Annotated in this window: 50 protein-coding genes and 2 pseudogenes; 23 read left to right on the top strand and 29 right to left on the bottom strand. The window is 65.4% G+C overall.

Annotation, left to right across the window (positions count from 1 at the left end; translation table 11 throughout):
* The first annotated feature begins 34 nt into the window (after positions 1–34).
* The gene (locus tag D7S86_RS00950; protein WP_420813198.1) at positions 35–1051 is read left to right on the top strand and encodes a TraB/GumN family protein; all 1017 of its coding nucleotides are present in this window, start codon (positions 35–37) and stop codon (positions 1049–1051) included.
* 90 nt (positions 1052–1141) lie between these two features.
* Here D7S86_RS00950 and pxpA read toward each other — a convergent pair whose 3' ends face one another.
* The 7 genes and pseudogenes from pxpA to D7S86_RS00915 form a co-directional block, all read right to left on the bottom strand.
* Positions 1142–1900: a 5-oxoprolinase subunit PxpA gene (pxpA, locus tag D7S86_RS00945; RefSeq protein ID WP_121082261.1), complete on the bottom strand. Its 759-nt coding sequence runs from the start codon at positions 1898–1900 to the stop codon at positions 1142–1144.
* A gap of 18 nt (positions 1901–1918) precedes the next feature.
* Positions 1919–2968 carry a 5-oxoprolinase subunit C family protein gene (locus tag D7S86_RS00940; protein WP_121082257.1) on the bottom strand — a complete coding sequence of 350 codons (1050 nt, stop codon included), beginning with the start codon at positions 2966–2968 and terminating at the stop codon, positions 1919–1921.
* Positions 2965–3384, bottom strand: a pseudogene (gene pxpB, locus D7S86_RS30045) (5-oxoprolinase subunit PxpB); the annotation flags it as partial. The gene D7S86_RS00940 and the pseudogene pxpB, both read right to left, overlap by 4 nt.
* A 270-nt stretch (positions 3385–3654) precedes the next feature.
* Positions 3655–3864: pseudogene (locus D7S86_RS30040) on the bottom strand (carboxyltransferase domain-containing protein); the annotation flags it as partial.
* 946 nt (positions 3865–4810) lie between these two features.
* Positions 4811–5602, bottom strand: a complete 792-nt coding sequence (locus D7S86_RS00925) for an endonuclease/exonuclease/phosphatase family protein (RefSeq protein ID WP_121082248.1) — start codon at positions 5600–5602, stop codon at positions 4811–4813.
* 12 nt (positions 5603–5614) lie between these two features.
* Positions 5615–6196 carry a hypothetical protein gene (locus D7S86_RS00920; protein ID WP_147432169.1) on the bottom strand — a complete coding sequence of 194 codons (582 nt, stop codon included), beginning with the start codon at positions 6194–6196 and terminating at the stop codon, positions 5615–5617.
* 73 nt (positions 6197–6269) lie between these two features.
* Complete coding sequence (locus D7S86_RS00915) at positions 6270–8378, bottom strand: putative bifunctional diguanylate cyclase/phosphodiesterase (protein ID WP_338069138.1); 2109 nt, start codon at positions 8376–8378, stop codon at positions 6270–6272.
* 325 nt (positions 8379–8703) lie between these two features.
* Between D7S86_RS00915 and D7S86_RS00910 the strand changes: the two genes are divergently transcribed.
* The 4 genes from D7S86_RS00910 (at position 8704) to D7S86_RS00895 (ending at position 14309) form a co-directional block, all read left to right on the top strand.
* Positions 8704–9684, top strand: coding sequence for an AAA family ATPase (locus D7S86_RS00910; RefSeq protein ID WP_121082239.1), 981 nt, complete (start codon positions 8704–8706; stop codon positions 9682–9684).
* A gap of 152 nt (positions 9685–9836) precedes the next feature.
* Positions 9837–10145, top strand: coding sequence for a high-potential iron-sulfur protein (locus D7S86_RS00905; RefSeq protein WP_121082237.1), 309 nt, complete (start codon positions 9837–9839; stop codon positions 10143–10145).
* 776 nt (positions 10146–10921) lie between these two features.
* Positions 10922–12067, top strand: a complete 1146-nt coding sequence (locus D7S86_RS00900) for a branched-chain amino acid ABC transporter substrate-binding protein (RefSeq protein WP_121082234.1) — start codon at positions 10922–10924, stop codon at positions 12065–12067.
* Between the two features lie 388 nt (positions 12068–12455).
* Positions 12456–14309 (top strand): putative bifunctional diguanylate cyclase/phosphodiesterase, encoded by a 1854-nt coding sequence (locus D7S86_RS00895; RefSeq protein ID WP_121082231.1) that lies wholly within the window; start codon positions 12456–12458, stop codon positions 14307–14309.
* A gap of 2 nt (positions 14310–14311) precedes the next feature.
* Here the strand turns inward: D7S86_RS00895 and D7S86_RS00890 are convergent, their stop codons facing one another.
* Positions 14312–15523, bottom strand: a complete 1212-nt coding sequence (locus D7S86_RS00890) for an MFS transporter (RefSeq protein WP_240647945.1) — start codon at positions 15521–15523, stop codon at positions 14312–14314.
* 388 nt (positions 15524–15911) lie between these two features.
* On the opposite strand from D7S86_RS00890, the gene D7S86_RS00885 reads away from it, so the two are divergent.
* The gene (locus D7S86_RS00885; RefSeq protein ID WP_121082226.1) at positions 15912–16595 is read left to right on the top strand and encodes a HugZ family pyridoxamine 5'-phosphate oxidase; all 684 of its coding nucleotides are present in this window, start codon (positions 15912–15914) and stop codon (positions 16593–16595) included.
* Positions 16596–17074: 479 nt separating this feature from the next.
* A complete protein-coding gene (locus D7S86_RS00880) occupies positions 17075–17380 on the top strand; it encodes an H-NS histone family protein (protein ID WP_121082224.1) in 306 nt (101 codons plus the stop codon).
* Between the two features lie 561 nt (positions 17381–17941).
* Here D7S86_RS00880 and D7S86_RS00875 read toward each other — a convergent pair.
* The gene (locus D7S86_RS00875; RefSeq protein WP_420813182.1) at positions 17942–18412 is read right to left on the bottom strand and encodes an Lrp/AsnC family transcriptional regulator; all 471 of its coding nucleotides are present in this window, start codon (positions 18410–18412) and stop codon (positions 17942–17944) included.
* Positions 18413–18552: 140 nt separating this feature from the next.
* Positions 18553–19083 carry a GNAT family N-acetyltransferase gene (locus D7S86_RS00870; RefSeq protein WP_121082221.1) on the bottom strand — a complete coding sequence of 177 codons (531 nt, stop codon included), beginning with the start codon at positions 19081–19083 and terminating at the stop codon, positions 18553–18555.
* Positions 19084–19470: 387 nt separating this feature from the next.
* Here D7S86_RS00870 and D7S86_RS00865 point away from each other — a divergent pair, with 387 nt between their 5' ends.
* The 4 genes from D7S86_RS00865 to yjfF all read left to right on the top strand — a co-directional run bounded on the left by D7S86_RS00865 (position 19471) and on the right by yjfF (position 24310).
* Entirely contained in the window at positions 19471–20439 is a 969-nt protein-coding gene (locus D7S86_RS00865; protein ID WP_121082218.1) for an ABC transporter substrate-binding protein, read from the top strand.
* A gap of 150 nt (positions 20440–20589) precedes the next feature.
* Positions 20590–22164, top strand: a complete 1575-nt coding sequence (locus D7S86_RS00860) for a sugar ABC transporter ATP-binding protein (protein ID WP_121084153.1) — start codon at positions 20590–20592, stop codon at positions 22162–22164.
* A complete protein-coding gene (locus D7S86_RS00855; RefSeq protein WP_121082215.1) occupies positions 22161–23198 on the top strand; it encodes an ABC transporter permease in 1038 nt (345 codons plus the stop codon). Before D7S86_RS00860 ends, D7S86_RS00855 begins: the two co-directional genes overlap by 4 nt.
* Positions 23195–24310: a galactofuranose ABC transporter, permease protein YjfF gene (gene yjfF, locus D7S86_RS00850; RefSeq protein WP_240647944.1), complete on the top strand. Its 1116-nt coding sequence runs from the start codon at positions 23195–23197 to the stop codon at positions 24308–24310. The genes D7S86_RS00855 and yjfF overlap by 4 nt, the downstream gene beginning before the upstream one ends.
* A 41-nt stretch (positions 24311–24351) precedes the next feature.
* On the opposite strand, the gene D7S86_RS00845 is transcribed toward yjfF, so the two are convergent.
* Positions 24352–25329 carry a LysR family transcriptional regulator gene (locus tag D7S86_RS00845; RefSeq protein ID WP_121082212.1) on the bottom strand — a complete coding sequence of 326 codons (978 nt, stop codon included), beginning with the start codon at positions 25327–25329 and terminating at the stop codon, positions 24352–24354.
* Between the two features lie 230 nt (positions 25330–25559).
* Here D7S86_RS00845 and D7S86_RS00840 point away from each other — a divergent pair, with 230 nt between their 5' ends.
* Positions 25560–27308 carry an IlvD/Edd family dehydratase gene (locus D7S86_RS00840; RefSeq protein WP_121082209.1) on the top strand — a complete coding sequence of 583 codons (1749 nt, stop codon included), beginning with the start codon at positions 25560–25562 and terminating at the stop codon, positions 27306–27308.
* A gap of 174 nt (positions 27309–27482) precedes the next feature.
* Here D7S86_RS00840 and D7S86_RS00835 read toward each other — a convergent pair whose 3' ends face one another.
* Entirely contained in the window at positions 27483–28427 is a 945-nt protein-coding gene (locus tag D7S86_RS00835) for a LysR substrate-binding domain-containing protein (RefSeq protein WP_121082206.1), read from the bottom strand.
* 207 nt (positions 28428–28634) lie between these two features.
* On the opposite strand from D7S86_RS00835, the gene araD1 reads away from it, so the two are divergent.
* From araD1 to D7S86_RS00820, 3 genes are all read left to right on the top strand, one after another.
* Positions 28635–29642: an AraD1 family protein gene (gene araD1, locus D7S86_RS00830; RefSeq protein ID WP_121084149.1), complete on the top strand. Its 1008-nt coding sequence runs from the start codon at positions 28635–28637 to the stop codon at positions 29640–29642.
* A 116-nt stretch (positions 29643–29758) separates the two neighbouring features.
* Positions 29759–31195: an aldehyde dehydrogenase family protein gene (locus D7S86_RS00825; protein WP_121082203.1), complete on the top strand. Its 1437-nt coding sequence runs from the start codon at positions 29759–29761 to the stop codon at positions 31193–31195.
* Between the two features lie 292 nt (positions 31196–31487).
* Positions 31488–32000: a nucleoside 2-deoxyribosyltransferase gene (locus D7S86_RS00820; RefSeq protein WP_121082200.1), complete on the top strand. Its 513-nt coding sequence runs from the start codon at positions 31488–31490 to the stop codon at positions 31998–32000.
* Between the two features lie 16 nt (positions 32001–32016).
* On the opposite strand, the gene D7S86_RS00815 is transcribed toward D7S86_RS00820, so the two are convergent.
* Together D7S86_RS00815 and D7S86_RS00810 are read right to left on the bottom strand one after the other, a co-directional pair.
* Positions 32017–33027, bottom strand: coding sequence for a serine/threonine protein kinase (locus D7S86_RS00815; protein ID WP_121082197.1), 1011 nt, complete (start codon positions 33025–33027; stop codon positions 32017–32019).
* A gap of 196 nt (positions 33028–33223) precedes the next feature.
* Positions 33224–33436, bottom strand: a complete 213-nt coding sequence (locus tag D7S86_RS00810) for a hypothetical protein (RefSeq protein WP_121082195.1) — start codon at positions 33434–33436, stop codon at positions 33224–33226.
* A gap of 495 nt (positions 33437–33931) precedes the next feature.
* On the opposite strand from D7S86_RS00810, the gene D7S86_RS00805 reads away from it, so the two are divergent.
* The 3 genes from D7S86_RS00805 (at position 33932) to gshA (ending at position 38209) form a co-directional block, all read left to right on the top strand.
* Complete coding sequence (locus D7S86_RS00805) at positions 33932–35305, top strand: MATE family efflux transporter (protein ID WP_121082192.1); 1374 nt, start codon at positions 33932–33934, stop codon at positions 35303–35305.
* An 18-nt stretch (positions 35306–35323) separates the two neighbouring features.
* Positions 35324–35884 (top strand): YaeQ family protein, encoded by a 561-nt coding sequence (locus tag D7S86_RS00800; protein WP_121082190.1) that lies wholly within the window; start codon positions 35324–35326, stop codon positions 35882–35884.
* 699 nt (positions 35885–36583) lie between these two features.
* Positions 36584–38209 carry a glutamate--cysteine ligase gene (gene gshA, locus D7S86_RS00795; protein ID WP_420813197.1) on the top strand — a complete coding sequence of 542 codons (1626 nt, stop codon included), beginning with the start codon at positions 36584–36586 and terminating at the stop codon, positions 38207–38209.
* 144 nt (positions 38210–38353) lie between these two features.
* On the opposite strand, the gene D7S86_RS00785 is transcribed toward gshA, so the two are convergent.
* Positions 38354–39916 (bottom strand): efflux transporter outer membrane subunit, encoded by a 1563-nt coding sequence (locus D7S86_RS00785; protein WP_121084147.1) that lies wholly within the window; start codon positions 39914–39916, stop codon positions 38354–38356.
* 182 nt (positions 39917–40098) lie between these two features.
* A complete protein-coding gene (locus D7S86_RS00780; RefSeq protein WP_147432167.1) occupies positions 40099–40356 on the bottom strand; it encodes a hypothetical protein in 258 nt (85 codons plus the stop codon).
* A 223-nt stretch (positions 40357–40579) separates the two neighbouring features.
* Here D7S86_RS00780 and D7S86_RS00775 point away from each other — a divergent pair, with 223 nt between their 5' ends.
* Both D7S86_RS00775 and D7S86_RS00770 read left to right on the top strand, forming a co-directional pair.
* Positions 40580–41068 (top strand): MarR family winged helix-turn-helix transcriptional regulator, encoded by a 489-nt coding sequence (locus tag D7S86_RS00775; protein ID WP_121082180.1) that lies wholly within the window; start codon positions 40580–40582, stop codon positions 41066–41068.
* A gap of 181 nt (positions 41069–41249) precedes the next feature.
* Complete coding sequence (locus tag D7S86_RS00770; RefSeq protein ID WP_121082178.1) at positions 41250–42863, top strand: DHA2 family efflux MFS transporter permease subunit; 1614 nt, start codon at positions 41250–41252, stop codon at positions 42861–42863.
* 44 nt (positions 42864–42907) lie between these two features.
* On the opposite strand, the gene gspN is transcribed toward D7S86_RS00770, so the two are convergent.
* From gspN to gspG, 8 genes are all read right to left on the bottom strand, one after another.
* Positions 42908–43687 (bottom strand): type II secretion system protein N, encoded by a 780-nt coding sequence (gene gspN / locus D7S86_RS00765; RefSeq protein ID WP_121082175.1) that lies wholly within the window; start codon positions 43685–43687, stop codon positions 42908–42910.
* 13 nt (positions 43688–43700) lie between these two features.
* The gene (gspM, locus tag D7S86_RS00760) at positions 43701–44228 is read right to left on the bottom strand and encodes a type II secretion system protein GspM (protein WP_121082174.1); all 528 of its coding nucleotides are present in this window, start codon (positions 44226–44228) and stop codon (positions 43701–43703) included.
* On the bottom strand, positions 44225–45718 hold the full coding sequence (gene gspL / locus D7S86_RS00755; protein WP_121082171.1) for a type II secretion system protein GspL: 1494 nt from the start codon (positions 45716–45718) through the stop codon (positions 44225–44227). Before gspL ends, gspM begins: the two co-directional genes overlap by 4 nt.
* A 27-nt stretch (positions 45719–45745) precedes the next feature.
* On the bottom strand, positions 45746–46828 hold the full coding sequence (gene gspK, locus D7S86_RS00750; RefSeq protein WP_240647942.1) for a type II secretion system minor pseudopilin GspK: 1083 nt from the start codon (positions 46826–46828) through the stop codon (positions 45746–45748).
* Positions 46829–46929: 101 nt separating this feature from the next.
* Positions 46930–47601: a PulJ/GspJ family protein gene (locus tag D7S86_RS00745; RefSeq protein ID WP_121082169.1), complete on the bottom strand. Its 672-nt coding sequence runs from the start codon at positions 47599–47601 to the stop codon at positions 46930–46932.
* Complete coding sequence (gspI, locus tag D7S86_RS00740) at positions 47579–48007, bottom strand: type II secretion system minor pseudopilin GspI (protein ID WP_121082167.1); 429 nt, start codon at positions 48005–48007, stop codon at positions 47579–47581. The genes D7S86_RS00745 and gspI overlap by 23 nt, the downstream gene beginning before the upstream one ends.
* A complete protein-coding gene (locus D7S86_RS00735) occupies positions 47994–48482 on the bottom strand; it encodes a prepilin-type N-terminal cleavage/methylation domain-containing protein (RefSeq protein WP_240647940.1) in 489 nt (162 codons plus the stop codon). The genes gspI and D7S86_RS00735 overlap by 14 nt, the downstream gene beginning before the upstream one ends.
* A 21-nt stretch (positions 48483–48503) precedes the next feature.
* On the bottom strand, positions 48504–48923 hold the full coding sequence (gene gspG, locus D7S86_RS00730) for a type II secretion system major pseudopilin GspG (RefSeq protein ID WP_276313310.1): 420 nt from the start codon (positions 48921–48923) through the stop codon (positions 48504–48506).
* 285 nt (positions 48924–49208) lie between these two features.
* On the opposite strand from gspG, the gene D7S86_RS00725 reads away from it, so the two are divergent.
* The gene (locus D7S86_RS00725) at positions 49209–49619 is read left to right on the top strand and encodes a type II secretion system protein N (protein ID WP_121084139.1); all 411 of its coding nucleotides are present in this window, start codon (positions 49209–49211) and stop codon (positions 49617–49619) included.
* A 27-nt stretch (positions 49620–49646) separates the two neighbouring features.
* Here the strand turns inward: D7S86_RS00725 and gspF are convergent, their stop codons facing one another.
* The 3 genes from gspF to gspD are packed head-to-tail and all read right to left on the bottom strand — an operon-like array spanning position 49647 to position 54780.
* Positions 49647–50864: a type II secretion system inner membrane protein GspF gene (gene gspF / locus D7S86_RS00720; protein WP_121082164.1), complete on the bottom strand. Its 1218-nt coding sequence runs from the start codon at positions 50862–50864 to the stop codon at positions 49647–49649.
* A gap of 28 nt (positions 50865–50892) precedes the next feature.
* A complete protein-coding gene (gene gspE, locus D7S86_RS00715; protein ID WP_121084137.1) occupies positions 50893–52404 on the bottom strand; it encodes a type II secretion system ATPase GspE in 1512 nt (503 codons plus the stop codon).
* Positions 52405–52422: 18 nt separating this feature from the next.
* A complete protein-coding gene (gspD, locus tag D7S86_RS00710; protein ID WP_121082160.1) occupies positions 52423–54780 on the bottom strand; it encodes a type II secretion system secretin GspD in 2358 nt (785 codons plus the stop codon).
* A 316-nt stretch (positions 54781–55096) separates the two neighbouring features.
* Here gspD and D7S86_RS00705 point away from each other — a divergent pair, with 316 nt between their 5' ends.
* Entirely contained in the window at positions 55097–55537 is a 441-nt protein-coding gene (locus D7S86_RS00705) for a lytic transglycosylase domain-containing protein (RefSeq protein ID WP_121084135.1), read from the top strand.
* Here D7S86_RS00705 and D7S86_RS30580 read toward each other — a convergent pair.
* Positions 55491–56000 carry a hypothetical protein gene (locus tag D7S86_RS30580; RefSeq protein WP_420813205.1) on the bottom strand — a complete coding sequence of 170 codons (510 nt, stop codon included), beginning with the start codon at positions 55998–56000 and terminating at the stop codon, positions 55491–55493. The two genes, D7S86_RS00705 and D7S86_RS30580, sit on opposite strands and share 47 nt — an antisense overlap.
* Between D7S86_RS30580 and D7S86_RS00700 the strand changes: the two genes are divergently transcribed.
* Positions 55908–57002 (top strand): GTP-binding protein, encoded by a 1095-nt coding sequence (locus tag D7S86_RS00700; RefSeq protein WP_420813196.1) that lies wholly within the window; start codon positions 55908–55910, stop codon positions 57000–57002. The genes D7S86_RS30580 and D7S86_RS00700 overlap by 93 nt on opposite strands.
* Positions 57003–57246: 244 nt before the next feature.
* Here the strand turns inward: D7S86_RS00700 and D7S86_RS00695 are convergent, their stop codons facing one another.
* Positions 57247–57525 carry an HU family DNA-binding protein gene (locus tag D7S86_RS00695; protein ID WP_121082154.1) on the bottom strand — a complete coding sequence of 93 codons (279 nt, stop codon included), beginning with the start codon at positions 57523–57525 and terminating at the stop codon, positions 57247–57249.
* Between the last annotated feature and the right edge of the window lie 146 nt (positions 57526–57671).

The raw sequence follows: 57671 nt of genomic DNA, 5'->3' as shown, positions 1-57671 counted from the left end.
GAGGATCGGCAGGTATCCGGGGCCGGACTCGCGCGTGCGCGAGACGCCGACCGATGCAGGCCATGCGACGCCCGCCGAATCGACCCGGGCGGTGCGAGCCGGATCGATCCGGCGCTGGCTCGCGGTCTGCATGACGGCATGCGCGCTCGGCGGTTCGGCCGTCGATGCGCTGGCCGCGCCCGCATCGGCCCCGCGTACGGCGGCCGGCGCCGCGCAGGCGCCGCCGCGACTGCCGTTCTATATCGCGCGCAAAGCCAATAACCGCACGGTCTATATCCTCGGCACGATGCACGCCGCCAAACCGGCCGACTATCCGCCGAACCAGCCGTTCCGGCCCGAGATTCTCGATGCGCTCAAGCGCGCGACACTGCTTGCGTTCGAGCTCTCGCCCGACGATCTCGTCGTCTCGCAAAACGATGTGACGCGCTATGGCGTCTGCGATACGCCGTGCCTGCCCAAGCAATTGCCCGATGCGCTCTGGAAGCGTCTGCAATGGCGGCTGCGCGACAACCCCGAGGCGCTCGCCGAAATTCAGAAGATGCGGCCCTGGCTCGCGGCGCTGCTGATCGAAACATACGATTCGCTCGCCGCCGGGCTGCAGACCGAATACGGGACCGAAGCCCAGCTCGAAAACGTCTACGCGAAATATCCGATCGTCGGGCTCGAGACGCTCAACGATCAGATGCGCGCGTTCACGAATCTGCGCAATGCCGAGCAATGGGAAATGCTCGCCCAGGACCTCGCGCAGACGCCCCAGCAGAACGCGGCCGATACGCGGCAGCTCCACGCGCTCTGGCGCGAGGGCGACGCCGACAAGCTCGCGGCCTGGAGCGCGGCGCGCTCGTTACGGCTCGCACAGACGCCCGAGCTTTCGAACGCGCTCGATGAAAAGATCCTCTATCGCCGCAACCGGCGGTTCGCGCGCCGGATCGCGGACCTCTCGCTGCCCGACAAGCCGATCTTCGTCGCGGTCGGCGTGCTGCATCTCGGCGGCCCGCGCGGTGTGCTCGCGAAGCTCAGGGAAAACGGCTTCTCGATCGAGCCGGGCTGAGCCGGCAGACGGCCTCGCTTTCGGCGCGTGCGTTGCGTGCGTTGCGTGCGGCGAGGCAAGGCTTTATCGCCATCGCGCCCGTCCGCGCGCTCACGCCGTCGCGCTCGCCGGCGATGTCGGGCCCACGCGGATCTGTTCGGCGTCGAGCCGGCCGCGGATCCGGCGGGCGAACGCGAGTGCATGCGGGCCATCGCCATGGAGGCAGATGGTTTGCGCATTGAGCGGAACCCAATGACCGTCGACCGATTGCACGCGCCGTTCGCGAATCATCGCGATCGTGCGTTCGAGCACGAGGTCTTCGTCGTCGAGCAGCGCGCCGGGCTGGCTGCGCGGTACGAGCGAGCCGTCGGCGCGATAACCGCGATCCGCAAAGGCTTCCTCGATCGACGTCAGTCCGGCCCGGCGCGCCGCGGCCACGAGCTCGGCATTCGCGAGGCCGAACACGGCGATCGACGGATCGAAATCGCGCACGGCCGCGACGATCGCATCGGCCATGGCGGGATCGCGCGCGGCCTGGTTGTACATCGCGCCATGCGGTTTGACGTGGGCGACGCGGCCGCCCTCGGCCCGCGCGAACGCCGCGAGCGCGCCGAGCTGATAGAGCACGGCCGCGTAGACCGCATTGGGCGGCAGCGCGATCTCCGTACGGCCGAAATTCGCCGGATCGTTGAAGCTCGGGTGCGCGCCGACGGCCACGCCGCGCGCAATGGCCGCCGCGACGCTCGCGCGCATGACGTCCGCGCCGCCCGCGTGCCAGCCGCACGCGATATTCGCGGAACTCACGAGATCGAGCAGCGCCGCGTCGTTGTCGCAGCCCTCGCCAAGATCCGCGTTCAGATCGATTTGCATGGTGTCATTCCAAAAGATTCAGCGCGCCCGCGCGGCCTGATCATGTTGTTTCATATCGAGCGCCGCCGCGACCTGCGTGAGATAGCGCTGTGTCGCGCGCAACGCTTCGAGCGCCTCGTCGCGCGTGCATTCGACAAACCGGACCGCGCTGCCGAGCCGCGCCTGCCCGAGCCGCCAGAGGTCGGCGCTGATCACCGCGCCGATCTTCGGATAACCGCCGGTCGTCTGCGCATCGGCCAGCAGCACGATCGGCTTGCCGTTCGGCGGCACCTGGATCGTACCCGGCAGCACCGCGTGCGAACGCAGCTCGTCGCCGATGCCGCGTTCGAGTACCGGGCCATCGAGCCGATAGCCGACGCGGTTGCTGTTCGGCGTGATCGTCCAGTCGCGCGTCCAGAACGCTTCGTGCGACGCCTCGGTGAAATCGCCGTACTCGTGTCCGCGCAGCACGCGGACCACGATCGTCGGCCCGACCGGCACCTTGCCGTCGTAGTGCGGCGGGCCGGGCGTGTAGTCGATCTCCGCGAACTTGCTCCAGGCGGGCGCCTTGACGCCGAATGTCGGCGCATCGGGCGAAAACACGCTGTCGCGCGCAAGCGCGGCAGACGGCCCATGCGGCAGGCGATCGCCGTCGCGCAGCGCGCGTCCGCCGAGTCCGCCGAAACCCGCTTTGAGATCCGTGCTGCGCGACCCGAGAACGGGCTTCACGTCGATACCGCCCGCGACGGCGACGTAAGCGCGCATGCCGCGCCGCGCGGCGCGCAGCGTCAGACATTGTCCGGCCTGGACCGGCAGGCTCCACCACGACGAGACGTGCGCATCGTCGAGCGTCGCATTGAAGTCGGTGCCCGTGATTGCAATGCGCGTCGCGTGTGTGAAGCGCAGCGCAACGGGGCCCATCGTGATCTCGATCGCGGCCGCGTCGACCGGATTGCCGACGAGCCGGTTCGCGATCTCGAACGACAGCGGGTCCATCGCACCCGCGAGCGCGACACCGAGATGCCGGTGACCTCGGCGGCCGAGATCCTGGACCGAACTCAAGACGCCGGCCTTGATGACGTCGATCATCGCGCGCCCCCGCTCGGCACGAACCGCACGCGGTCGCCCGGTGCAAGCAGCGACGGCGGATCGCGCTCGGCGTCGAACAACGTCGCGGGCGTGCGCCCGATCAACTGCCAGCCGCCGGGCGACGCGGTCGGATAGACACCCGTCTGCGCGCCGCCGATGCCGACCGAACCGGCCGGCACGCGCACGCGCGGCTCCTTGCGGCGCGGCGCAGCAAGCGCCGGATCGAGTCCGCCGAGATAGGCGAAGCCCGGTTGGAATCCGAGAAAATAGACCGTGTATTCGGTCTGCGCATGCCGTTCGATCAACGCCTCGACGCTGAGTCCCGCGTGGCGCGCGACGGCTTCGATATCGGGGCCGTCGACGCCGCCGTAGTGGACCGGCAACTCGATGAGACGTCCGGGCGCGTCGCCGAGATCGTGCGGCTCGGCATCGTCGGCGTGTGTCCGCGAGGCGCGCTTGCGCGTGCCGCCCGCGCGTCCGGTATCGCGCGTCGTACCGGACCGCGACGCGCTCGTGCTCGTGCTTGTGCTCCCAGCGGCTCCCGAAGCGTCCGCAAGCGCCTCGTCGAGCGTATCGGCATCGGACGCCCGTTGCGCGGCCGCGTCGCGGCCGTCCGCCTCCGGGCCGTCCTCAATGGCATCGTCCGTGCCGTCATCCGCGCCGAAGGGTACGCAGACACGTTCGAGCCGCGCGCGCAAGGCGCCGAGGTCGGTCGCCAGCGGGTCGAACACGAGCGTGATGTTGTTCATGCCGGGAATCGCCTCCTCGACATCGGGCCATGCCCGTGCGAGTTCGGCGATCCGCCAGATGTGCCGCTGCGTCTCGAACGACACTGCGTCGACCGCCGTCGCCACGAGCGCATGGTCGCCCAATTCGAAGATCTCGAACGCTGTCATCGGTCTGGTTTCGTCCAGGGTGGCCGGCGCGGCGCACGGCGTGCGCCGTCGAAGTGCGATCACTTTACCAATAAAACCGCCACATTCGATGTCGAGCGTTTGGCGCGCAGCCGCGACATATCCGACGGCTTTCGGCGTGGGCGCGCGCCGAATACATCGAGCGCTTCGACCGTCGGCGTCGGGATGTCCCGATTCGGTCCGGGGGTATCCGGCGCTCAGTCCGTTCGAGCGCGCGCACGCACCGCATCGCCCAGCGCGTCCTCCGGTCGCCGGCCGGATCCTTGCTCCGACTCGGGCCACGATGGGACGGGCGGGAACGTATACGGGTAGCCTGCATGCATCCGGTCTCGAAACACAGTCGTCCGATCCGTGCGAGGGTCGAGGAGATCGCGATCGTCGTCGCGCGCGCCGGGGGGCGACCCGCGCGTCAACGACGGCTCGGCGGATATCCACGCAGCGGCGTCCGATTCGGACTTCGGACGTACCCGGAACGTCTTCGCGGACGGGGCGGGCAGATCCCGCCACGTCTGCGCGCGCGGCACGGGATCCGAGACGCTTCGAGCGGGCGAAGGCGGAGTCGCGATGTTGCGCCTCGCGGGATCATAAACGGGTTCGTAAGCGGGTACGTAAGCGGGTTCGTAAGCGGGTTCGTAAGCGCGATCGTAAGCGGATTCGCCGAGCGCATCGCGCGCGAGGAACCGGGCAGGCGGGCCGCCATTCGGGTCGTCAAGCGGGGATGCGCCGACGGGTACGCACACCCCCGCCATCCCGCTCCCCGCCCAACACACCGCGCATATGCCGCGCCAAATGGCGCGGCGATTTGAAAAGACTGTCATGGGATCGACCTCCGGTTCCGCGTCGCGTTCTACGGACCGGTGACCCCGTCTGAGGTTGCACGGCGCACAGCGAATACGTCTTGTCCGACACCAGGACAGCCCGTTCTCGATCACACAAGTTCGAGCCGCGCGATGTACGGTAAATGATCCGACAGCCACGCCGTGCGTCGATCAGGTTCGATCCAATCGACGGGCGCGAAGCCGCGCACGAACATCTTGTCGAGCGCGAGCGTCGGCGAGAACGCGGGAAACGTCCGGCCCGGCCGTCCCAGCGCGGTCGCGACCTCGGTCATGCCGAGCGCGCCGAACAACGGCACCGAATCGTTTTTCCAGTCGTTGAAATCGCCGGCCAACACAAGCGGCCCGGTCGGCGCGTCGCGTTCGATCCAGTGCGCGATCCAGGTCATCTGACGCAATCGCGCCGCGCGCGTGAGCGCGAGATGCGCACACAACAGATGCACGTCGACCCCGTTGAAATTGACGCGCGCCACGAGCAGCCCGCGACGCTCAAAGCGGTGCGCCGAGATATCCCAACGGCCGCCGAGATCGAGCGGATGCGGCGACAGGATCGCATTGCCGTGGCGCCACGACGGCTTGAACACGTTTTGTCCGAGCGCGAGCTGCAGCCGCAGCGACGTCGCGATCTCGGTCGCCTGGCAGTCCCAGAGTTCGGGCGGCAGCGCGGCCACGGCTTCGCCGAAGCGCGACGTCTGCGACGCGACCGGCAAGCGGCGCGCCATGGCCTCTTGAAAAAAATACGCGTCGGCGCCGACGGTGCGGATCCAGTCGCGCATCGCCTCAAACGCCTGTAAGCCCAGCGGCGTACGGCCCTTATGCAGATTCCAGCTGACCGCGAGAAACGCGTCGCGGCCGAAAATCGTGTTGTCGTCGGGATTTCGCATGCGCCGATCGCACTATTTGGATCCGGATTCCGTCGCCGATCCGGCGTCGGCACTCGACGCCGCAGGACGCGTCCCCTCGTCGTCGGCCGCCGGCAATACGCTTGCCTGCAGGCGGTAGACGAGCGTCGGGTCGTGCGCGACGACCGTCCAATCGGTCCAGTTCGTCTTGCCGACGATCAGCGCGGGATGCGTCGCGTGAACGACGCGCGGTTGCGGCGGCAACGTACACCCTTCGCTCGTGTGCTGGGAGGCCGGGTCTTCGAGCGTCTCGGTCGCATCGATCGCGAAACTGACGCCGCGCTCGTCGACCGACGACGGCGTGACGGCAATCGAACGTGAGAGCGAAGCGCGTGCCTGGGGCACCTGCGCACATCCGACCGCATGGACGACCTCGTGTTCGCGAGACTGCGTCTGGGTCTGTTCGAGCGGCGTGTCGGCCTTGAATGTATCGACCGTCACGCCGTTTTCAATGACGTCGAGCTGCCAGCGTACGGTCGGCGTCGAGGCCTGCCCGTAAGCCAACCCGACTCCGCCGATATAGGCCAGGCACGCAATTGCCGCGGCCGCGCAAGCGCGCGGCGTCCGCCACTTCATAAGCGTCTCCGGTTCGGGGTGACGCTGCATAGTAACGCGATCGCGGCTCGCCCCGCTTGCGGGAGGCCTCGCCTCACCCGACCTGCGCGGGCGCGGCCAGCGTCTGCGCACGTAACAGATCCGCGAAGGTGTCGGGCGGCAAGGGCTTCGCGAGCAGGAAGCCCTGCACCTGATCGCAGAACAGGCTGTTGAGCTTTTCGAGCTGCGTCGCGGTTTCGACGCCTTCGGCCACGACGTCCATCTTGAGCGAGTGCGCGAGCGCGATGATCGCCGACACGATCGCGTAGGCTTCCTCTCCGTGCTTGTCGAGCCCGTCGGTGAAGAAGCGATCGATCTTGAGCTGCTTGACGCGAAATTGCTGCAGATAGGCCAGACTCGAATAACCGGTGCCGAAGTCGTCGATCGCGATCTCGAAGCCCTGCTCGTGGAAGCCGCGTATATACGCGACGGTCTTCTCGGCATCGTGCATCGCGACCGACTCGGTGATCTCGAACATGATCCGCTCGGGTCCGATGCCGTGCGCATCGACGATCGCGCGCATGCGCTCGACGAGATCGCGTTCGCGCAACTGGACCGGCGACAGATTGATCGCGACCTTCGTCGGCGCGAGTCCGGCCTTGTCCCACGCGACGAGTGTGCGGCACGTCTCGGCGAGCACCCAGTAACCGATCTGAATGATATGGCCCGAGCGCTCGGCGACCGGAATGAACTCGAGCGGCGTGAGCACGCCGAGCACGGGATCGGTCCAGCGCAGCAACGCTTCGCAGCCGACGAGCCTGGCTGCCGCGCCGTCATATTTGGGCTGGAATTCGAGCGTGAAGCGTCCGAACGTCAACGCCTCCTGAAGCCCGCGCTGGATGCTGTGCACGCGCATCGCCGTCTTCATCATCTCCGGCTCGAACACGCGGTACGTGTTGCGGCCGCTCTGTTTCGCGACATACATCGCGGCGTCGGCGTTGCGCAGCAGATCGTCGACCGTGAGCCCGTCGCGCGGATGCATCGCGATGCCGATGCTCGGCGTGATGCGCAGCGGGACGCCGTCCACGAGCAGGTCCTCTTCCATGCGCGTCAGTATCAACGCGGCGACGGCCGCGGCATCCTGCGGCGCGGAGAGCTGCTCGACCATGACGACGAATTCGTCACCGCCGATGCGCGCGATCGTGCCGTAGCGGCGCACCGCGTGACGCAGACGCAGCGCGAAGGCCTTGAGCACACCGTCGCCGATCGCGTGTCCGAGCGAGTCGTTGATGCCCTTGAAGCCGTCGAGATCCATATACAGGACGGCGAACGGCCGGCCCGTGCGCCCCGAACGCGCAATCGCGCGCGCGAGACGCTGGGAAAGCGTCGATCGATTCGGCAGTTCGGTCAGCGCATCGAGCGTCGCGAGGCGCAGCAGTTGACGATTGAGCGTCGACAGCGACGTCGACATCTCGGCCGTGCGGCGCACGAACCGGCGCTCGGCCATCGACAGCAACAACGTCGCGCTCAGCAGCGAGATCGTGAAGACGGTCAGCGTCAGCGCCATCCAGCGCGTGTCGACGTCGTTGGCCGACAGACAGATCGCGTGCGGCTCGATCGACGCGGCCCACATGCCCGTGTAATGCATGCCGCAGATCGCGATCCCCATGACGACGGCCGCGCCGCAGCGCCGCGCGGTCACGTTGCGGCCCTGCTCGATGCGCAACGCGTGCGCGATCCAGAGCGCCGCGATCGACGCGACGATCGCGATGAGCACCGACAGACCGACACGCGGAAGATTGAAGTCGATGCCGGGCGACATCCGCATCGCGGCCATGCCCAGGTAGTGCATCGACGAAATGCCGAAGCCCATGAGGACCCCGGCGATGCCGAGCCGTCTCGCCGACAGGATGGTCGCCGACGCGACGCGCAGCGCGAAATACGACACCCCGACGGCGACCGCGAGCGAAACGAACGTGATCCGGGAGTCGAAACCGATCCGGATCGGCAGCTCGAACGCGAGCATGCCGATGAAGTGCATCGCCCAGATCCCGAGACCGAACGCGAGCGCCCCGCCGATCAGCCAGCGCGTCTGACGTCCGCGCTCGACCGGATTCGCGAGCCGCCCCGCGATATCGAGCGCCGTATACGACGCCATCGTCGCCACAATGAGCGACAGCGCGACAAGCGACAGGTTGTAGGAACTGTTCATACGCGTCCTCAAGGCAATTCGCGCGATCGCGAAGTCGGGCTTCGCATACGCTCCCCCCCTGCTCGCCGAGTTAACGGCAAGCGCCGCAACGACTTGAGTAAAACGCGCGTGCGCGCGCGGGCCTGTCGTACGGGCGCGACAGGCCCGCGCGCGGCTTGCACGCGCCCTTTGGCGCGAACCCCTTGACGCGGCGTCCTGAGGCCCCGACAACGCCGCGCGACGGCGCTTTTGGCAGCACAACCATCGGGTTGCTAACTTGCGTCCTTTATGTCCACCGTTACACTGAATTCAAGGCACGACGGGGGTGCCTCGGTCGTTTCAGCACGCGGGGGTCATCATGACAACGACAGCAGTCGTACGGCAGGAACTGGCGGTCGCGGCATTCAAGAAGGTCTACGACATCGGCGCGATCGAGGCCGCGCTCGGCGAACTCGGCGACAACGCAAACGACGCGCTGCGCGCGACGTACGAAAAGATGCTGCGTATCGGCGGTCTGCGCTTTTGCGTCAAACCGAACCGGATGCCGGCGTTCGATCAGATCGGCGAAGAACTGCCCAATTTCCTCGAACCGCTCGAGGACGTCCGGCGTCAGGTCGCGTTGTGCAGCGAAACCGATGACCGGCTCGAACTGACGCCGATGCTGCTGCTCGGCGAACCGGGCATCGGCAAGACGCACTTCGCGAAGCACCTCGCACGGCTGCTCGGCACGACATCGCACTACGTCGCGATGAGTTCGCTGACGGCCGGATGGATCCTCTCGGGCGCCTCGTCGCAATGGAAGAACGCGAAGCCCGGCAAAGTGTTCGAAGCACTCGTGAACGGCAGTTATGCGAATCCCGTCATCGTCATCGACGAGATCGACAAGGCGAGCGGCGATACGAACTACGATCCGCTCGGCGCGCTCTACGCGCTGCTCGAACACGAAACGGCGTCGAGCTTCACCGACGAGTTCGCCGAGGTGCCGATCGATGCGGCGAGCGTCGTCTGGATCGCGACGGCCAACGATGCGCGCTCGATTCCCGAACCGATCCTGAACCGCATGAACGTCTATGAGATTCCGGCGCCCGACATCGAGGGCGCGCGACGCATCGCGCAGACGATCTACACGGAGATTCGCGATTCGCATGCATGGGGCGCGCGCTTCCCCGAGTGGCTCGGCGAGGATCCGCTCGACAAACTCGCGGCGATGAAGCCGCGCGAAATGCGCCGCGCGACGTTGCATGCGTTCGGCAATGCGCGGCTCGCGGGACGCGATGCCGTCATCGCCGAGGACGTCGAAATCGACCGGCTCGCGAAGCGTCGTCCGATCGGCTTTTGAGCGGATTTTTGACGGGGTTTTTAATCGAATTCCGACCGACATCGGAGCCGGTTCCGATGTCCTGCGTGGCGCGAACGCGCGCAATGTTGCTATGCTCGTTCGCGCCACGCATACGTGGTCCCCACATTCAAAAACAGAAAAGGATTGGCCCCATGAAACACGCACGTCGCTCGTTCCTGCTGCACAGTGCCGGTGTCCTGTCGGCGCTCGCGCTCTCCGGCACGGCCAGCGCAGCGGACCCGGTTGCCGAAAGCGATCCGACCGCGCAGGCGCTCGGCTACAAGGCCGACGGCAGCAAGGTCGACAAGACCAAATTCGCGCGCTACACGCCCGATCAGAAATGCGGGAACTGCGCGCTCTATCAGGGCGCGGCCGGGTCGGCTTCCGGACCGTGTCCGATGTTCGGCGGCAAGCTCGTATCGGCCAACGGCTGGTGCAACGCCTATTCGAAGAAGGCCTAACGAAACGCGCTGATAAGGCCGGCCTCAAGTAGCGGATGGAACCCGCGGATTGAACCCGCGGATCGAACCCGCGGATCGAACCCGCGGATCGAACTCGATCTCACGGTCGCGGCGCAACGCCACGATCGCTCGCAAGCGCGCACGGCGTCCATGACGACCGCGCACGCGCATCGCAGGCCGGCTGCGCCGCCCGACCTCGGTCGGGCCAGCCATCAGGCGAGTCATCCGGATCGCTATCAGGCCGGCGATCAGAACAGCCGTCAGGACAGCCATCAGGACAGCGAAGCGCCGGCAGGGCTTACACCTAGACCGTCAACCCCCTCGGCGCGCGGCCCGTTTGGACCGCATGCACCCATGCGCCGGCCGCCACGCCGTCCCCGGGTCAAACATGCGGCTGAAGGACATCGAAACGCGTGCTCGAACGACCGCGCCCGAATCGGATCCTGAGTGCGATATCGAGCACTATAGGAGCCGCAATACGGAGCGCGATCCGACGGCGATCCGATTGCGGGAAACCCCGGTGGGCGGGGATCGCGCAATCGGCGTTAGAGTGTGCCGAAGCGCCGCGTCGAACGAAAAACCAACACCAAGCTTTTTGAAACGCACTACACTCGGCGCTGGTTGTGCAGGGCACCGGCCGCCACACGACGATATCGATGCCGGCCTCCGCCACGAAGCCCGACGATACGCAACGCGCAGTCGTCACGGGGAAACGTCGGGCGTCTACGAGACGTCTGACCGGTGCGGCAGACTTTTGACCTGAACTGGAGACTTACATGACGCACACGCTGCAGAAAGTGTTTCCGATCGCCGCGGCTGCGGTCCTCTACGCGACGCTCGCCTCGCACGCGTACGCGGACGAGACCGTCAAGATCGGACACGTCGCACCGCTGACCGGCGGTATCGCTCACCTCGGCAAGGACAACGAGAACGGCGCACGTCTCGCGGTCGAGGAAATCAATGCGAAGGGCCTCACGATCAACGGCCAGAAGGTCACGCTCGTGCTCGATCCGCAAGACGACGCAGCGGACCCGCGCCAGGCGACCCAAGTCGCGCAGCGCCTCGTCGACGACAAGGTCGTCGGCGTCGTCGGTCACTTGAACTCGGGCACGTCGATCCCGGCTTCGAAGATCTACAGCGACGCGGGCATCGTCCAGATCTCGCCGTCGGCCACGAATCCGACCTACACGCAACAGGGCTTCAAGACGACCTATCGCGTCGTGGCGACCGATGCGCAACAAGGTCCCGCGCTCGCGAACTACGCGGCGAAGAGCCTGAAGATCAAGAACGTCGCGATCGTCGACGACGCGACCGCATATGGCGAAGGTCTCGCGAACGAATTCGAAAAGACCGCGAAGGCACTGGGCCTCAACGTCGTCTCGCATGACGCGACCAACGACAAGGCCGTCGACTTCCGCGCGATTCTGACGAAGATCAAGGGCGAGAAGGTCGACGCGATCATGTACGGCGGCATGGATGCGACGGGCGGTCCGTTCGCGAAGCAAGCCAAGCAGCTCGCGATCACCGCGAAGGTGCTCGCGGGCGACGGCGTCTGTACCGAAGACTTGTCGAAGCTCGCGGGCGACGCGTCCGACAACGTGATCTGCTCGGAAGCCGGCATGGCGCTCGAGAAGATGGCGGGCGGCCCCGAATTCTCGGCCAAGTATCAGAAGCGTTTCGGCCAGCCGATCCAGATCTATGCGCCGTTCACGTATGACGCGGTCTACATCATCGTCGACGCGATGAAGCGCGCGAACTCGACGGATCCGGCGAAGATCCTCGCCGCGATGCCCGCGACCGACTACAAGGGCGTCATCGGCGAAACGCAGTTCGACTCGCACGGCGATCTGAAGTCGCCGGTCATCTCGCTCTACGACTACAAGGCCGGCAAGAAGACGCTGCTCGACATCGTCAAGATGTAAGACCTCGCGGCGCGGGCTTCGACCGAAGCCTGCCGCCCGCGCGAACGGTATCGCCGCACCTGTGCGGCGGTGCCGCAGACACCCGGCGGCACGGGATGCGATCACGCGTCCCGTGCCGTTTTTGTTTGTCAAACGTACTTCACGTCCTTACAAATCGGTCCGCTTGCGCGCGCTGCGGCGCGTGCATGTCGCGCTCAAACCGTCTCGGGCGATAGACGCCATCGCGCGCGTTAAGCGGCCGGCCGCACAGTCGGCGCTGAAGAAATCCTTAAAATCAGCCGACAAAAGCGGCCTTGCCCGGCACGCGCAGCCGCATGCGTACACCGCTCCCCTTGTCCCGTGACGTCACGCGGCGGCGCGCACCCACGCGGCCCCCTTCGGAGACTCCATGACTGCGCCCGACTCGCGACGCGTGGCGAGCGAATACATGACACCGCTGCTCGGCCTCGTCGAGGCGCTGGCCGAAGGCGTGCTGCTCTGCTTCGGAAGCCGCGCGATCATTTACGCCAATCAAGCCGCGGCCCGCATCCTCGGCACGACGCGCGACGCCTTGCTCGATCCGCTCGCGCCGCGCTTCGTGCACACCGTGCTCGACGAACACGGCCGCCCGCTGCGCCGGCGCGACTGGCCCGATGCGCGCGCGCTGCGCACGGGCGAGACGGTCCGCGAAGCGTTCGTCGGGCTCGTGAACACACGCGACAACAGCGTGCGCTGGCTCGTCGTCACGTGTCAGCCGCTCGCCGACGATGCGTGCGGCGCGCCGAGCGCGTCGAGTCCATCCGGCGCGACGGGCGCGCTCGAAGCCGCCGACGGCGCGGCGGCGCGACGCGGCCGATGCGTCATGATCTCGTTCGAAGACGTGACCGAAGTCCGTGAAGCGCGCCGCCGCGTGCGTTTTCTCGCGACGCACGATTCGCTGACGGGCCTGTTCAATCGCGCCGCGTTCGAACAGACGGCCGGCGCGGCCTTGCCGCGCGCGAAGCTGCGCGGCGCCTCGACGGCCCTGCTCTATATCGATCTCGACCGTTTCAAGGGCGTCAACGACGCGTTCGGACATGCGGTCGGCGACGGTCTGCTCGTCGAACTCGCGCGCCGCTTCGAAAAGATCGTCGGCCCCGCCGGACACATCGCGCGTTGGGGCGGCGACGAATTTCTCGTGCTGCTCGACGATGCGCGCGAGGCCGAAGCCGTCGCGCAGCGGCTGATCGATATCGCGGCCGAACCGTGCGCGCTCGGCTCATTGAGCGTGAGCATCGGGCTGTCGATCGGCATTGCGATCGCACCCGAGCACGGTCTCGATCTCGCGACCCTGTTGCGCCACGCGGACACGGCGATGTATCGCGCGAAGGAGCACGGCCGCCATCAGGCGGAGATCTTCAATCCCGAGATGAACGCCCATCTCGAACGCCGCGCGCGCGTCGAGGCGGGTCTGCGCCGTGCGCTCGACCGCAATGAACTGTCGATCGTCTATCAACCCGTGACCGATCTGCGCTCGGCCGAGATGACGGGCGTCGAGGCCTTGCTGCGCTGGCGCTCGGCCGACCTCGGCGAAGTCGCGCCCGCCGAATTCGTGCCGCTCGCCGAAGAGACGGGCCTCATCGTGCCGATCGGCGAATGGGCGATGAAACAGGTGTTCGGCCAGGCGGCGCGCTGGCAGACGCTGCAAAGCGCGCACGCGGCCACGCTCGCGCCCGGCACGCCGCGACGCGTCCCGTTGCGCGTCGCGCTCAATGTGTCGGCCAAGCAGTTGCTCTGGTCGAACCTCGCGGACACGGTCGAACAGGCGCTCGGCGAAAGCGGGGCGATGCCGCGGCGGCTCGATTTCGAACTTACGGAATCGCTGCTGCTGCAGGACTCGGCGACGCTCGCGCTCAATCTGACGCGACTCCAGAAGATGGGGATCCACTTCTCGATCGACGATTTCGGCACAGGCTATGCGTCGATGTCGTATCTGCTGCGTTTTCCGATCTCGACCCTCAAGATCGACAAATCGTTCATCGGCCGCGTGCCGGGCGATCGCGATGCGATGTCGATCGCCGAGGCCATCGTTGCGATGAGCAGCGCGCTCGGGCTGCGCTGCATCGCGGAAGGCGTCGAAACCGACGCGCAACTCGAATTCCTGCGCATGGTCGACTGCGACGCCGTCCAGGGCTTTCGCGTCGCGCGGCCGCTCGACGCCGACGAGATCAGCCGGCGCCTGCTGACCCCGCTCGACGCCGAGACCGTCGGTCCGCTCCAGTAGGCTCAGTTCGCGACCGCGCGCGCCTCGCGGCGCGCCGGGCGCAGCACGTACGGGCCCGCCGCGGCGACGAGCGCCGCACACGCGATCACGACGGACATGCCGATCGGCAGCGTCGTCGCATGCGCGGTCACGCCGATGAGCACCGGTCCGATCAGCAAACCGATATAGGCCATCGCGGCGACGCGCGCGACGCCCTCGGCCGCATGCAGCCCCGGCACGCGCGCCGCCGCGAGAAACATGACCGGCATCATGTTCGACAGACCCAGCCCCATGAGCGCGAAGCCCGCGAGCGCAACCCACGGGGTGGGCACGAGCAGGCCCAGCACCATGCCGCCGCTCGCGAGGATGCCGCTGCCGACGACCAGTCGTCCGTCGTCGACGCGCGCTCGCACGGCGTCGCCCGAAAAACGGCCGAGCGCCATGCCGCCCGAGAACGCCGCATAGGCGGCGCTCGCGATGCCCGTGCTCGCGTGAACGACGTCGCGCATATAGACGGTCGACCAGTCGTACATCGCGCCTTCGGCGATCAGCGCGACCAGGGCGAGTATGCCGAGCGCGAGCACGCCGCGCCGGACATGGGCGCGGGCGCGCGCCTGCTGCTCCGACGCCGTGGGTTCGGGCATGGCGACATGCGGCAGAAGATAGGGGCGCGAAACGAGGATGATCGCGGCGCCGACCGCGCTCGCGAGCGCGAAATGCAGCGCGGGCGCCATGCCGTGCGACAGCGCGAAACCGCCGGCCGCGGCCCCGGCCAGCCCGCCGAGGCTGAACATGCCGTGCAGCGACGACACGATGGGCTTGCCGAGCGCGGCCTCGACGTCGGCCGCCTCGGTATTCATCGACACGTCGAGCGCCGCGCCGAGCGCGCCGTACATCGCGAGCAGCACGACGACGGGCCAATACCACGGCATCAGCAGGATCAGCGACGTCGCAATGCACGCGCCGAGTCCGCCGACCGTGCACGCGGCGCGCGTCCCGACGCGCGCGGCCCACTTGCCGATCTTGGGCATCGCGACGATCGAGCCGCCCGCGACCGCAAACAAGGCGACCGACAACTGCGCGTCGTCGAGGCCGAATTTTTCCTTGACCGTCGGGACATGGACGCCCCACGACGCGAACACCCAGCCGGCCGTGAAGAACAGGCCCATGCTGGCGAGGCGCGCGCGTCGGGCGGCGCTCAGGGATGAAATGCTGGAGTGATGAGAATCGGGCACGGGAATACGATCGGTCGGAATGGCGGTCTTGCCGAGCGGCGGCGGGGGCCGTTTGGCGGGCGTCGATGAGTGGTTGAGCGGATTCGCGGAGCAGCCGGGTCGCGGTCTTGTCCGGCCGGGGTCGTACGGCATCCTGTCGGCAAGCTTGCGCGGGCGATCATTCTAGAGCTTGTTCGCGTTTATCGCTGGCGCTCGCGTTGCATCTCGCGTGTCCGGCTTCGGGCGCCCGACTCCCGACTCCCGACTCCCGACTCCCGACTCCCGACTCCCGACTCCCGACTCCCGACTCCCGACGATCGTACGCAAGCGCGGGCGCTTTGCTACCCTTGACGAGACGGCGACGCACGCTGCGCCGGCCGCCTTCGATTCCTCGATCTCGCGAGTTGCCGTGAACGTATCCCTCGACGAACCTTTGCTGCTGCTCCACACCCTGCGTTTCGGCACGCTCGCGACGCGCTCGCGCGAGGACGCCTGCCCGTATCCGACCGTGCTGCCGTTCGCGCCCGATGCGCGGCACCGCCCGGTCATGCTCGTCAGCCGGCTCGCCGAACATACACGCAACCTCCAATCCGACGCCCACGCGGGCTTTCTGCTGTTCGACGCCGGTTCGAACGACGTGCTGTCGTCGCCGCGCACGACGCTGACCGGCCGCGCCGTGCCGAGCGAATGCGCGGGCGGCGGCGGCACCTCGCCCGCGCGCCGCTATCTGCGCTACCACCGCGACGCCGAGCGGTATCTCGCGCTCGGCGACTTTGCGTTCTTCACGTTCGTCCCCGCCCGGCTCCGGCATATCGGCGGTTTCGGCGCGATGGGCTGGATCGACGCGCACGACCTCAATCGCGTCGCGCCGATCGAGGAAGCCGAGGAGACCGCGCTGCTCGATGCGGCGGCGGGTTCGCTGCCCACGGGCGTGTCGCTGCTCGGCATCGACCGGCTTGGCGTCGATGCCGACATCGACGGACAGCGATTACGTCAAACGTTCGACTCGCCCGCGACCGATTCCACGGCTTTGCATACCGCGCTTTCGAACACGCTCGTGAATCTGGCGGCCAAATACTCGGCCATTCGCTGAGTCTCACGCATGCGACCGATCGTCGCATTTGCCGCGACTTCGGCTCGAATAAATCGAACGATTATTTCATTTTTGTAAGAAGACGGAAAACGTCTCCGATTCAATCCTCAGACAATAAAATTCGCGCGAATCAATCATCCTTGAGCGGTGAATCGCGTTGAATAGCTTGGTCGATGGGCGCTTTCGACGGTTTCTGCAGACGCTTCATACAGGCTCACGCGCAAGGTCCGCGCGACATACGCTCGACATCTTCAACGGATCGATCGAGTCGATGTCTGATTGATGGCGTAAATTCTTCCGATGATTGATCAAAAAGTTTAATAATCGATAACACGGTGAATACCCGAGATTTCTTTCCCATTTCTGAATGCCTCATGTATTATTCGAACCAGCCATAATGCACGACTGGTGACGACATGCGCTCATTCGCGGCGGCGTGATTGAACGGCATGATGACTCATAGACAAAAAGGAATCGCAATGTCTTCATACAAGGAACTGCTCGCGCAACGCGAGAAGCTGGAACAGCAGATCGAAGAGGCCAAGGAGCGCGAGTTCACGGCAGTCGTCGAGGACATCAAGCAGAAAATGGCGGATTACGGCGTGACGCTTGCGGACCTCGGCATCAATGCCGGCCGCGGCGCCAAGCTCGGCAAGGTCCGCGCGCGCGCAGGCGTCGCACCCAAGTATCGCGATCCGAATAGCGGCAGCACGTGGTCGGGCCGCGGCAAGCCGCCGAAGTGGATTGCCGGCCAGAATCGCGACCAATTCCTGATCCAGAAGTAAGCCGGCTACGAAACGGAAAACTAAGGGACCGCCGCCCTAATCGGTACAAGACGCCGCTTTGCATCGACCTGATTCGATCGCTTGATCCGATTCCGACGTTTTCCGTGTAGCACCCGCCGCATATGACGCCGTCCGTCCGCAATAGTGGTCGAGCGGCGTTTCCTTTTCAAATCACCGATTCGCCGATGCGACTGCCGAACATCGATTCGATGTCAGGTAAATCTTCGTGCACTCAATATAGTCTGACGAATAAGTCGTTTAATTCCGAATCTGCGTAAGTATTCGGCCTCGAATATTTGCGTACGCGGTAATGTGTTGTAAGGATTCTCGCTGATTTCGATCCGCGCATTTGATGCGCGCGTCACACGTTCGCATGGCGTACGCGGCGACACGCCCATTTCTGTACAAAGCCCCGCCGCAACGGAGCGGGAGCGATACATGGCCGCGCGCAATGCGACGCGCGACAGCGCGAATCAAGGGGAAAGGGTCAACCCGGGGCGATTGCCGGCGCCCGTAATATGACCCGTTATTCGAACGTGCGTATAAAACGACGCAGACGGTCTAAAGCGGCAATTGCGTATCGAACTTGATCTCGCGCAGCACGACACTCGTTCTGACCTGGGCGACGGCCGGAATCTTGAAGATCCGCTCGTGCAGGAAGGTGTCGTAGGCCTTGATATCGGTCGCGACGATCTTGAGGATGTAGTCCGCCTCGCCCGTCGTGCTGTAGCACTCGGTGACCTCGGGAAACGTGCTGATCTCGCGTTCGAACGATTCGGCGCCGCCATCGGCGTGCCGGCTCAGATGGATATGCGCGAGGGCGCAGACATGCAAGCCGAGCTTCTCGCGATCGAGCAGCGCCGTATAGCGCTGGATCACGCCCGACTGTTCCATGTCCTTGATGCGGCGCCAGCACGGTGTGCTCGACAGGCCGACCTGGTCCGAAATCTCCTGGACGGAGCGGCGCGCGTCGAGTTGCAAGAGGCGCAGGATTCGCTGCGAAAACGCGTCGAGTGCCAAGATGCCTCCCATGGGGTCGTTTTTCTCAAAATACTAGGTCGCCACCGAATGGAATGCAACGCGAATGGCCGCCCTGAGTACACCCTTGTTTGAATCCCCATGCGTCGGGCCCGCGCACCGTGTCTCCCCGGTGCGGCGGCGCCCGGGGTCGTTCAAAGCATCCCGAGGCTGCTCGGCGTGCGCTCGAGCGCCCGGGCGCCGCGCAGCGGTTGCAGGACTGCATCGAGGCCGGTCGGCGCGCGCCAGCTCATGCCGATATGCGGCATGCCGTGGTCGAGGTAGGGACCGTCGACCTTGCGGAACCGGAACTGCTCATAGAACGACTTGAGAAACGTCGGTGCGCTCAGGCGCACGAGATGGCCGGGCCAGCGCAGCGCGACCTCGCGCTGCAAATGTTCGAGCAACAGTTCCGCCGTGCCGTCGCCGCGGCGCTGCGCGCCCGTGAACAGGCGGTCGACGATGACCTCCGGCTCGTCGTCGTCGTTGACGCTCACGCGCGCGTACGCGGCGATCGGCATCGGCGAGATGTCGTGCGCGAAAAGGTGGACCGCGCGTTCGTCCTTGCCGTCGATATCGAGACGCACGCACGACTGCTCGACGACGAATACGGCGCTACGCGCCCGAAGGATCTGATAAAGCTCGCTCGACGACAATTCGCCAAAAGTCTTGCATGTCCAGTTCATGGCCGGCTAACCCCTAATCGCGTCATCAGTGCCCATTGACGCTGTGTTCGTATCGCGCGTGGCGCAGGTTCATGCAGCGCATCGCGGCGACGACGCCTCTGTACTTTTGAACGAGGATAGGGAACGCGGCGAACGCCGTATGTACGCGCGCGCACGGTCGTCGGGCCCGTTTTTCGATCAGGGAATTCCCGCAACGCCGCCCAATCCGGGTCGAGCCGCTCGGGCCCGTCCGCATTGCCTGTCGTGGCTTGCGGCCCATCCATATCGGTTTCGATATGGTTCCGCGGATAAATGGGATTAGACGGTGTCAGGCCCGATTGCTAGGCTGAAAAAGGTGTCGGGTCCACCGGCCCGGCCTTATGAAAAAAACGAAATCAGGAGACAGACATGGCTGATGTCAAGCGAGGCGCACTCCGCGCATTCGTCGCTGCTGCAGTGGTCGCGTGTGCGAGCTTCGGCGCACATGCCGCGGACAAGCAAATCACACTGGGTTTCTCGCAGGTCGGCGCCGAAAGCGCATGGCGCACGGCCAATACCGAATCGGTCAAGTCTGCGGCGCCGGCTGCGGGCATCAACCTCAAGTTCGCCGACGCCCAGCAAAAGCAGGAAAACCAGATCAAGGCGATCCGCTCGTATATCGCCCAGAAGGTCGATGTCATCGCATTCTCGCCGGTCGTCGAATCGGGCTGGGAACCGGTGCTCCAGGAAGCCAAGGCCGCGAAGATCCCCGTGATCCTGACCGACCGCAACATCGACGTGAAGGACACGTCGCTCTACGTGACGATGATCGGTTCGGACTTCCTTGAAGAAGGTCGCCGCGGCGGTCGCTGGCTCGAAGAGCACTACAAGGACAACCCGGGCCCGATCAACATCGTCGAACTCCAGGGCACCGTCGGTTCGGCACCGGCCAACGACCGTCACGCGGGCCTCGTCGAAATCATCCAGAAGGATCCGAAGTTCAAGATCATCGCGTCGCAATCGGGCGACTTCACGCTCGCCGGCGGCAAGCAGGTCATGGAAGCCTTCGCGAAGACCTACGCCGGCAAGTACAACGTCGTCTACGCACACAACGACGACATGGCGCTCGGCGCGATCCAGGCCATGGAAGAAGCCGGCGTGCACCCGGGCAAGGACGTTCAGGTCGTCTCGTTCGACGCGACGCATGGCGGCTTCCAGGCGATGGTCGACGGCAAGATCAATGTCGACGTCGAATGCAGCCCGCTGCTCGGACCGCAGCTGATGCAAGCCGTCAAGGACGTCGTCGCGGGCAAGGAACTGCCCCGCCGCATCAAGACCGAAGAAACGGTCTTCGTGCAAGCTGACGCGGCAAAGATCATGCCGACGCGCAAGTACTGATCCATTCGGATCCGTGCTGCACGATGCCGCGCCGCCCGCGGGCGCGCGGCATCTCGAAATCCGCACTATCTTGATTGAAGGCATCGCCGCTGCGCGCAGCGCAACGGCGATTTGTCGCATCGATCGAAAAGCGCTTCATACGCGATGGTCATGACCAACGACACTGTGCTTAACGAAGCAACACGCGCCGACGTCGCCCCCGTGCTCCAGATGACGGGCGTCGACAAGCGCTTTCCGGGGGTTCACGCGCTCAAGCAGGTCGACTTCCGCCTGCTGCCCGGCGAAGTCCATACCTTGATGGGCCAGAACGGCGCGGGCAAATCCACGCTGATCAATGTGCTGACGGGCGTGTTCGTGCCCGATAGCGGCGAGATCGTGCTCGACGGCCAGCCCGTGCGGTTCAATTCGCCGAAACAGGCCGAAGCCTGCGGCGTGCGCACGCTCTATCAGGAAGTCAACCTGTGTCCGAACCTGTCGGTCGCCGAGAATATCTACGCGGGCCGGCAACCGATGCGCAACGGCAAGATCGACTGGGCCGCGATGCGCGACGGCGCGCAAGACGCGCTCGCCCGGCTCAATATCGGCCTCGACGTCTCGAAGGCCCTCGATTACTACCCGATCGCGATTCAGCAGATGGTCGCGATCGCACGCGCGCTCAGTGTCGACGCGCGCGTGCTGATCCTCGACGAGCCGACCTCGAGTCTCGACGAGGACGAAGTCGCGCGGCTTTTTGCCGTGCTGCGTCAGCTCAAGCAAAGCCGCATCGCGATCCTGTTCGTCACGCACTTTCTCGAACAGACGTACGCGATCTCCGATCGGATCACGGTCATGCGCAACGGCGAACGCGTCGGCGAATACCTCGCCCGCGATCTCTCGCCCGCGCAGCTCGTTGCGAAGATGGTCGGTCATGAAGGCGTCGGCGAACGTCTCGAACAAACCGCGGCCGAGCTCGCCGAACGTCTCGACGAGCGCGACGCGGCCGCGCATGGCGCCGCCGCGCCGTTTGTCGAGATGCGCGGGGTCGGCAAACGCGGCCAGATGCAGCCCGTCGATATCGATATCCGGCGCGGCGAGATTCTCGGCCTGGCCGGGCTGCTCGGCTCAGGCCGCACCGAGACCGCGCGTCTGCTGTTCGGCGTCGACCGCGCCGATGCGGGCGACGTCGCGTTCAACGGTCAGGCGGTCAAGTTGCGCTCGCCGCACGACGCCGTCGCGCAAGGCATCGGGTTTTGCCCCGAGGACCGCAAGCGCGAAGGCATCGTCGCCGATCTGTCGATCCGCGAAAACATCGTGCTCGCGCTGCAGGCCAAGCTCGGCTGGCGGCGCTTCATCCGGCGCAAGCGTCAGCGCGCGATCGCCGACGACTACATCCGGCGCCTCGGCATCAAGGCCTCCGACGCCGAGCAGCCGATCGGTCTGCTCTCGGGCGGCAACCAGCAGAAAGTGCTGCTCGCGCGCTGGCTCGCGACCGAGCCTCAATTGCTGATCCTCGACGAACCGACGCGCGGCATCGACGTCGCGGCCAAGTTCGAAATCATGGATCAGATGCTCGCGCTCTGCGCGAAGGGGCTCGGCATTCTGTTCATCTCGTCCGAGGTGTCGGAAGTCACGCGCATGAGCCATCGCGTCGCGGTGCTGCGCGACCGCAACAAGATCGCGGAACTGAGCGGTCGCGAAGCGACCGACGAAAACATCTATCGATTGATCTCGGGGGCCTCGGAATGACCAAGGACGACTCGCGCGGCGGAGTGCGCGGCCTATTGCGGAGTCCGCTCGTCTGGCCGGCGCTCACGCTGGTGCTGCTGATCGCACTGAATCTCGTCGTGCATCCGGCCTTCCTGTCCATCACGCTGCTCAACGGCCATATGTTCGGCGCGCCGATCGACATCCTGAACCGTGCGGCGCCGCTCACGCTCGTCTCGCTGGGCATGACACTCGTCATCGCAACGCGCGGCATCGACATCTCGGTCGGCGCCGTCGTCGCGATCGCGGGCGCCATGGCGGCGACGCTGCTCGTCCCGACCATCACGTCGGCCGGCTATCCCGTCTATATCGCGGTCCTCGCGGCGCTCGGCGTCGGCTTGCTCAGCGGGATCTGGAACGGCACGCTCGTCTCGTTCGTCGGCATGCAGCCGATCATCGCGACGCTGATCCTCATGGTCGCGGGCCGCGGCGTCGCGCAACTGCTGACCGCCGGCCAGATCATCCCGATCTCGACGCCCGGTTATCTGTTTCTCGGCGGCGGCTACCTGCTAGGCATGCCATTTTCGGTATGGGTCGCGGCCGTCATCGTGCTCGGTACGTTCGCGTTGATGGAAGGCACGGCGCTCGGCCTGTTCATCCGCGCGATCGGCGTGAACCCGACGGCGACGCGCTTCGTCGGCCTGCGCATGAAGGCGATCGTGTTTCTCGTCTATGTGTTCTCGGGGCTGACGGCATCGATGGCCGGCGTGCTGATCAGCTCGAACGTGCGCAGCGCCGACGGCAACAACGCCGGGCTGCTGCTCGAACTCGATGCGATTCTCGCCGTCACGCTCGGCGGTACATCGCTGCTCGGCGGCCGCTTCAGCCTCATGGGCACCGTGCTCGGCGCGCTGATCATCCAGACCCTCACGTACACGACCTATTCGATCGGCGTGCCGCCCGAGGCCAACCTCGTCGTCAAGGCCGCCGTCGTGCTCGTCGTCAGCATCATCCAGTCCCCGATCGCGCGGTTCTACATCCTGTTCGCGTTCGGCAAGCGGAGCGTCACACCATGAATATCCGTTCGATGCTTGTCTCGCGCATCGCCGCCGTCACGGATCCGCGGACCTTGCCGCTGACCGTCACGATCGTGCTGTTCATCGCGCTCTTCGGTTTCGGCTCGGTCATGTACACCGGGTTCTTCTCGCTGCAGGTGCTGCTCGACCTGCTCGTCGACAACGCGTTCCTGCTGATCGTCGGCATCGGCGTCACGTTCGTGATCCTGTCGGGCGGCATCGACCTGTCGGTCGGCTCCGTCGTCGCGTTCACGACGATCGCCGAAGCCGTCATGGCCGAACACTGGCACTGGTCGGTCTGGGTCATCGTGCCGATCGTGCTCGTGATCGGCACGCTGTTCGGCGCGATCCAGGGCGCGCTGATCCACTTCTTCAAGCTGCAGGCCTTCGTCATCACGCTCGCCGGCATGTTCGTCGCGCGCGGGATCTGCTTCCTGATCACGCTCGACTCGATTCCGATCACCGACCCGACGTTCAAGGCCATTTCGACGCTGCGGATTCCGATCGGCTCGGCGGCCGTCAGCACGAACGTCGTCATTGCATTCGTGACCCTGCTCGCCGCGATCTACGTCGCGCATTACTCGCGCTTCGGGCGCAACGTCTACGCGATCGGCGGCAACGAGCGCTCGGCGCTGCTCATGGGCCTGCCCGTCGCGTCGACGAAGGTCGGCGTCTATGCGCTGTCGGGCTTCTGCTCGGCGCTCGGCGGCGTCGCATTCACGTTCTACGTGCTCTCGGGATACGGACTGCAGGCGCAAGGCATGGAGCTCGACGCGATCGCGGCGAGCGTGATCGGCGGCACGCTGCTCACGGGCGGCGTCGGCTATGTCGTGGGCACGTTGTTCGGCGTCGGCATTCTCGGCACGATTCAGACGCTGATCACGTTCGACGGCACGCTGAGTTCGTGGTGGACGCGGATCTTCATCGGCGCCCTGCTCTGCGTGTTCTGCCTGCTGCAGCGCATTATCGAGCGCCATGCGCGCGCCGACCGCCGCACGGGCGGCACGACGCAAGGCGGACGCGTGAAGCACGTCGATCGGCCGTCCGCGAAGACGCCGGCCGTGCAGAACGCGATCGAACACCCGATGACGTCACGCGCGCTCGAATCGTGACATCGCCCTCCCGAACCGGCGCGGCGCGCGCATGCCGCGCGTCAGACGCGCGCGCCGGTCTGGGGCTCGCGTTCGTCGAGATAGAGTTCGGCCGCGCGCTCGCGTATCGTCTCGAGCACCGCGAAGGCGGCCGGCGACAGCGGCGCTTCGAGCAGCGTCGCGATGCCGAACGGGTCCATGCGGCAATCGAGCGTGATCGGCACGAGCGCGCCGACGCCATGACTCACGTAGTACTCGGTGACCTCGCGCGGCAGCAGCGCGACGGTGTCCGAGCGGCCGACGAGACTCGTGATCAGCAACTGCGCGCCCGTCTCGACGAAGTCCGCGGGCGGCGTCACGCGGTTCACGCGAAACAGCTGGTCGAAACGGCGGCGCAGCACCGAGCCGGCCTCGGGCACGACCCACGGCCAGCGCGCGAGCTCGTTGAGCGAGACCTCGGACGCGCGCGCGAGCGGATGGCCGACGCGCACCATCGCGCAGACGTCCTCGCCGGCGAGCGGTTCGAATTCGATGTCCTGGTTCTTGTCTTCCTCGAGCGGCCGCGCAATCGCGATATCGAGTTCGCCCTGGCGCAACATCGGGAACAGCGTGTCGCTCGACTCGACGCGCACGATCATCCGGACCTGCGGGAAGCGCTGCTTGACGCGCACGACGGCATCGGGGATCAGGGCCGTCGCGGGCGACATGATCGTACCGATGCGCACGACGCCCGTGAGGCCCGACTTCATCGCGGCAATTTCGGTGAACGCATGATCGACCGCCGACAGGGCCGTGCGCGCGTGACGGATCATGCTGTCGCCGAACCACGTCGGCTGCAGGCCGCGCGGCAAGCGCTCGAACAACGCGATGCCCATGAGTTCCTCGAGTTCGCGCAACACGCGCGATGCCGCGGGCTGGGACATGCCGAGACTCTCGGCCGAACGCGCCATGTTGCGGGTCTCGTCGAGGCTCACGAGCAGCCGCAATTGCTGAAGCCGCAGGCGTCGCTGCGGCATCTTGTCCTGCGGGGCGGTATCCATTTTTGAACTTCAGGCATCTAAGAGGACGCGCGAACTATATCAATTTTTATATGCCTGACGGCCGACATTTCATTAGACGCCGAGCCTGACGCAAGACTACCCTCAATGCCTTTGTCACACCGGCCGCGATTGGAGACGTCGCGGCAGACGTGGCGCAGTGCAGCATATGTCACCCGCATCGGGCCGGTGACGGGGCGCGGCATGACCTTGAAGGACACGGAGAGACAGCGATGAGCAGCGATCATTCAAACGACAACAAGAACGGCAAGAAGCCTTTGCGCAGTGCCGCATGGTTCGGTATCGAGGGCAAGGACGGGTTCCTCCATCGATCGTGGATGAAGAACCAGGGCATCCCGCACGACAATTTCGACGGCCGGCCGGTGATCGGCATCTGTAATACGTGGTCGGAGCTCACGCCGTGTAACGCGCATTTCCGCGAGCTCGCCGAGTACGTCAAGCGCGGCGTGCGCGAAGCGGGCGGTCTGCCGCTCGAATTTCCGGTCATGTCGCTCGGCGAGACGAACCTGCGTCCGACCGCGATGATGTTCCGCAACCTCGCGTCGATGGACGTCGAGGAATCGATTCGCGCGAACCCGATGGACGGCGTGATCCTGCTCGTCGGCTGCGACAAGACGACCCCCGCGCTGCTGATGGGCGCCGCATCGTGCAATCTGCCCGCGCTCGCGGTCTCGGGCGGTCCGATGCTCAACGGCCGTTTCCGCGGCAAGCACATCGGCTCGGGCACGGGCGTCTGGCAGATGTCCGAGGAAGTCCGCGCGGGCACGATGACGAAGGAAGAATTCACCGAAGCCGAGTCGTGCATGAACCGTTCGCGCGGCCACTGCATGACGATGGGCACCGCGTCGACGATGGCGTCGATGGTCGAATCGATCGGCATGGGCTTGCCCCAGAACGCCGCGATTCCCGCGGTCGATGCGCGCCGTCAGGTGCTCGCGCATATGGCGGGCCGCCGCATCGTCGACATGGTTCGCGAAGACATCACGATGGACAAGATCCTCACGCGTGAAGCCTTCGAAAACGCGATCCGCACGAATGCCGCGATCGGCGGCTCGACGAACGCCGTCGTGCACTTGATCGCGCTCGCGCGCCGTATCGGCGTCGAGCTGTCGCTCGAGGACTGGGAACTCGGCTCGAACGTGCCGTGCCTCGTGAACCTCCAGCCGTCGGGCGAATACCTGATGGAAGACCTCTATTACGCGGGCGGTCTGCCGGCCGTGCTGCGCCAGCTCGGCGAGCAAGGCCTGCTGCACAAGAACGCGCTGACGGTCAACGGCAACACGATCTGGGACAACGTCAAGGACGCGCCGAACTACGACGAGAAGGTCATCACGAAGTTCGAGGCCCCGTTCAAGGCGAAGGCCGGCATCGCCGTGCTCAAGGGCAACCTTGCGCCGAACGGCGCGGTCATCAAGCCGTCGGCGGCGACCGCGAGCCTGCTCAAGCATCGCGGCCGCGCGGTCGTGTTCGAAAACATCGAAGAGCTCCACGAGAAGGTCGACGACGAATCGCTCGATATCGACGAGAACTGCGTGATGGTGCTCAAGGGTGCGGGTCCGCGCGGTTACCCGGGCTTCGCCGAAGTCGGCAACATGCCGCTGCCCGCGAAGGTGCTGCGCAAGGGCATCACCGATATGGTCCGGATCTCGGACGGCCGCATGAGCGGCACCGCGTACGGCGCGGTCGTGCTGCACGTGTCGCCCGAAGCGGCCGCGGGCGGCCCGCTCGCGCTCGTGCAGACCGGCGACATGATCGAACTCGACGTCGAGGCGCGCAAGCTGCATCTCGAAGTGTCCGATGAGGAACTCGAGCGCCGCCGTCAGGCATGGGTCAAGCCCGAGTCGCCCAAGCGCGGCTACTACAAGCTCTATGTCGAGCACGTGCAGCAAGCCGATCAGGGCGCGGACTTCGACTTCCTCGTCGGCAGTTCGGGGGCGCCCGTGCCGCGCGACTCGCACTGAGTCCACGCCGGATCCCGCATGACGTCCGGCCGAGTCTGCACTCGGTCGGTCACGGAAGACACGCCGCGGTTCGCCGCGGCGTGTGCGTTTACGGCGAGTGCATCCATGACGCGTGCATTCACGGCGTGCATTAACGGCGTGCGATTGACCGCGTGCCATTGACGGCGTCCACGTCTACGGCGTGCGCATCGCCTTGTCGAGCGACATGCAGCACGCGATGAACGCTTCGACCGGTTGCGAATGCGGCGCGCCCTTGCGCGTGACGACGCCGAACGGCACGCTCATCCTATTGACCTGTATCGGCAGGACCTTGAGCAGGCCGCAGGTTTCGAAATACGACGCGACCATGCTCGGCATCATCGCGACGAGCTTGTCGTCGGAGCGCAGCAGCGAGACCGTCGCAAACGTCGACGACGTTTCGAGCGCATGCGCGGGGAAATCGATCCCCGCGTCGTCGAAGACCTGTTCGAGCACGAGCCGCATCGGCATCTGCGCCGAAAACACGATCCATTGCAGCCCGGACAACTCGCGTAGCTGAACGCGCTTGCGCGTGGCCAGCGGGCTTTGCGCGCCGACGACGAACTCGAGATGCTCGGCCGCGAGCGGCACGAAGTCGTACGCTTCGGCATGCATGCTCACGTTCGGACGCCCGAGCACGACATCGAGCGCGCGCTGATCGAGCATGCCGAGCAAGCGCGCGCTCGTGTCCTCGGAGACCTCGACGGAGATATCGGGCTGGCGATCGCGCAGCAGGCGCAGGGCCGGCGTCATCCAGGTCGGAATCGCGCCCATCACGGCGCCGACCGCGAGCGTGCCGCCGCTGCCGCGCAGAATGCCCGCGATCTCCTCGCGCAGGTCGCCGAGTTCGGAACGGATCAGCCTCGCATGCCGAATCACGCTGCGTCCGACTTCGTTCGGCACGATGCCGCGCGAGGACCGCATGAACAGTTCGGTGCCGAACGTGGTCTCGATCTCACGCAGGGCCTTCGTGATCGCGGGCTGGCTCAACGCCATCTGCGTCGCGGCCTTGCGCACCGAGCCTGTCTCGTCGAGCGCGATCAGCAACGCGAGATGATGGCCTCTCAGGCGACGCATGATCGAATGAATGCTCGGCAGCATGGCGATAACCTTTGGTTTTCACATGATCCCAATGTTTCATTATCGAAGCGCGCATCGGGCAAGTAAACTCCTCTGCACACTCATCCGGGCTGTCGCGCGCCGAGACACGCGCGATCGCGCACCATACCGGCGGGTTGCGTCGCTTTCAGGCGCATGAACGACCTGCCGGGCAGATCTCCGCGCCTCGCGGAACCCTTATTCGAAATCATGAGACTCATTCAGTTCAAGCTTGCATCCGGTCAACGCGCGGTCGGCGTGACCGGCGCAGACGGTGACGACGACACCGTACGCATCGTTCAATCCACCGAATCCGTTCTCGCGCTGGCGCAAGCCGCGATTGCCGCGAAGCATGGCCTCGCGCAGGAAATCGCCAAGCGCGGCACGCAAGGCACGGACTCCGTCAAGGCGATCCTGTCCGAGCAACGCGCGCTGCCGCCCGTCGATCATCCGGATCCCGCGCACTGGTTCGTCAGCGGCACGGGCCTCACGCATCTGGGCAGCGCGACGACGCGCGACAGCATGCATCACAAGATCTCGACGGACGAGAACACGCTGACCGACTCGATGAAGATCTTCAAGTGGGGCGTCGAGGGCGGCAAGCCCGCGAGCGGCGAGATCGGCTCGCAGCCCGAGTGGTTCTACAAGGGCAGCGGCTCGTCGGTCGTCGCGCCGGGCGCGGCGCTGCCGTGGCCGAGCTTTGCCGAAGACGCGGGCGAAGAACCCGAAATCGCCGCGCTCTACGTGATCGGTCCGGATCGCAAGCCGTATCGGATCGGCTTCGCGCTCGGCAACGAGTACTCGGATCACGTGATGGAACAGCGCAACTATCTGTACCTCGCGCATTCGAAGCTGCGTTACAGCTCGTACGGCCCCGAGTTGATCCTTGGCGACTTCCCCGAGCACGTCGAAGGCACGACGCAGATCCTGCGCGACGGCAAGGTCCTCTGGGAAAAGCCGTTCCTGTCGGGTGCGCAGAATATGTCGCACACGCTCGAGAACCTTGAATTCCACCACTTCAAGTACGAGCAGTTCCTCGAACCCGGCGATCTGCACGTGCATTTCTTCGGCACGGCAACGCTGTCGTTCGCCGATGGCATCCGCACGCAGCTCGGCGATGTGTTCCGCATTTCGGCGCCCGGCTTCGGCGCACCGCTGTCGAACCCGATCGCGGCGCTCGAAACGCGCAATGCGCCGGGTTCGGTCGTGCAGCTTTAAAATTCACCGGTCACCCCTGGCAGGGGGTATTTGGCGCGCGCATCTCGTCTCCAGGGGGGTGCGCGCGTTTTTTCTCGGGCCTCGAGCGCGGCCCGGACCTCATAGGATCACGCACCATGTCTGAATTCAAGAATCTGATCGACGGTCAATGGGTCGGCGGCGCGAGCATCAGCCGCAACATCAATCCGTCCGACACGGCCGACATCGTCGGTGAATATGCGCAAGCCGACGCCGCGCAAGCGCGTCAGGCGGTCCAGGCCGCGCGCGCCGCATTCAAGTCGTGGTCGGTATCGACGCCGCAACTGCGCTTCGACGTGCTCGATCGCGCGGGCTCGACGATACTCGCGCGCAAGGAAGAGCTCGGCCGTCTGCTCGCGCGCGAGGAAGGCAAGACCTTGCCCGAGGCGATCGGCGAAGTCGGGCGCGCGGCGCAGATCTTCAAGTTCTTCGCGGGCGAAGCGCTGCGTATCGGCGGCGAGCTCGTGCCGTCGGTCCGGCCCGGTCTCACGGTCGAAATGACGCGCGAGCCGCTCGGCGTCATCGGCATGATCACGCCCTGGAACTTCCCGATCGCGATTCCGGCGTGGAAGATCGCGCCCGCGCTCGCCTACGGCAACACGGTCGTCATCAAGCCCGCGGATCTCGTGCCGGGTTGCACGTGGGAGATCGCGCGCATTCTCGTCGAGTCGGGGTTGCCGGCCGGTGTGCTCAATCTCGTGATGGGCCGGGGTTCGGTCGTCGGCGAAGCGCTGGTCGGCTCGTCCGACGTCGATGCGATCAGCTTCACGGGTTCGGTCGCGACGGGACGCGCGATCGGCGCGAAATGCTTCGCCGCGGGTCAGAAGGTGCAGCTCGAAATGGGCGGCAAGAACCCGATGGTCGTCGTCGACGACGCCGATCTGAACGTCGCGGTCGAGGCCTGCCTCAACGGTGCGTTCTACTCGACCGGGCAGCGTTGCACGGCATCGAGCCGCCTGATCGTGACCGACGGGATTCATGATCGCTTCGTCGCGGCGCTGACCGAGAAGATGCGTGCGCTGCGCGTGGGTCACGCGCTTGCGGCCGATACGCAGATCGGGCCGGTCGTCGATGCGAAGCAGCTCAAGCAGGATCTCGACTACATTGAGATCGCGCGTTCGGAAGGTGGAACGGTCGTCGGCGGCGAACAGGTCAAGCGCGATACCGAAGGGTTCTTTCTTGCGCCGGCGCTGGTCACGGGCACGACGAACGCGATGCGGATCAATCGCGAGGAAGTGTTCGGTCCGGTCGCCTCGGTGATTCGCGTGAAGGACTACGACGAAGCGCTCGCGACCGCGAACGATACCGAGTTCGGTCTGTCGACGGGGATCTGCACGACTTCGCTCAAGTACGCGTCGCATTTCAAGCGTCATGCGCAGGCCGGCATGGTCATGGTCAATGCGGCGACGGCGGGTGTCGATTATCACGTGCCGTTCGGCGGCCGCAAGGGATCGAGCTACGGTCCGCGCGAGCAAGGCACCTACGCGCGCGAGTTCTACACGACGGTCAAGACGGCGTACATCAACGCAGGTTGATCGCACGCAGTCGGACGATGCCGGTGGTGTCGACGGATGCTACCGACATCGGATGATGCGGCTGATCGCTTAATGGCGTCGGCGGTGTCGCTTGATGCTTGCGGTGTCGCTTGATGCTTGCGGTGTCGTTTGATGTCGGCGGCGTCGCTTGATGCCGTCGGTATTGCTTGATGCCAACGGTGTCGTCGAGTCTTCCGACACCTCGCGCCGCTGAACCGCCGCGCGCACGAATGCAGGGCCGCCCGGACCTGATACATTCAAGGACCCCGTTCCCTCGATACGGAGTCCCGGATTGGAAAGCATCTATCTTGCCGGCTTCGACGTGTTCCGCGCCGACGCGGTCGAGCGCGGCGCCGAACTCAAGCGACTCTGCGCGCGCTACGGATTCGAAGGTCTCTATCCGCTCGACAATGCATTGCCCGCGGGCCTTGCCGGCTCCGCGGCCGCGCATTGGATCTACGAGCAAAACATCGCGCTGATTCGCGATGCGGATCTCGTGCTCGCAAACCTCAATCTATTTCGCGGATACGAACCCGATTCCGGCACCGCATTCGAAGTCGGTTTCGCGATCGCGCTCGACAAGCCCGTCTGGGCCTATATCGACGATGCGCGGCCGATCGTCGATCACGTGCCGCATCGCCGCGATGCGCACGGTATCGCGATCGACTCGAGCGGCTTCACGGTCGAAGACTTCGGTCTCCCCCGAAATCTCATGCTCGCGCGCTCGGCGCATCTCGTCGTGGGCGATGCCGAACACTGTCTGCGCACGCTCCACGCGTCGCGCAGCGAGGCGCCGCGCGAGTAGGCGATCGGCCGCGCGATCAGACCGGCCAGAGCGGCGGTTCGGTCATCACGGCGACCTGCTCGCGCAATTCGAGGACCCGGTCTTCCCAGTAGCGCTGCGTGTTGAACCACGGAAACGCGGCGGGGAATGCCGGATCGTGCCAGCGCCGTGCGAGCCACGCGCTGTAGTGGATGAGTCGCAGCGTCCGGAGCGCCTCGACGAGATACAGCTCACGCGAATCGAAGTCGCAAAAGTCCTCGTAGCCCGCCAGCAGATCGCCGAGCGCGCGCGCCTGCTCGGCCCGGCCCGCGGGCAGCAGCATCCAGAGATCCTGGATCGCCGGTCCCATGCGGCTGTCGTCGAAGTCGACGAAGTGCGGTCCGGCATCGGTCCAGAGCACATTGCCGCCGTGGCAGTCGCCATGCAGCCGGATCTGCGCGACGTCGCCCGCGCGTTCGAAAGCCTGCTCGATCGCTTCAAGCGCAAGGCCGACGACGGTCTGATACGCCGAGCGCAAATCGGCCGGTACGAAATCATGGTCGAGCACATACGTGCTCGGCTCGCGGCCGAACGATGCGATATCGAGCGCCGGGCGCGCGTCGTAGGGCGTCAGCGCGCCGATCGCGTGGATGCGGCCCAGAAAGCGGCCGAGCCACGTCAGCGTATCGCGATCCTCGAGTTCGGGCGCGCGGCCGCCGCGACGCTCGAAGATCGAAAAGCGAAAACCTGCGTGGTGATGCAGCGTCCGGCCGCCGATCGCGTGGGCCGGCACAGCCGGAATCTCGCGGCTCGCGAGCGTCTCGACGAACGCGTGTTCTTCGAGGATCGCGGCGTCGCTCCAACGCGCGGGACGATAGAACTTCGCGACGATCGGCGCATCGCCGTCGATGCCGATCTGATAGACGCGATTCTCGTAGCTGTTGAGCGCGAGCAGGCGACCGTCGGGCCATAGACCGACGCTTTCGATCGCGTCGAGCACGCACTCGGGCGTCAGTCCGTCAAACGGCACGTCGGACGACGGTGCGGGGGAAAGGGCAGAGGGATCCATACCGCCATTCTGCCCGACACCGATCGAAGCGGGCGATTCGGGCCATTCAGGCGATCGCGGCAAGCCGCCGTGCACGGTATGGAGGGCATGCGTGATGCATGCTCATGGCGAGCAGATCACGCCGCGCACACGATTCCGGAGGACGCCATGACGAAGGGTCGCGGGATTGGCGGCCCTTCGCGCGTCATCAGTGCAATCAATGCATCGAGTTGCTCGGCGACGGAATCTGGTCGCCCGTATCGATGAGGTCTTCGAGGAAAAAGGGCTCGGTATTGAGCTTTCGCGATGCACCCGGGTGACCTTCGTACCAGGTCACCATCGCCATATTGCCGAGAATGCGCGTGACAATGCCGAGTGCGCCAGCCGGCACCGCAATATGTGTGGACTTCACGATGGAGCCGATCTGCATGATATTTCCGTTTCGGGTGGTCAAGGCCGGGTCGAATCGAACACGCCCGGCTGCCGGACATTCTATGCCTGTGCGCGCTCAACGCAACGATGAAACAAGGGCCGCGCGTGCGGTAAACAGGTGTAATACGCGTTCGATTTATTTGCGGTTCCGGGCCCATGCGATCCGTGCCAAGCTCGACGACTCGCGTGGCGAGCCGGCTCGAATGGCGACGAGTAGTGGCGACGAGTAACGGCGGTGAGTAGCGGCGGCGAGTAATGGCGGCGCGCATCAGCCCGATGCGCGACACACGGCGCGAAGTCTGTGTGTTCGGCCATCGGCCGCCGGGTTGTTCGCCCCTCGCTCGGCCATTCGTCCTTTGCGACGGCGCGCGTTCCTCGGCGCGCCGTTCGCCCTTCGCTGCGCATTCGCTCGACACAACGCGCACGCTGTGCACATCGCTTCGACCTGTCGATAATAGAGCCCCCATTCGACACCCTCTGACGAGCCCACGAATTGAGCGCGCCGGCCAGCCTGTCCAGTCCGTCCACCGACTTTCCGTCGAGCCCCGGCGCATGGCATCGCAAGGTGCTGGGCCTGTCGATCCCGATCGTCCTCGCGAATCTGACGCAACCGCTGCTGTCGGCCGTCGATACCGCAATCGCCGGCCACATGGCCGACGTGTCCGTGCTCGGCGGCGTCGCGCTCGGCGGCCTGTTCTTCCTGTTCGTCTTTTGGGGCTTCGCGTTTCTGCGCATGGGGACGACGGGTCTCGTCGCTCAGGCGCATGGCGCGGGTGACGCCGAGGCGCTCCGCGCGATCGTGCTGCGTGCGCTGTCGCTCGCGTTCGCATTCGGCATCGTCGTGCTCGCCGTCCGCGCGCCGTTGATCCGGTTCGTCATCGGTCTGCTCGGCGGCAGTCCGACGGCCCAGGCACGGGCCATGGCCTATTGCTCGGCGCGTATTTTCGCGGCGCCGCTCGTGCTCGCGAACTTCGTGGTGCTCGGCTATCTGCTCGGCACGCAACATGCGCGGCTCGCCTTGCTCGTGCAATGGGTCGTCAACGTCGCCAACGTTGTCGCGGTGCTGACGTTCGTCTATGGCTTCGGCTGGGGCATCGCAGGCATCGGCGCCGCCACCGCGTGCGCCGATGCGGTCGGATTCGTCCTCGGCATGGCGTTGCTCGCGATCCTGCGCCCGCGCGGCTTGCGCCCGATTCGATGGCCTGCCGTATTCGAGCGGCACGCGATGCTTCATATGATCGGCATCAATCGCGACATCTTCGTGCGCACCGCCTGTCTGGTCGTGAGCTTCGGATGGTTTGCGCACACGGGCGCGCAACTCGGCGACACCGTGCTCGCGGCCAATGCCCTGCTGCTGAATTTCCAGACGTTCATGGCCTACGCGCTCGACGGCTTCGCGAATGCGGCCGAGGCGCTCGTCGGGGCCGCGCTCGGGGCACGTCATCGCGCGGCGCTGCTCGCCGCGATCCGCGTGACGCTGATCTGGACCGGCGGCGGCGCGCTCGCCTTCAGCCTGTGCTATCTGGCGATCGGTCCATCGATCATCGACTGGCTGACCGACCAGGCGGCCGTGCGTGCGACCGCGCGCACGTATCTGCCTTGGGCGGCGCTGTCGCCCCTGCTGTCCGCATGGAGCTTCGCGCTCGACGGCATGTTCATCGGTGCGACGCGCACGCGCGACATGATGGTCTCGATGGCGATCGCGATGGCGCTGTTTCTCGCAGCCGCCATGGGTCTCGGACACGCGTTCGGAAACCACGGCCTGTGGGCCGCGTTCATGCTCTTCATGATCGTGCGCGCCGTGACGCTCGGCGTGCGTGTTCCGGCGCTCGTGCGCGCAGCGGTTATCATCGCGCCTCGCTCTTGAAACGGACTTCGCGGACTCATGGCCCTCAAATCGACCATCTATAAGGCCGATCTCCAGATCGCCGACATGGATCGGCACTACTACGCCGACCACGCATTGACGATCGCACTGCACCCGTCCGAAACCGACGAACGCATGATGGTGCGGCTCGCCGCGTTCGCGTTGTTCGCGAGCGAGCGACTCGAGTTCTGCAAGGGCCTGTCGGATGTCGACGAGCCCGACCTTTGGGAAACCGACCTCACCGGCGCGATCGTCCAGTGGATCGACGTCGGTCAGCCCGACGACCGACGCATCCTCAAGGCAGCGGGACGGGCCGAACAGGTGCGCGTCATCAGCTATGGCGGCAGGGCGTCGGAGATCTGGTGGAAACCCGTCGAATCGCGCGTCGCGCGCGTGCGCAACCTGACCGTGCTGAATCTGCGCGAAGGATGCGCAGCCGCACTCGCGGGCCTTGCGCAACGGACGATGCGGCTCCAGTGCACGATTCAGGACGGACAAATGTGGCTCGGCGATGCGGCGTCGGAGCCGGTCCTCGTCGAATGGGAACGCTGGCGCGAGCCCGTCGCTCGGTCATCCTGACTGCCCGCTCGGGACGTCGAGACGTATCGATGCACGGCGATTTCGCGTGTCGCGGCGTTTTAGGGAGCGGCCCGCAGCTCGCGCACGGCGCTTGAATCCGACCGCGCGCGACTTGAATCTCACGGCGTGCGCCGCACACCTAGCCTTCGGGCTTCGGGCTTCGGCCTCCTACCTTCTGCTTCCTGCTTTCCTTCAGCCCCGTTGACGCCCGTTCAACGCCGATCGGACGCGTTCGCTCGCGCGCGATCGGCCGACGAAGATCGACCGACGCATAAACGATGGACGAAAAAAAGCCCGCCTCATTGGGCGGGCTGAATCCATATCAGGAGGAGACATGGAGGAGACAGAAACGATAGTACCCGAAACACTGCTGCATCGCAATACGCAAGTGGGGTTTGCCATCAACGTTTCAATTTAACAACAAGCATTTTGACTTCTTGAATACTAATGTATTCGGTGATAGGAATTTTTTGCCTCTACGTGCCCGATCGCACACCGTCGCGCCGGATCGCGACCTAAAATGACCGTGTCGCGGGCCCCTTTGCAAGTCCTTGAATGAAAAGACCTTCGTCGTGCAAGGTCAAAGGGCGCGCGGCACACGCATTTGGACGAAGTGTTAAAGTGCCCGTCACTTCACGATCCGACCATCCGAGCATGTCTACTTCTTCGCCGCACACGATGTCGGCGCCCGCGTTCGCGGTGCCCGACACGACGACGAATCGCGAACACCCCGGCCGCCTTGCGGCCGGTCTCGCATTGCTCGGTGCGCAGGCCAATCGCTCGCTGCTCACGCAAGGACTCCACGGGATCGAAAAGGAAAGCCTGCGCGTGTCGCCGGACGGCGCGCTCGCGCTGACGCCGCATCCGGCATCGCTCGGCTCGGCGCTGACGCACGACGCGCTGACGACCGACTACTCGGAAGCGCTGCTCGAATTCATCACCGGCGTGCACACCGAGGGCGCCGATACGCTCGACGAACTCGATACGCTTCACCGCTTTGTCTACTCCAAGATCGGCGATGAGCTCATCTGGAATCAGTCGATGCCGTGCGTTCTGCCCGCTGAAGCGGATATTCCGATCGCGTACTACGGCACGTCGAATATCGGACGTCTGAAGCACGTCTATCGTGAAGGCCTCGCGATCCGCTATGGCAAGACCATGCAGTGCATCGCGGGCGTGCATTTCAACTGGTCGCTCAACGAGACGCTCTGGCAGCGGCTTCGCGAAGCGGAGCCCGAGCACGCGCGCGGCGTCTCGATGCAGGACTACCAGTCGGACCGGTATTTCGCGCTGATCCGCAACTTCCGGCGCTTCAGCTGGCTGCTCATGTATCTGTTCGGCGCGTCGCCGGCGCTCGACGCGGGGTTCGTGCGCGGCGCGGCGCATACGCTCGAGGCCTTCGGCGACCACACGCTTTATCTGCCGTACGCGACGAGCCTGCGCATGAGCGATCTCGGCTATCACAACACGTCGGCCCAGGCCGACCTGCTCCCGAACTACGACGATCTCGCGAGCTATGTGTCGAGCCTGGCGCGCGCGGTCAGTCAGCCGTATCCGCCATACGAGGCGATCGGCACGAAACGCCGTGGCGAATGGGTGCAGATCAACACGAACGTGCTGCAGATCGAGAACGAGTTCTACTCGTCGATTCGGCCCAAGCGCGTCGCGCGTTCGGGCGAGCGCGCACTCGCGGCGCTCGCGGAACGCGGCGTTCAGTACGTCGAAGTCCGCTGCCTCGATATCGATCCGTCGGAACCGATCGGCATCGCCGAATCGACAGTCCGATTCATCGATGTATTCCTGCTGATGTGCGCGCTCGACGACAGCCCGCGACTGTCAGCCGAAGGTTTTGCGGAAAGCTCCGACAATTTCGGCCGTGTCTCGCGCGAAGGGCGTCGCCCGGGTCTCGTGCTGCAACGCGAAGGCAGCGCGATCGCGATGCGTGATTGGGCCCATGTCTTGTTCGACCGGATGACGGCGGCCGCCGATCTGCTCGATGCGGTACGCGGCGACGACGTGCACCGGAGCGCGCTCGACGCCGAGCGCCTCAAGCTCGACGACGCCTCGCGCACGCCCTCGGCGCGCGCGCTCGCGGCGCTGTTCGATCAGAACGTGTCGTTTGCCGAGTTCAATCTCGCGCAGAGCCGCCGAATCGCCGAAGGGTTCCGCGCGCGGCCGTTGCCGGCCGATCTCCAACAGATCTTCGAGTCGCTCGCGCGCGAATCGCTTGAGCGCCAAGCCGCGCTCGAACGCGAGCAACACGGCGATTTCGATACCTTCCTGGCCGCCTACCGCGCATTCACGCTCGACGGCATCGGAAGCTAGGACTCGGCGATCGAACCCATCGGCCGCATCTGACGTGCCGATCCGGGCATCGCGCCGTCGAGCTTAGGACGATGACGCTCCCGCGTCGGGCGCGTCTGCCGGCGTATCGCCCAGCGCGCCGATCGAGGCATCGCGCCGGCGAGTTCAGGACGATGACGCTGCCGCGTCGGGCGCATCCGTCGGCGTATCGCCCGGTGCGGGTGCCGCGCTGCCGTCGGCAGCCTTCGCTTCGGGGTCGTCCATGCGTGACGTATTCCAGCCGCCGCCGAGCGACTTGACGAGTCCGACCGCCGACACCATGCGCTGGCCCGAGATATTCGCGAGCGTTTGTTCGGCCTGGTAAGCGGCAGTTTGCGATGTGATGACGTCGAGGTACGTCGACGTACCCGCCTTGTACTGGTTCGTGACGATGGCGAGCGCCTCGCGCGCCGAGTCGACCGCGGCGCGCTGAATCACGATCTGCTGCTCGAGTACGCGCAGCGAGACGAGATTGTCCTCGACGTCCTGGAACGCCGCGAGCACCGCTTGCCGGTAATTCGCGACCTGTTGATCGTAGGCCGCACGCGCGGCGTCGGTCTGCGCGCCGCGCAGACCCGCATCGAACACAGTCTCTGCGAGTTGCGGCCCGAGCGTCCAGAACCGCGACGGCGCCGACACGAGACTGCCGAGCAGCGAACTTTGATACCCGCCCGTCGCCGACAGACTGATGCTCGGGAAGTACGCCGCGATCGCGACGCCGATCTGCTCGTTGGCCGCCGCCGCGCGGCGCTCGGCCGCAGCGATGTCGGGCCGCCGTTCAAGCAGCGCGGTCGGCAGTTGAGCGGGAATCGCAGGCGGCTCGGCCGCCAGCGGCATGACCGGAATCGAAAACGTCGAGGCGGGTTCGCCGACGAGCACCGCGATCGCATGCTCGTACTGCGCGCGTGCAATGCCGTTGTTGACGGCGCTGGACTGCGCAGACTGCAGCTGTGTCTGCGCTTGCAACACATCCGAGCGCGCGGCGACGCCCTGCGCGTAGCGATTTTGGGTGAGTTCGAGCGACTTCTGGTAGGCGGCGACGGTGTCGTCGAGAAGCTTCTGCGTCGCATCGAGCGCGCGCAACTGAAAATAGTCTTGAGCGAGGGTCGCCTGAGCCGACAGCCGCGCATTGGCGATATCCGCCGCGGCCGCTTGCTGGCCCGCCTTTTCGGACGCGACCTCGCGACGCACCTTGCCCCAGACATCGAGTTCCCAGGTCGCGTCGCCTTCGAGCGAGAACGTATTCGAGACGCCCGAGGACGTCACGGCGCCGCTCGATGCGAGCGACGATCTTGCCGTACCCGATCGCGTCCCGCCGGCCGACACCGAGATCGTCGGGAAATACGCAGCGCGCGCTTCGTCGACGAGCGCGTGCGACTGACGATAGGCAGCCTCGTAGCCGGCGATCGTCTGATTCGAGACGTCGACCTTCGCTTCGAGCCGGTCGAGCGTGTCGTCGTCGAACACGCGCCACCAGTCGCCGCGGTCGTGTCGATCCGCGGGTTCGGCGACCTTCCATCCCGGCGCGGCTTCCTTGAATGTCGCGGGCATCGCGACGCTCGGGCGCGCATAGTCGGGGCCGACCGCGCATCCGGACACGACGGCGCCGCACGCCAGCGCCGCGACCAGGATAGTCGGGCGCACCCGGACACACACGCGCGAAACGCGAATCGAACGACGGATGGACATCGAGAGTTCCTGCGGGAAGAAGGCGGGACGGCTCAGCGTGTGGATCTTAATCTCAGGAGCCGCGTCCGGTTTGACCCGCAAGCGTAGCGGCGCGAGGCGCGGCTGTCTGTCGGACGCGTCGACGGTCCCGTTACGCGTCATTACGCGTCCTGACGCGTCAGGACTCGCCGATCGCCGACTGATCAGGGCCGATTGCTGCAGTAGTGCGGAAGCGCCGCGCGACGCGGCTTTGCGGATGAGGGGGCCGACGCGCTCGGCTCGACACCCGAATCGGCGCCGGCGACGCGGCTACGCCGTTCGAGATAGACGAGCAGTGCAAGCATCGCCATGCCGAAAGGCAGCAGGAACACGAGCCCATAGACCGAGAGTTTCAACCAGCGCAGCCGTCCCTGAGGCGTCAATTGGGCAAGGCGGGCGGTGGCGGTCTTGAGCGTATTCATGATGTTTTCAGGCATCCGGCAGGGGAGCCGGCAATGGGCTAGCGCATTTGCTATGGCTAATCGTTTTCGATTTGCATATCTTATTGCCTATGCAATTAATCCACAAGGCTCGGCCTCGACTTCGGCGTGGATATTCGCTTCTTTGCAACGCTTGACTTTTCTGCCTAGGCAACTAGTATTCGAAACCTACGGCACGATTGCCCAAAACAGCGGATTTCCCCACATGACAGGCGCCCCGAAACCCGAGGACTTCTCCCTCGAAGGCAGTGTCGGGTACTACCTGGCGCGCGCGCGCAACGTGCTGCTGCACCGGATGGACACGGCCGTCGCCCCTCTGGGCCTGACGCCGCAGCAGATCGGCGTGATGTTCCAGCTCAGCAAAGGTCTCGCGCGGACGCCGCAAGAACTCTCGCGCGCGCTGGCCTATGACAGCGGCTCGATGACGCGCATGCTCGACCGGCTCGAAAAGAAGGGCTTCATCGCGCGCACGCGCAGCGAGCAGGACCGTCGCGTCGTCGAAATCGCGCTGACGGACGCGGGCCGCGCGATCGCCGCGCAATTGCCCAACGTCTGCGGCAGCGTGATGTCCGAAGTGCTTGCGCCGTTTTCGAAGGACGAAGTCGAGATCCTGATCCGCCTGCTCACGCGAATCGCGGAGCACGAGATTCCGATCGCGCTGAGCAACGCAAGCGCGGACGACGAAACGACCTGATCTTTCCGATTGAATCGACCGATCACGCGCCACGATGCGCGCACACTGGAAACGGTCGGGTCGCTGTGATTACTGTCTGGGCAGAAGATGCTGGGGCAGATATTTAAATAACCATTTAACACGTGTGCGTGGCGTACGGTGCGGACCGATTCGCTTCACGCACGCTACCAGGGATCGCGCCATGTCTGACGCCGCCGCCTCACCCGCCCCATCCGCAGACGCATCCGCCGCTCCACCGAGTCGACCGCCCGGCGGTGCCGCACCGGGCAGCGCCGCGCCGGGCTTTACGCCGGGCACGCTCGCCTTGCTGACGCTCGCGCTCGCGTTCGGCACCTTCATGGAAGTGCTCGATACCTCGATCGCGAACGTGTCGGTCCCGACGATCGCCGGCAGCCTCGGCGTCGCAAGCAGCCAGGGCACGTGGGTCATCAGCTCGTATTCGGTCGCCGCCGCGATCGCCGTGCCGCTGACCGGCTGGCTCGCGCGCCGCGTCGGCGAGGTCAAGCTGTTCACGATGTCGGTCTCGCTGTTCGCGCTGATGTCCGCGCTCTGCGGCTTCGCGACGAACCTCGAGTCGCTCGTGTTCTTCCGCCTTATGCAAGGTCTGGTCTCGGGTCCGATGGTGCCGCTTTCGCAGACGATCTTGCTGCGCAGCTATCCGCCGGCCAAACGCGGCCTCGCGCTCGGGCTCTGGGCCATGACCGTCGTCGTCGCACCGATCTTCGGTCCCTTGCTCGGCGGCTACATCACGGACAACTACACGTGGCCTTGGATCTTCTATATCAACGTGCCGATCGGGATCTTCTCGGCGCTCGTCTGCATGAAGGCGCTCAAGGGACGCGACACGCCGACGATGCACATCCCGATCGACGCGATCGGGCTCGCGCTGCTCGTCGTCGGCGTCGGCTCGCTGCAGATGATGCTCGACCTCGGCAAGGACCGCGACTGGTTCAACTCGTCGTTCATCCTGACGCTGGGGCTGATCGCCGCCGTCGCGCTGACGATGCTGCTGATCTGGGAAGTCACCGAATCGCAGCCGATCGTCGATCTCTCGCTCTTCAAGGACCGCAATTTCGCGCTCGGCGTGCTCGTCATGGCGCTCGGCTACTGCACGTTCTTCGGATCGGTGGTGATCTTCCCGCTCTGGCTGCAGACCGTCATGGGCTATACGGCGGGCAAGGCCGGACTCGCCACCGCGCCCGTCGGGTTACTTGCGCTCGTGCTCTCGCCGATGGTCGGGCGCAACATCACGCGGCTCAATCTGCGCATGGTCGCGTCGTTCGCGTTCTGCGTGTTCGCGCTGGTCTCGTTCTGGAATGCGTCGTTCACGCTCGACACGCCGTTCCTCAAGCTGATCGGCCCGCGGCTCACGCAAGGGATCGGCGTCGCCTGCTTCTTCGTGCCCGTCACGACGATCACGCTTTCGAGCGTGTCGATCGATCACATGGCGGCCGCATCGGGTCTGTCGAATTTCCTGCGCACGCTCTCGGGCGCGATCGGCACCGCGGTCAGCACGACGATCTGGGAAAACACGGCGATCTATCACCACGCCGTGCTCAGCGAATCGGTCAACGCATACTCGGCGAACACGAACGCGTTCTCGGATGCGTTGACGGGTCTCGGCATCACGGGCGACACGATGACGGCCCAGATCAACTCGATCGTCACGCAGCAAGGGTTCATGCTCGCGACGAACGACTATTTCCGATGGTCGGGCTTCGCGTTTCTGGGGCTTGCGGTGCTCGTCTGGTTTACGCGCCCGCCGAAGGTCGCGCACGCGGCTTCGGGGCACTGAGCGTCGGCGTTGCGGGGCGCGCGCTCACCATGCGCCCTGCGGTCTCATCGCCCAAAGACGAGCGCGTAACTGCCATCAGGACTCCTGCGTCCGAGCAGATCGAGCAGCGACCTCAGGTTGTCCGCATAGTTGGGCTCCGCGTGCGCGGACCCCGTGAACATCAGATGCCGGTCGCGCATCGTACCCGTGCCGTCGAGCATCAACGGGCCGCGGATCGTCGTCAGCGTCATCGACGCCGTATCGCCCTGCGCCTCGTAGACCAGCCGGTACGCGCCGAGCGGCCGGACCCGCGAGATCCGGGCGGCGACGTCCGACATCGTGACGGTCATCCGGCCGAACGCGCGCGGGCCGAACACGCGCCACTCGCCCCAGTCGAGCCGCACGACGCCGCGCAACGCGAGCGTGTTGAACGGCGCGCCGAGTCCGTCGAGCAAGCTCGCCGGCACGTCGATGCCGCCCGCGCCGAGCGTCGCCTCGCGCATCGACGCGACGACCTCGACGGGCGCGCGCATCGCATCGGTCTGATTCAGCGTCATATGGACGCGCCCCGCGAACAACGACCCGAACGACGTCGTCCATTCGAGGCGGCCGGGCAGCTCGGTCAGGTCGCCCGAGTCCGAACCCGCCGCGAGCCGCAACGTCGCGCTGCCGTGCCAGAGCGAGCCGGACGGATCGGCGAGGATGATGCGTCCGCCGGTGCGCGCCGCGAATTGCGGCGTGATCCACGCGGCGGGCAACATGACGAGCACGGTCACAACGATCGCGACGAAGCCGACGAACACCCAAGGCGCGGCGCGCGATACTGCATAGCCAAAACGATTCATCGATGCCGGTCCTTCAACGCGATGTCGCGGGCGCGAGCGTTGCGTCGAAATCGACTTGACCCGGTTTGTCGAGCGCGGTGACCTCGGCTTCCGAGACCTGCACCTTGTTCTGCTTGCGTGCGTCGTCGAGCCAGCCGATCCAGTCGCCGAACGGCACGTTCTTGCCGCGCACCTGCACGGAGTTGCCGATCGCCGTAACCTGAACCGCCTGCAGGCCATGCGCGCCGAGCGAGTCGGTGAGCGCTTGGCGCAGCGCATCGCCGGTCGGCGGCACGCCTTGGGCGGCCGGCTGCAGTTCGCGCGCTTCGCGGGCCTCGGCCTGCATCTGCGCAAGTTGCGCGCGCAGATCGGGCAACGCTTCGCGCAGCTCGGCGCGGCCTTCGTAGGCGGGCGCGAAGCAGACGCTATAGAACAGCGCCACGCCGAGCACGATCCCGCCGATCGTCAGCAAACGCTTCTCGCGCGGTTCGCGCGCACTCCAGAATTCGTCGATCGCCGTGCTGATCGCATGCCACGTCTGCGCGCTCGTCGTGTTCTTCATTTTGCATTCCCCGCGCTTGCGCTCTTGATCGTCCACTTGCCATTCGCCTGCTGACCGGCGAGACCGTTGCCCGCGAGCCGCGACTCGAAGCCCGGATCCACATGCACGGTCGGCTTGAATGTGACCGTCAACGTGCGTTCGCGATACGCGATCGACGCGATCCCGTCGGACGGCACGTTACCGAGCGAACGCGAGAGTCCCGCCGACAGCGAGAGGAAGTCGCTCGGCGAAAGCTGGCCGGCCGCGAGGCGCAACTGATCGAGCTGACGCGCCATCTGCGACGCCGGTTCGAGCACGACCGAGGTGCGCGGAAACGCCGACAGCAGCGTTTCGGTCTGCTGGCTCACGAGCGCATCGCGTTCGCGCGAGAGCGTGAACCACTGGATGTTGAGCCCCACGACCGTCACGAGCACGCTGGCCAAGGCGAGCAAGGCAGGCAGACGCCACAGGCGCCACGTGCGGCGGCCCGGCCGCCAGCCCTGCGAAGCGAATTCGAACTGGCACAGATCGAACCGGCTCGCGAGCGCCGCGCGCGCGACCGATTCGAACGGCAACGCGATCGCGCGGGCCGAGATCGGTTGCGACGCGCCATGCGCGTCGGGCCAATGCGAAGCGCCGCTGTCGATGCCGGGTTCCGCGCCGGGGATCGCGCTCAAACGATAGACCGTCAGCGGCGCGCCCGCTGCAACCGCGTTCAGCGTCGCATCGAGCGCGTTCGCCGGCACCGCCATGCCTTCGCCGAGACGACCGCGCGCAATCGCGAGTTCGATGCGCGGCACCTCGGCGAGCGCGGGCGTAAACGTCGCATCGCCGGCCAGCAGCGGATCGGTCGTCACGACGGTGCCCAGCATCGCGGCCACGACGGGCACGCGCTGTTCGCGCGCCACGCGGTCGGCCGCTTCATCGGCGCGCGCCTGCGAGACAGCCGACCGCGTGCCGTCCACCGTCACGGCGGCGGCCACCGTCGCTGCGTCGAGCACGGGTTCGAGCGCGTCCTCGTCGGTCTCGATCCCCGTCGCCGACGGCACGCCGACGAACGCGCTGTCGTCGCTCGCGGGCAGCCCCGCGGTCAGCGGCACCATGCGCACGTTCCGGTGACCGGCGGTCGAAAACGCTTCGGTCAGAAAGCGCATCCAGCCGCGATCGATGACCGCGAGCAGCTTGACGCCGTTGACGGCCGGCTCGGGATCGACCGCGATATGACACGTCTGCGGATCCTGGATGATCTGATCCTCGACGACGTTGGGCAGAATCTGGCGAAGCTTGAGCCCCTTGACCGGCGGCACCTTCGCGCGCAGCAGCAGCGTATCGCGCGCGGCGACGAGCGCGACGGTCAGCGCCGCCTTGGGCAGCAGGGCCATGCCGGCCGAACCCGAGCGCATCGTGCGGCCGCGCTTGTCGAGCAGCACGAACGGCAGCGCGGGCAGGCTCCATTCCTGTGCGGGCGCGGCAGGATCGCGCGGGGGAAGTTGAACGATCAACGTAGTCAAGGCGTACGCGTCCGTGGTTGTGGGGGATCAATACGCATCGTCGACGCTGACGACACGCGTCGCATGCGTGAGACTGTCCCGATAGATCAGCGCATTACGGTGCAATTCGGCGCGTCCGCGCCGGATTTGGCCATGCAGTATGAAGTAGCTCGTTCGCACGTCTGTGTCAGACGTATCGATCGTCACGGTCCGCGGCAACATCGCGCTCGCGCGGTTCGTGAAGTCCGATACCGAAACGAAGAATACTTGATCGCGTTGCGACACCAGCCCCTGCGCGTTCGACAGCGAGAGCAAGGGGATGACGGCCGAAATGACCTCGGCGCTCGCGGTATTCACGTTGATCGTCGTCACGGTCGGCAACACGGTCACGAACGGCGCGAGGCGCGCGACGGTATCGGGCGTGAAGCCCGGCACGTCGAGCAGCGCATAGATCGAGGTGATCGGTAAGGGGCGCGGCGCCGAATCGTCGTCGCTATCGGCCAGTCCGGGGCTGTTCGTGAACTGGCCGTCCGCGCCGCCCGTCGGAGGCGCGGCCTGCATCGACGTCATGTTCGCCTGCGTGCTGCTCGAACTCTGGCGCGTGCGCCCGATCGCGTACTGGAGCGAACGCCGCACATATTGCGCAGCGGGGTCCGCGAGTTCGCCGTTGAGACCGAGCGTGGCGAGCAGCTTCTGGAAGGCCTTGACCTGAACCGGATCGATCGAGGCGGACGTCGTGATCGACGAGCTCGCGAGATTGCGCAAGTTGAATTTGCTCTGCGCATCCTCGATCGAGCCCGACACCCAGCTGTCGTTCGCGCTCTCGAGATCGCCGCCCGAGCCGCCGCCGAACTTGCCGAGCAGGTCGGACAAGCGCGTTTGCGCGATCGGCACGGCCCAGACGCCCCCGAGATAGTCAACAGGCGAGGTATCGGCGCCCGAGCGCAATACGAGCCGCGCCCAGTCGATCGTGCCGCGCGCGACCCATTCGGACTGGTTGACGAGCCGCTGGTTTTCGATGCGCCGGATCTGAACCTGCTGACGCCAGAGAATCCCGGCCACGAGAATCGCCGACAGCGCGACGACGAGCAGCGCGCTGATGATCGCGACGCCGCGCTGCGCGCGATGCATGCGGCCTCTCACGCCACCTGGCATGCCGCTATTTATGCCGTTATTCACGCCGTTTTTCACGTGTATGCCGCGGCACGAGTATGTCGATGCAGTCCACATGATCATTCGCCCACGAGCAGCACGCGCCGCACGGGCGCGGGATCGCCGTGCAGACGGACATCGATCGCCACGCCCGTCACGCTGCGCGGCAACGGTCCGTTGCCGGCCTGCGGCACCGCCGGCGCCTTGACGTCCGCGTCGAGCTGGTCGCGCGCGACGTTCATATCGGACGTGAAACCATGATCGGGCACCCACGCCTGCGATCCGAAATCCTCGACGCCGCCCACGAGATCGACCGAGCTCCACTGATCGTTCGGCTTTGCATTGAGACCCTTGCGCAGATCGCCGACCGTTGCGATCGCGGGCGACGCCTGACGCACGATCCGATGGTCGATATCGCGGTACCGAACGACTTGCAGACGCGGCGCACCCGCGATCCGCATCTCTCGAACGACCTGGAGCACGCCGCCGCCGACGCGCACGGGCGGCTGGCCGACTTCGTCGTCGCGCGCCGCGTTGCGCAGATCGACGTCGAGCTGCGCGAACAACTGCGACAGCGCGCGTTCGTTCGACATATTCGCGGTCAGCGACTCGCGCGCGCGGATGATTTCATCGAGTCCGCGATACGAGAGCACGGCGACGATCGCGAGCAACGCGATCGCCACGAGCATTTCGATAAGCGTGAAGCCGGCCGCGCGACGCGGCGCGCGCTTAGAGCGAGCGACGCGATTCATTCGGCACGACCGTGGTGATGTTGGCGAGCGATTCGTCGTTTTCGCCGCGGCGCACGACGACATCGATTTGGCGGAACAGGGGATTGGGCGTCGAACGCACGGTGATCGAGCAGCGCAGATCGAGATTGCCTTGCGGGCAAGGTTCGACCGTCGTGCCGATCTCGGGCCATTGATGATCAAGTGTCATCGTCGCGAGTACATTATCGGCGCTCCATCCCGCGAGCATGCGTTCATGCAGACGGGTCGCGTTGCCCGCGAGACTGCCGACCGCGCGCAGCGACGCGCCGAGTGCGATCGCGATGATCGCGAGCGCGACGAGCACCTCGATCATCGTGAAGCCCGCGCTTTTCGTCGACCGTCTCGCCGTCGAACAGGGGCGGCGGCCCCGCAGCTTATTGAACGACATAGCGGCCATTGCCCGTGCTGACGATACTGACTTCGGCCGACGGACCATAGAGCGTCACAACGGCCGGCATGTCGATGACCTCGACGCCGAAAAAGAGCCGTTCGGGGCGTCCCGCGTCACCCGATACGCTCGGATAGCGGATCGACACGCGATCGACTTCCGTGCTCCATGCGCGCGGCACGAGCAAAGGATCGTCCGTCAGCGGGCGCCATGCGCCGCCGTTCTCGCGCGAAAGAAATCGATACCCGCCGTTGACGGGCACCCAGGCAAGCGGCGCTGCGCGAAGCTGCGCGTCGTCGCTCGCCGTTTCGAACGCGAGCGCGAGCCGCTGCGCCTCCTCGGCGAGATCGGTGCGCGGATTGCGCGTGAGCGACAGCGACGCGGCCGCGACGAGAATGCCCGCAATGACGAGCACGATGAGCATCTCGATCAACGTGAAGCCGCGCTGATCGCGCGGCGGCATGACGCAACGCATGGCCGTTCCGAACGTCCCGCGTTATTGCCAGGAGCCGATATCGGCGTCGTTGCCTTCGCCGCCGGGCTTGCGATCCGCGCCGTAGCTGAACACGTCGATCTCGTCATGCGCGCCCGGATTCAGGTATTGATACGGCGTGCCCCAAGGATCGTTCGGCAGGCGTTCGAGATAGCCGCCTTCCTTCCAGTTGTTCGGCACCGGGTCGGTGTCGGGCTTCTTGACGAGCGCCTGCAGACCCTGGTCCTGGCTCGGATAACGGCCATTGTCGAGGCGGTACAGCTTGAGCGCCTGCGTGATCGTCGCGATGTCCTGGCGTGCCGCGACGCGGCGCGCCTCATCGGGACGGCTCATGATCTTCGGCACGATCAGCGCGGCGAGAATGCCGAGGATCGCGATGACGACCATGACCTCGATCAGCGTGAACCCACTTTGCTTGCGCAAGCGGCGCGCACGCGAGGGTTGCGCGGGCGCCGTCTCGACGGCCTCGACCGACGCCGGATATTCGCATTGCATTTGCATGACTGACTGCCTCTTCTAAAAAAAACGCTTCATACACGAGCACGCCATCGTCGCGGCCACTCGCTCGCGAAAACCATTGTAAAACCCCAAGATGACGCGCCGACACGGTCGCGCGTCACTGCTTCGTGCTCTCATCCGGGCAACCCGCTTCGCGACGCCGCCGAAAACGTCATCGCGCTGCCGCGCACGCGCCGTACAATGGCGCGCATGAACCGACTCTACTTTCGACTCGTATCGCTCGCGCTCTTCGCGGTGCTCTGCGCGACGCTGACCTATTGGGCCATCACACTGACCCAGCATCCCGCCGCGCCTTCGCAAGCGGCCGCCGCGCAAGTCGAACCCGGCGTCGGCGACGCGGCGCAGTTGTTCGGCAGCCAGCCGACGCGCGCCACGCAAGTCCAGCTCATCGGCGTACTGGGCCTCGGCGACCATCAGGGCGCCGCGATCGTCAGCTACAACGGCGAACCGCCGCACGCCGTGGCGCTCGGTCAGGTCGTCGGCGGCGGCGCGACGCTCAGCGAAGTCCGTTCGCGTTCGATCGTCATCGAACATAACGGCGTCAAATCCGAAATCACGATGCCCGCGAACGGCCCCGGACCGACGATCTGGGTTCGTTGACGCCGCCCGCGCGTCCTACCGCCGGAACTACTGGACCAGCTGGTTGAGCTCGATGATCGGCAGCATGACCGCGAGCACGATCACGAGCACCATCCCTCCCATCGCAAGAATCAGCAACGGCTCGAGCAGGCTCGTCAGGAACATCGTGCGCCGCTCGAGTTCCATCGCTTCGCCGTTTGCCGCCCGATCGAGCATCGTCGTGACGTCCCCGGTCGCTTCGCCCGAGCGAATCAAGTGCACGAGCACGGGCGGAAACGTCCGCGTGCCCGCGAGCGCGCGAGACAGCGACGTCCCCTCGCGTACGCGCACGATCGCATCGTCGACGTTCTCGCGCATCGCGACATTGTTCAACGTTTCTCCCGCGGCCTGAAGCGCGCGCAGGATCGGCACGCCGGCCGCCGTCAGGATCGCGAGCGTGCTCGCGAAGCGCACCGTGTTGTAGCCGCGCACGAGTTTGCCCGCGAGCGGGGCGGTCAGCAGCCAGCGATGAAACGCGAGCTTCGGCCCCTTCTGCGCGAGCACGCGCTTGACGAGCCAGCCGACGACGAACAGCACGATCAGCGTGATCCACCAGTCGCGCCGCACGAAATCCGACAGCGCCATCATGACGAGCGTGATCGTCGGCAATGCCTGCTTCGTCGTCGCGAACACGCTGACGACCTGCGGCACGACATAGCTGAGCAGGAACGACACGATGCCGAACGCGACGAGCGTCACGATCGCCGGATACGTGAACGCGAGCACGATCTTCTGCTTGAGCGCGTTGCGCTGCTCGATGTAGTCGGCGAGCCGTGTCATCACGACGCCGAGCTTGCCCGTATGTTCGCCGGCCGACACGAGCGCGCGGTAGATCTCGGGAAAATCGCGCGGATGCCGCTGAAGCGCGCCCGCCAGCGATTGACCGCCGAGCACTTCGCCGCGAATCGCCGCGACGAGTTCGCGCACGTAGTCGCGCTCGGCCTGATCGGCGAGCACCTGGAGCGCTTCGTCGACGGGCAGGCCGGCCACCATCAGGCTCGCGAGCTGGCGTGTGAGCAACGCTTGCTCGCGTTGCGAAAGCTTGCGGCCGAACGCCAGGCGCTCGGTGCGTTCGCCGCGCACGCGTTGCCCCGCGGGCTCGACCACGACGGGCGTGAGTCCTTGCGTGCGCAACTGGCCGCGCGCGCCGCGCGCGCTGTCGGCCTCGATCACGCCGCGTTGCGACTTTCCGGTCGTATCGAGCGCTTCAAAACGAAATGCTGGCATTTATCGGGCGGCCTCGTCGGAGATCACATCAGTCGCCGCCGGTCACGCGGATGACTTCCTCGAGCGACGTATAGCCTTGGGCGATCCATCGGTCGGCATCCTCACGCAACGTATGCATGCCGCCTTCGCGGCCGGCAGCGAGGACTTCGGCGTCCGACTTTTGCTCGTGGATCAGCGTGCGGATCGCATCGTCGATCGTGAGCAGTTCATAGACGCCGCGCCGGCCCGCATAGCCCGAGCGCCCGCAAGCTTCGCATCCGACCGGATGCCAGGTGCCGTCGCGTTCGACCTTGCAGGCAGGACACAAACGCCGCACCAGCCGCTGGGCAAGCACGCCGAGCAGGCTCGACGCGAGCAGATAGGGCTCGACGCCCATGTCGGTCAGACGCGTGACGGCCGATGCCGCGTCGTTCGTATGCAGCGTCGCGAGCACGAGGTGACCCGTCAGCGACGCCTGCACGGCGATCTGCGCGGTTTCCAGATCGCGGATTTCGCCGATCATGATGATGTCGGGGTCCTGCCGCAGAATCGAGCGCAACGCGCGCGCGAACGTCATCCCGATCCGGTCGTTGACCTGGGTCTGGCCGATGCCCGAGAGGTCGTACTCGATCGGATCCTCGACCGTCATGATGTTGCTCGTCTCGGTCTCGAGCCGCGACAGCGCCGCATAAAGCGTCGTCGTCTTGCCCGAGCCCGTCGGGCCGGTCACGAGCACGATGCCGTGCGGCTTCGAAATGAGCTTGTCGAACTGCGCCTGCGTGTCGCGCGACATGCCGAGCGCCTCGAGATTGAGCCGCTGCGAGTCTTTTTCGAGCATCCGGAGCACGGCGCGTTCGCCGTGCCCGGTCGGCAGCGTCGACACGCGGACATCGACGGGCCGTCCGCCGACGCGCAGCGTGATGCGGCCGTCCTGCGGCAGGCGCTTCTCGGCGATATCGAGCTGCGCCATGATCTTGATCCGCGAAATCAGCGCGCCGTGCAGCGCCTTTTTCGGGCGCACGACGTCGCGCAGCGTACCGTCGACGCGAAAGCGCACGACCGACGCGTTTTCGAACGGTTCGATATGGATATCGGACGCGCCTTCGCGCGCGGCCTGCGTGAGCAACGCGTTGATCATGCGGATGATCGGCGCGTCGTCTTCCGATTCAAGCAGATCCTCGATCTCGGGAATGTCCTGCATGAGCAGCGACAGATCGACTTCGCCTTCGACCTCGCCGACGACTTGCGCGGCGCTGCCTTCCTGGCGCGCATAGGCGCTGCTGATCGCGAGCGCGAGTTCGGCGGCGTCGACGGTCACCAGGCGCAGCGCGCCGAAATTGCGCGCGACTTCCGCGGTCGCGGCCGCCGGCGTGCGCTCGCTGATCCAGACTTCGAGGCCGTCCGAATGCTGATGCGCGACGAGGATCTGGTTATTGCGCGAAAAACCGTAAGGCAGCGTCCGCGCGGCAAGCGGCGAGGGCGGCGGGTTCGCAGACGACGACGCCCCGCCGCCTGCGGGGGCCGGGGCCGAATTCGAGGGGTGTGACGCAGCGGATGTCATGCGCAAGCTCCGGTGCGGTTACTGTCCCGACGACGGGGCGGGCGAAACCGGCGCCGCCTGCGGCGCGACGTTCGGCACCGGCGTCGAGACGGCGGGCTGCGCGGGTGCCGGCTGGACCGAAATGCCGTTCGGCAGCGAGGGCGACATCGCGCCCGGCGGAATCTGTTGCGGTTGCGGCAGCGGCTGCTGTGTCTTCGGATCGACGTAGATCACGCCGAGATTGCCCGTGGCCGGCGCGCTGCCCGAACGCGGCGGCGGCAGCGGGATTTCCGTGTTCGGCACGAGGTGATTGTCGGACTTGAAGTCCGCCGTGACCGCGCGGATGTAGTCGTACCGGTCGAGCGAGACCGAGTCGCTCTGCGCGGCGTCGCGCATGATGACCGGACGCAGGAACACCATGAGATTCGTCTTCGTGCGCGACTTGCTCTCGGAGCGGAACAGGCCGCCGATCCACGGCAAATCGCCGAGCAACGGCACCTTGTTCGCGCTGTCGCTGTACTGATCCTGGATCAAACCGCCGAGCACGATGATGCGCCCGTCGTCGGACATGACCGTCGATTGGATCGAGCGTTTGTTGATCGTCGCGCCTTGCGTCGCCGTCAGCGAGGTCGTCGCCGCGACGCTCGAACTTTCTTCATAGATCTGCAGCTTGATCACGCCGCCTTCGGTGATCTGCGGCTTCACGTGCAGCGTGATGCCGACGTCCTGGCGATCGTAGGTCTGGAACGGCGAGACGGTCGACGTCGTGCCGGTCTGCGCATACGAGCCCGTCAGAATCGGAATGTTCTGGCCGACGACGATCCGCGCTTCTTCGTTGTCGAGCGTGATCATGTTCGGCGTCGACAGCACGTTGACGTTGCCGATCGTGCCGAGTGCCTGCAGCAGCGCGCCGAGCGCGAGATTGCCGCCGAAGTTATGCAGGAGACCGACGTTGAGACCTTGCTGGATCGACGACACCGCCGTGGAGAGCGCCGTCGTGCTGCCGCCCGCCACCGAGTAGCCGGCCGCGGTCAGATCGATGATGTTGTTGCCCGACGTCCCGTAGTTCGTGCCGCCGAACAGCCGCGTGTTGCCGCCGCCGACGATGCCCTGCCACTGAATGCCGAGCGCCGAGCTGTCCGAGTTCGCCATTTCGACGATCAGCGACTCGATATAAACCTGCGCGCGACGCTGATCGAGTTGATCGATCACATTGCGCAGGTTCCGGTAGACGGGGTCCGGCGCCGTGATGATCAGCGAATTCGTCGCGGCGTCGGCCTGGATCATGCCGCCGGCCTGGTTGTCGTCGGAGTTGTCCTTGCTGCTGCCGCCGAGCAAGCCGCCTTGCCCGCCCGAACTGCCCGAACCCGACGACGTCCCCATGCCGGTCGGCAGCGGCGTCGTGCTCGACGACGACGAACTCGAACTCGACGACGAACCGACGCCGCTCGACATCCCGCCGTTGTTCTGGTTGAACGAGTCCTTGCTGTTCGAACTCGACGAGGAACTCGAACCGCTCGATTCGCCGAGCATGCCGTGCAACGTCTTCGCGAGCGTCACCGCATCGGCGTTGCGCAATTGAACGACGTGCATATTGCCGGGTTCGCGCGTCGACGCATCGAGCTGGGCCACGAGGCGCTTGGCCATTTCCATGCGCGCGGCGTTCGACGTGCGCAGCATCAGCGAATTGGTCCGCGCATCGGCGAGCACGGCGACCTTGAGCGTCGCGTCGGTATTGCCGACCGCGCCCGGATCGAGCAGCTTGACGAGCTCGGCTGCAAGATCGATCGCATTCGCGTTCTTGAGCGGCACCACGGCGAGGTCGGCCTGACCGGCGCCACCGTCGATACCTTGAATGATCGATGCGATGCGCCGCACGTTATCGGCGTAGTCGGTCACGACGATCGAATTGTTCGCCGGATACGCCGCGATCGTGTTGTTCGGCGTAATCAGCGGACGCAATACGGGCAGCAGGTTGTTCGCCGATTCGCTATGAAGCTGGAAAACCTGCGTCACGACCGAGTCGCCGCGCGCGACGGGCGCATTGCCGACATAAGTCGGTACGCCTTGCAGTTTCGCATCGGCCTCGGGTACGACCTTGAGTACGCCGTGGTCGGTGACCATCGCGAAACCCTGCATGCGCAACGCGGCCGTCAAAATCTTGATGGCTTGATCCTCGGGCACCGGTTGCTCGGACACGAGGTTGATCTGACCTTTGACGCGCGGATCGACGATGATCGTCTGATTCGTCGCCGCGCCGATTGCCTTTGCGACTTGATCGATATCGGCATTGACGAAGTTGAGCGTCACCTGAGCGTGCGCCGCCGCTGCGCTCATAAGGCCCGCCAGCGCCAGTGCTCGAACGATGCGTTTCGCGGCAAACAGTTTTCTAGTCATGGATCCGTGGGAATAGCGCGCATGCTGGCAACCGTCGAACACCCCGCCAGCCGTGTCTCTTGTGCAGTCTTTCGCGTAATTTCGAACATTAACAGCTTTTCCAGCCCCGACACTTTGCTTACTGACTTCTAACATCGCGTGAGCGGTTTACACAATGCGTTCGGCAGCCGGCATGCTCGGGCGGAGCGAAATGATGCGACTGCTCAATGACAGACACAAGAAAAAACATCAGTTTATGTGGGCTACCGTGCTGTAACGCGATTTGACGAGCGGGTATGATGGCGTCGGCTCGGATCTCCAGCACGTTGCCGACCTCATGAAAACCCTGATCGCCGTCATTGCCTTACTGAGTGTTTCGCTTGCGCAAAATGCGCACGCGGATTGCTTTGACGAGGCCGCCGCGTATCAGCATGTGAATCCGTTCGTGTTACGCGCCATTGCATGGCGCGAGTCGCATAACCGCGGCGACGCGGTCCATAAGAACGACAACGGATCGACCGACTACGGTCTCATGCAGATCAATTCGATACATTTGCCGACCTTGTCTCAGTACGGCATTTCGTCCGAAACGCTCATGGAGCCGTGCAAGAACGTCTATATCGCCGCGTGGCATCTGCGCCACCAGATGAATAAGTACGGCAATACCTGGCAGGCAGTCGGTGCTTATCATTCGGCGACGCCGGCGCTGCGCGATGCCTATGCGCGAGAGATCATCGCGATCCTCGAAAAGTGGCATATCGTGACGGTCGAGCATTGAGATCGTCCGAATCCATCCGATTCCGCGACGCGTACCATACTGACTGTGTATCGAGGCCCGCGACGCCGCGCGCCGTTTTCCGATCTGATCCCGCCTTTCGATGACTGATTCGTCTTTGCGTGTCACGGCGCTGTGCGGCTTTGCCGGCGCCGGTAAATCGACCCTGTGCGCCGCGCTTGCGGCACAAGCCGCCGGGCGCCGTGTTGTGCAACTCGCGATCGGCGACCCGTTCGACGCGATGCCGCAGATCGCCGCGCATCGCGATGCCGACGCGGTCATCGTCGAACTTCCGGCCTGGGCGGAACCGATGGTCTTCGCCGAAGCATGCGTATCGGCGGGTGCCTATGCCGACGACGCGAACGAAGACGATGTGGAATCCGGACTGGAGCCCGCTTCGGTGTCCGATGAGCCGCCGGTCCACGCGCAGATCGACACGATCGTGACCGTCGTCGATGCCGTGCACTTCCTTACAGACCTTGCATCATCGGAAACCCTTGCCGAACGCGGTATCGCAGCCCCCGATCATGACGATCGAACCGTCGGCGAAGTCGTCATAGAACAGGTCGAGTTCTGCGACGTCATCGTGATCAATCATGCCGATCGCGCCGACGAAACCGCCCTCGAGCGGCTGCGCCACGTGCTCGCGAAAATCAATCCGCGCGCCGCGCAGATCGTCACGCAGTTCGGCGATGTCGAGATCGACGCGGTCGTCGACGCCCGGCGCTTCGATTTCGAAGCCGCCGCTTCGGCGCCCGGATGGCTCATGGCGCTTGAACACGATGCCGGATCGCTTGTCGACGACGATGCATTCGGCGTCGGCATGTTTGTCTATCGCGCCCGCCGCCCGTTTCATCCCGCGCGCCTTTTTGCGTTGCTTCATCAGGAATGGCAGGGCGTGTTGCGCAGCAAGGGCTATTTCTGGCTCGCATCGCGTCACGATATGGCCGGCACGCTGTCGCAAGTCGGCGGTACGTGCCGTCACGGCCCGGCCGGGTATTGGTGGGCCGCGCAGCCGCCGAGCGAATGGCCCGATGACGCGGCGTTCAAGGCCGAAATCGAGGCCGACTGGTTTTCGCTGCCGGATGCCGATGGCGTCGAAACGATTGGCGACCGACGTCAGGAACTCGTGATGATCGGTATCGATCTCGATCGCGAGGCGTGGCAGCGCGCATTCGACGCCTGCCTGCTCGACGACGCCGAGTTGTATGCCGGGTCCGACGCCTGGGCCGCATTCGACGATCCGTTTCCGCAGTGGGACGAAGATCACGATCACGAACATGACCATGACGACGGGTACGAGCGTCATGATCATGACGACCATGACTCGCGACATGCGCATGCTCGCTCGCACGATCACGCGCAAGCTGACGATCGAAGCACTCGCACGCAGGACAATTCCGGCAGCGGCCATGATCATCGTCACGCGCACGATCACGACGATGACGCATCGGGACATCGACACTGAACACCGCATGCCGAGCCGCGGAATGTGACGCGGCCGTCGTCCGGTCTGTGCGATGACGGCACGTCGCCGTCGATCGCCATCCATCGATCGAATCGCTTCAGCCGCTCCCCGCCGACACGCGGCTGCCAGACGAAAAAAAACCCGCCTTTTTGGCGGGTTTTCAGTATTCGGCCGTTCGTTTTTTCCGATCGCCTCGTGCATCCGCACGAGACCGATGGGCACCCGGCTCGAATGCGCGAACGCCTTACTTCTTGTTGACGGCGTCCTTGAATGCTTTGCCGGCGGTAAACTTGACAGTCTTGGCGGCCGGAATCTTGATCGTTTCACCGGTCTTCGGGTTACGGCCGGTGCGCGCTGCGCGCTTGCCCGAACCGAAGCTGCCGAAGCCGATCAGCTGCACTGCGTCACCCTTCGAAACGGCCTTCTTGATCACGTCGAGCAGCGTATCGAGCGTCTCGCCGGTTTGCGCCTTGCTTGCGCCCGTCTGTCCGGCGACCGAGTCGATCAGTTCCTGTTTATTCATGGAAGTCCTTTCTGAGTTAGGTTTAAACGAACGGCACAAACACGCCGATGATAGATGCGCCGATTGTGCCGTCGACCGATCAGCCCCGCCAGACAAGGCTTTGCGGGTACCAACCCGACTTGCAAAACCACGCGAGCACTCGTCGC

Source organism: Pararobbsia silviterrae, from assembly GCF_003628125.1.
Classification (GTDB): Bacteria; Pseudomonadota; Gammaproteobacteria; order Burkholderiales; family Burkholderiaceae; genus Pararobbsia; species Pararobbsia silviterrae.
Note: the sequence above shows the minus strand (reverse complement) of the source record. Positions and strands in the feature narration are given on the sequence as shown.

Bases quoted from the DNA above. Each gene is read 5' to 3' on its own strand.
- D7S86_RS00825 (WP_121082203.1), top strand. From the start codon at position 29,759: ATGTCTGAATTCAAGAATCTGATCGACGGTCAATGGGTCGGCGGCGCG.
- D7S86_RS00870 (WP_121082221.1), bottom strand. From the start codon at position 19,083: ATGAACTGGACATGCAAGACTTTTGGCGAATTGTCGTCGAGCGAGCTT.
- D7S86_RS00905 (WP_121082237.1), top strand. From the start codon at position 9,837: ATGAAACACGCACGTCGCTCGTTCCTGCTGCACAGTGCCGGTGTCCTG.
- gspI (WP_121082167.1), bottom strand. From the start codon at position 48,007: ATGTCGTTCAATAAGCTGCGGGGCCGCCGCCCCTGTTCGACGGCGAGA.
- D7S86_RS00880 (WP_121082224.1), top strand. From the start codon at position 17,075: ATGTCTTCATACAAGGAACTGCTCGCGCAACGCGAGAAGCTGGAACAG.
- D7S86_RS00855 (WP_121082215.1), top strand. From the start codon at position 22,161: ATGACCAAGGACGACTCGCGCGGCGGAGTGCGCGGCCTATTGCGGAGT.
- D7S86_RS00815 (WP_121082197.1), bottom strand. From the start codon at position 33,027: ATGGATCCCTCTGCCCTTTCCCCCGCACCGTCGTCCGACGTGCCGTTT.
- D7S86_RS00835 (WP_121082206.1), bottom strand. From the start codon at position 28,427: ATGCTGCCGAGCATTCATTCGATCATGCGTCGCCTGAGAGGCCATCAT.
- gspN (WP_121082175.1), bottom strand. From the start codon at position 43,687: ATGAATCGTTTTGGCTATGCAGTATCGCGCGCCGCGCCTTGGGTGTTC.
- D7S86_RS00775 (WP_121082180.1), top strand. From the start codon at position 40,580: ATGACAGGCGCCCCGAAACCCGAGGACTTCTCCCTCGAAGGCAGTGTC.
- D7S86_RS00770 (WP_121082178.1), top strand. From the start codon at position 41,250: ATGTCTGACGCCGCCGCCTCACCCGCCCCATCCGCAGACGCATCCGCC.
- D7S86_RS00925 (WP_121082248.1), bottom strand. From the start codon at position 5,602: ATGCGAAATCCCGACGACAACACGATTTTCGGCCGCGACGCGTTTCTC.
- D7S86_RS00725 (WP_121084139.1), top strand. From the start codon at position 49,209: ATGAACCGACTCTACTTTCGACTCGTATCGCTCGCGCTCTTCGCGGTG.
- D7S86_RS00780 (WP_147432167.1), bottom strand. From the start codon at position 40,356: ATGAATACGCTCAAGACCGCCACCGCCCGCCTTGCCCAATTGACGCCT.
- D7S86_RS00840 (WP_121082209.1), top strand. From the start codon at position 25,560: ATGAGCAGCGATCATTCAAACGACAACAAGAACGGCAAGAAGCCTTTG.
- D7S86_RS00895 (WP_121082231.1), top strand. From the start codon at position 12,456: ATGACTGCGCCCGACTCGCGACGCGTGGCGAGCGAATACATGACACCG.
- D7S86_RS00845 (WP_121082212.1), bottom strand. From the start codon at position 25,329: ATGGATACCGCCCCGCAGGACAAGATGCCGCAGCGACGCCTGCGGCTT.
- yjfF (WP_240647944.1), top strand. From the start codon at position 23,195: ATGAATATCCGTTCGATGCTTGTCTCGCGCATCGCCGCCGTCACGGAT.
- D7S86_RS00865 (WP_121082218.1), top strand. From the start codon at position 19,471: ATGGCTGATGTCAAGCGAGGCGCACTCCGCGCATTCGTCGCTGCTGCA.
- D7S86_RS00745 (WP_121082169.1), bottom strand. From the start codon at position 47,601: ATGAATCGCGTCGCTCGCTCTAAGCGCGCGCCGCGTCGCGCGGCCGGC.
- gspE (WP_121084137.1), bottom strand. From the start codon at position 52,404: ATGACATCCGCTGCGTCACACCCCTCGAATTCGGCCCCGGCCCCCGCA.
- gspD (WP_121082160.1), bottom strand. From the start codon at position 54,780: ATGACTAGAAAACTGTTTGCCGCGAAACGCATCGTTCGAGCACTGGCG.
- gspM (WP_121082174.1), bottom strand. From the start codon at position 44,228: ATGAAGAACACGACGAGCGCGCAGACGTGGCATGCGATCAGCACGGCG.
- D7S86_RS00900 (WP_121082234.1), top strand. From the start codon at position 10,922: ATGACGCACACGCTGCAGAAAGTGTTTCCGATCGCCGCGGCTGCGGTC.
- D7S86_RS00705 (WP_121084135.1), top strand. From the start codon at position 55,097: ATGAAAACCCTGATCGCCGTCATTGCCTTACTGAGTGTTTCGCTTGCG.
- gspF (WP_121082164.1), bottom strand. From the start codon at position 50,864: ATGCCAGCATTTCGTTTTGAAGCGCTCGATACGACCGGAAAGTCGCAA.
- D7S86_RS00810 (WP_121082195.1), bottom strand. From the start codon at position 33,436: ATGCAGATCGGCTCCATCGTGAAGTCCACACATATTGCGGTGCCGGCT.
- gspK (WP_240647942.1), bottom strand. From the start codon at position 46,828: ATGCATCGCGCGCAGCGCGGCGTCGCGATCATCAGCGCGCTGCTCGTC.
- D7S86_RS00910 (WP_121082239.1), top strand. From the start codon at position 8,704: ATGACAACGACAGCAGTCGTACGGCAGGAACTGGCGGTCGCGGCATTC.
- D7S86_RS00860 (WP_121084153.1), top strand. From the start codon at position 20,590: ATGACCAACGACACTGTGCTTAACGAAGCAACACGCGCCGACGTCGCC.
- D7S86_RS00940 (WP_121082257.1), bottom strand. From the start codon at position 2,968: ATGATCGACGTCATCAAGGCCGGCGTCTTGAGTTCGGTCCAGGATCTC.
- pxpA (WP_121082261.1), bottom strand. From the start codon at position 1,900: ATGCAAATCGATCTGAACGCGGATCTTGGCGAGGGCTGCGACAACGAC.
- D7S86_RS00920 (WP_147432169.1), bottom strand. From the start codon at position 6,196: ATGAAGTGGCGGACGCCGCGCGCTTGCGCGGCCGCGGCAATTGCGTGC.
- D7S86_RS00800 (WP_121082190.1), top strand. From the start codon at position 35,324: ATGGCCCTCAAATCGACCATCTATAAGGCCGATCTCCAGATCGCCGAC.
- D7S86_RS00735 (WP_240647940.1), bottom strand. From the start codon at position 48,482: ATGCGTTGCGTCATGCCGCCGCGCGATCAGCGCGGCTTCACGTTGATC.
- D7S86_RS00785 (WP_121084147.1), bottom strand. From the start codon at position 39,916: ATGTCCATCCGTCGTTCGATTCGCGTTTCGCGCGTGTGTGTCCGGGTG.
- D7S86_RS00875 (WP_420813182.1), bottom strand. From the start codon at position 18,412: ATGGGAGGCATCTTGGCACTCGACGCGTTTTCGCAGCGAATCCTGCGC.
- araD1 (WP_121084149.1), top strand. From the start codon at position 28,635: ATGAGACTCATTCAGTTCAAGCTTGCATCCGGTCAACGCGCGGTCGGC.
- D7S86_RS00695 (WP_121082154.1), bottom strand. From the start codon at position 57,525: ATGAATAAACAGGAACTGATCGACTCGGTCGCCGGACAGACGGGCGCA.